Raw genomic sequence first — 57,671 nt, 5'->3', positions numbered from 1 at the left:
GCGAGGCTCGGGCCAACGAATTGGTCGAAGCTCTGCGCTGTCCCCTCCTCGCCCAGAACCTGCGAGACAACGCATGGCAGGACCCGGTCTTCGAGGCCTAATCCATGAACGCGGCGGCATCAGGATTGCCGTCCTCGGTCTGGCCTTCCTCGGCGTCCCGCGCTGGCCGTTCCCAACTGGAGCTTCGGCATTCGCGAGGAAGACCCACAAGCCACCGTCACCAGGCAAGGCGATGGGGCGTTGAGCTTGCGACGATACCGTCAGGTCCGAGCGCTTCGAGCACGCTCGCGTTGACAATACCTTTCGTGCTCTCGCCGTCGGCCAGCGTCACGATCCGGAATTCAGCGCGGCTTGCCAGCCCCACGAAATCCGGGAGAAGACGCAGGGAAGATCCACCCGCCTGGCAACATCGAAATAGGCGATCTCGCATTCGAACGCCGCGAGCCGCTTCGCGACGGCCGGCACCGAGGCGGCCCATTCCGACAACGCCTGCGGTCTTGCACCATACCGGCGCGGAGCTGGCGGGCCAGACGCATGCCCCTTCCCTGATCCAGCGAACCAGTTTGGATCGCTCCTGATAGGCCATACTCGGGCTGATTGGCCTAGGCGAGCGCGTGGTCGTCATCGTCCGCGATGATCACCGGTGCAACCGGACCAAAGATCTCGCGGCTGAACGCGAGCATGTCGGGATTACGCGAGACAAAACTGTCGGTCTGTTAGACGCCGATCACCCCGAGCGGAACACGCTGGGCGAGACTCGTAGGGGTTGATCGGCCGAGTCAAGAATGTGTCCGCCGTCGTTGACCAGACCCAGAACGCCGGCGGGGAGCCCGCGGTCTCGAACAGACGGGCCAGATTTGCATGGCCACTGGACGTCGTATCGTCCATCGTAAAATTGCCGACAGCTGTGCCGCTGTTCCCCGCGGCCGGATCAGTTACGCTGCGGCCTGGTCGAGTTTGGCGATCGGGACGTCGATTTCGAATTCCGCTTTTACCCGTCAGCCCCCGGTTTTGCGTATGACCCACTTACCCGCCTCCTCCCTGCTTCCTCAAGCACCACTGCCGTGCGCCTCATCAGGCAGCACGGGCGTCGGCCGATATAGCGGCCCATGTCGCCAGCCATGCATTACCCCTGATGTAGGTCACCGCAGCCAACTCGAAACAATGATGAGCCGTCCCCTCTGCAAACCGGCGCTGCTGCTTGCGCGTCAAGATTGATTGTCCAGGCAAAGCCCATCCCCCGTTGAAAGAAGTTTGACGAATGTCGTTCGACGGACAACGAATGGTTGATTCTGGAAGCCTCTGTTCACCATCCGGCAAGCCGGTCCTCCTTCGTTACCTAAAATCCACCACTTCCCCGCTCTGGTGATGGCAGGCCTTGGGGGATGCTGATGTATCAAGTGCTCTACTGTCTGACCGATGAACACGATTGGCGACTGGTCGCGCTTGGGGGCGCGGTCTGCCTGCTCGCAAGTACGGCTGCGATCAGCCTGTTTCACCGGGCGCGCGCGACGCAAGGATCGGGCCGCCTGGTCTGGCTGGCGCTCGATGCAGTCGTTGCCGGCTGCGGCATCTGGGCGACGCATTTCATCGCGATGCTGGCCTACGGACCGGGCGCCAGCGGCGCCTATAATGTTCCGGTGACGCTGTTGTCGCTGATCTTCGCCATCGCCATCACCTTTGTCGGCTTGAGCGTTGCGGTCTCGACCATGCGACCGGGCCTCGTCGCTCTTGGCGGGGCGATCGTCGGCGGCGGTGTGGCGGCGATGCACTATACCGGCATGATGGCGCTCGAGATCCCTGCGCGCGTCAGCTGGGCGACGGGCACGGTGGCCGCATCGATCCTGCTCGGGGTGGTTTTCGGCGCATTCGCGCTCCATGTCGCTGAACGGCGAGACAACTTGTCCGGCACGCTCGGTGCTGCGGTGCTGCTGACGGTCGCCATCGTCTCGCATCATTTCACGGCGATGGGGGCGGTGCAGCTGACGCCGGATCCGACGCTGGCGATCAGCGGCCTGTCGATCCCGCCGACGTCGCTGTCGGTTCTGACCGCGAGTGCTGCGGCTGCGATCATCGTGATCGCATTGGTCGCCGCGCTGCTCGATCGGCGGGCCAAGGGGGAATTGGGCCGCCAGCAAAGGGTGCTGGACACGGCCCTCGAGAACATGTCGCAGGGGCTCTGCATGTTCGACGCCGACGGCAAGATCATGCTGTTCAACGAGCGCTACGCATCGTTGCTCCGCCGCACCGACATCGCGCTGACCGGCCGCCTGCTGGTCGACGTGCTCAGGGAAGAGCAGGCCAGGGGCCTGTGGCAGGGCGATGCCGATCAATTCTTCGCCCGCCTCGTCGCCGACGCGCGTGAGGGCCGCACCACGACTGAAATCGTCAATCGCTCCGGCCGCTCCATCCGGGTCGTGAACCAGCCGATGCAGGGTGGCGGCTGGGTCGCGACCTTCGAGGACATCACCGAGTGGCTGGAGGCGCAGGCGAGGATCTCTCATATGGCCCGCCATGACGCGCTGACCGGCCTGCCCAACCGCGTGCTGTTCCACGAGCAGCTCGAGCACGGGCTGCGCCGGGCCAATTCAGGCGACCAGCTCGCGGTGCTCTGCCTCGATCTTGACCACTTCAAGGACATCAACGACTCGCTCGGCCATCCCATCGGTGATGCGTTGCTCAAGGAGGTCGGGCGCAGGTTGGAGGCGACCGTCGGCGAGAGCGACACCGTGGCCCGGCTTGGCGGCGACGAGTTCGCCCTGGTCCTGATCGGGCGCTCCGAGGAAACCGCTGCAAGGTCCCTGGCCGGCCGTCTCGTCGAGGCGATCTCGGCGCCTTACGAGATCGACCACCATCAGATCGTGATCGGCGTCTCGATCGGCATCTCGCTGTCGCCGCAGGACGGCAGCAATCCGGACGAGCTGTTGAAGAATGCCGACCTTGCGCTGTACCGCGCCAAGGCGGACGGTCGCGGCGCCTATCGCTTCTTCGAGACCGGCATGGATGCGCGCGCGCAGGCGCGGCGGCTGCTCGAAATGGACCTGCGCGCGGCGCTGCAACGGAACGAATTCGAGGTGCACTACCAGCCGATCCGCGACGTCGCCAACGACCGCGTCGTCGCCTTCGAGGCGCTGCTGCGCTGGACACATCCGCAGCGCGGCCTGATCGCGCCGATCAACTTCATTCCATTGGCGGAGGAGACCGGTCTCATCATCCAGCTCGGCGAGTTCGTGCTGCGCAGCGCCTGCGCCGACGCGGCGACCTGGCCCGACGATATTGACGTCGCCGTCAATTTGTCGCCGGTGCAGTTCAAGAGTCCGAACCTGATCGCATCCGTGACCGCGGCGCTGGAGGAGGCGGGACTGGAAGCCCGTCGTCTCGAGCTGGAGATCACCGAATCCGTGCTGCTGCAAAACGGTGAGGCGACGCTGACCACGTTGCATGAGCTGCGCGCCATGGGCGTGCGTATCTCGCTCGACGATTTCGGCACCGGCTATTCGTCGCTGAGCTATTTGCGCAGCTTCCCCTTCGACAAGATCAAGATCGACCGCTCTTTCGTCTCCGAGCTGGCAACCCGCGCCGATTCCATGGCGATCATCCGCGCCGTGACCGGCCTCGGCCGCAGCCTCGGCATCGTCACGACCGCGGAAGGGGTCGAGAACGACGCGCAGCTCGAGTTGCTCCGGCGCGAGGGCTGCACCCAGGCACAGGGCTATCTGTTCAGCAAGCCGCGTCCTGCCTGCGACGTGGCACTGATGCTGGAAGGGCCGCGGCTCCGAGCGTTGGCTTAACGAAATTATCCGCGGCGCAGCGCGAAATGCGCGCCGCAGAATGCCATCGCGGCACCGAGGCACAGCGCGGTAAGTCCGGCGGGCACGCCTGAGACGGTCGGGATCGTCGCTGCACGTCGCGTTGTCTGAGGTGCACTGGTCTCTCCCGAGATCCATCGCCGCGTGAGGGTAGCGCTCGACCTTCCGGTCCTTACTGTCTTCGGTCAGACCGAGCTCAGCCCGATTGTCGCGCAGACGAGCGTCGACATCCGGAGACTGAGTTCGTCCGGACCGCGGGAAAGCGCTCTGGTAAAGATACCCTGCTTAGAACGGTTCGACGGCGCACATCACGCCCTCGCGCCCCCTTGCGCGCAGTCGGCATTGACGACTGGGCCTGGCGCAAGGGATGCCGGGCACCGTCATCTGCGATCTCGAGCGCCGCCGTATCGTTTGGCCTGCAAACCTACAGACGGTGTGACCAATGTGCAACGGGCGCTTAGCTTCACCACAGCTATGTCGGCAACCGAACAATCCGGCTCACGAGTACGCGGTAGAATCCGCGCGGCCAATTACTGAGGGCCTGCGGATGAACTTTTCAAGCTCGAAAGATCGACGTTATTGTCTCTTTGGGAAAGTGTGCGGCGGCAAGTGTTGGCTGATCGAGCGAATGGCGGCCGCTCCCGCATTGTTGGTGACAATCTTCGTAACTATGCTGAGCTGCTCCGTTCGGAAATAGATCGGCGTGAGCTCAAGTACACCTCGATCAATTCAACTGAATGAAGAGGATGCTGCCGGGGGCACTCCAAAATGGGAGACATCCGTGAGCAGTTGGACAGACTCCGCAACGATGCCGCCGACTGCAAATCGATCAGCGATCTAGCCACTGATCTGCGAAAACGAGAATTGTTCGCGAGGCTTGCCGATCATCTGAGCGCGTTGGCTTCAGAGGTCGAACGCGCCACTGCTGTGACAGTCTCTGGCACCCCACCAGAGCTATAAAGGTGCGCTGCATTGGTGAAGGGAGATATCGCGACCGCGGGACCTACCGTCGCATTAGCTAATCGATCGCTCGCGTCGCCGCTATTGCTGTAACGGGTCAGAGCGGTCTTGCGGCCGATTCCGCGCGACGGGACACGATGTGGCTGCGTGGTTACCGACACCTGCTCGAAGTATTGAAGGACGAACGTACGCGCTGCAGTACAATCCGTCCGGCGTCAGGTGTAAGGGAGCATCTCCTGCAGCAAGCGATCAGCGGCGGATAGCTGATCAAGCCGAAGCACGAGCAGCTCGTTGAGCCGCGCCACCCGAGATTGAAGTTCCTCACGTATCGACCTGTCATCCACTTCTTCAAGCAGGCCATTGAGAGCTCTAAGGCATTCGATAACAACATCGACGTTCCGTCGCAGCAATTCGCAGTCCGTTCTGGTCTTGACAATCAGGTATCGCTCTCGGCTGAATGGCAGCGGGATGATGTTGGAAGCCGCCGGCTCGGAGGCCCCATCACCGATCCTCGCTGGGACACTTCCAGCGTGACTCGCTGATGTTGAGGTACTTGTCATGGAAGCACCTCAAGCTGTGCGCACAGTGATCAGGAACTTCTCGACCTCTGTCTTTAGCCGCGCGCTGTCGTTCGACAGCGTTTGCGCCGAGGCAAGCACCTGACTAGAGGCAGAGCCGGTTTCCGTGGCCCCTTGCTGCACCTCCGTGATGTTGGAGGCGACCTCGTGGGTACCTTGCGCGGCCTGTTGGACGTTGCGCGATATCTCCTGCGTAGCCATTCCCTGTTCTTCCACCGCGGCCGCAATGGCGGAAGAGATTTCTGAGATCCGACCGATCGTGCCGCTGATTTCCTTGATCGCGACGACGGAATCCTGGGTGGCGGCCTGTATATCGGCGATCTGGTGGCTGATCTCCCCAGTCGCCTTGGCAGTCTGTTCGGCGAGCGCCTTGACTTCGGAGGCAACGACAGCGAAGCCGCGTCCGGCCTCGCCGGCCCGCGCCGCTTCGATCGTTGCGTTCAGCGCCAAAAGGTTGGTCTGCCCCGCGATCGTATTGATCAGTTCGACCACGTCGCCGATACGAGTTGCCGCCTGTGACAGCTTGTTGACGCGATCGTTGGTTTTCTGTGCCTGGTCCACCGCTGCGCCAGCAATCCTGGCCGCGTCCTGCACCTGGCGGCTGATTTCGGTGACCGATGAGCTCATTTCTTCGGTGGCGGAAGCAACCGATTGAACGTTGGTCGAGGCTTCCTCGGAAGCCGCAACGACCATGCCGGAGCGCTGCTGGGTGCTCTCGGCTGTCCTGCTCAGGGTCTTGGCCGCCGCTTCGAGCTCGGTCGAGGATGACGACAGCGTCTCGATGATCTCTCCGACGGCATCCTCAAACCGGCCGGCGAGTTGATGCATGTCCGCCTTGCGCTGGGCGGCCGCACGAGCCTCCGATTGCGCCTGTTCAGCGCGCAGCCGGTCGGTTTCAATCAGATTGTCCTTGAAGACCTGAACCGCTTCCGCCATCTCGCCGACCTCGTCAGTGCGGCCCATAGCGGGAATCGCAGTGGACGTATCGCCTCCCGCGAGCCTGCCCATGGTGACGGTCATCCCCTGGATCGGGCGAGCGATGGCGCGAGAAGTGAGCAGCGCAATCGCGGCGCCGAGGCCCAATCCTGCCGCGAGCAAGCCCCACAGGACCAGCTTCAGGAACGATATGCTCGTCTGCACCTGATGGCTTTCCTCGGCAAGCATGCTGTTCTGGTTCGTCTTGATGCCTCCAGAGCGGGTGCCGTCGGCGCCCTTCGGCCCGTCGAGCAGATCGAGAATCTTCACCGCGCGCGGCGCCGCTTCCGTTATGAGAATATGCACGGGTGCATTCCAGTCCGCTGACTCCCGGAACGCGAACATCTTCTCGTAAAGGGGAACAAATTCGCCCCGCGCCTTCGTGATCTTCTCGAAAGAGAGCAGCTGAGACGGCGTAAGCAGGTCCTTCTTCGCACTCACCGCGGTATAGCCTTTTTCAAAGAGCTCCCACGGCTTGAAGAATTTTTCCTTGTCGTTCTTTTCGCCCGACAGGAGGTACATGCGAAGTTGAGCGGTGGCAGCGGCAAAATTGCCGCGCGTGTCTGCCATTGCTTTCAGCAATCTCTTTCGCTCCGCCGTCGCCTCCTGGCTCTCCTCCTCGTTGATCATCTTGGTGATCTCGGAAAACATTGTTTCGGTGCGCGGACCGGCTTCGGTCACCAGTAGCTTTGTCGCTGGATATGCATCGGAAGTGAACGCGACGGCTTCGGCTTTGTCTTGGGCAGCTCGGAACTCTGCGAGCAGCGCCTTGGCCTCGGCCCATTTTCGGCTGTTCTCCGGGTTGGTAAAATGTACCGCCTTCTCATCGAAGCCGGCAACTGTGGCATCCATTTCCTTCCACATCGCGGCCCGATCGAGCTTGCCTTGCGGATTTCCGGTCAAGAGATAGCCACGCAATGTCGCCAGTGTGGAATAGAGATTGCCGACCAGCTCTGTGCTCGCGAGCGCGACGGGTGTCCGCAGGTTCACCATGCGGTCGACGGTCGTGGAAATCCCGCCGACCGCAAACACCGTGTATCCGACTGAAAGCGCGATGATCGCGCATACGGCAAGAAATCCCGAAATCAGCCGGCCACGAATCCGAAGTTTGAATTTGAAGGGCATGGCAACACTCCGCGGGTCATCGGACCCTTAAAAAAGATCGGCAAGAATGGATTTGGATGTGACGCGCTTAGTCGCCGCAACGACGACGGCTTTTAGGTCAGATGCGCCAAAAAGATCCGTGGTGGATTCACTCGATTAAACAGTAACTCACGTTCCCGCCCCCTACGTAAGCGTGTAGACGATGGTGAAGACAATTGCCTACGGGTCAGTTAAGAAGAAATTGATCCCCATTCTCCTCATGCGCGCAAAAATTTCTGCTTCAGCGCCCATTACGAAACTTAGGTCGCGCACTTCGAAAATTTTGAGTCGCCCGGCCGCGGAATGCGCGAGTAACGCAAAAACTGAGTCCCAAGACAGCCCTTCCAAGCCATCTATGGAGCTAGGTTGCGACAACTTGTCTCGATCATTGTCGCGGCCGAACTGCAGGCTTGCCGACAGTCGGGAACAAAAACTCGATTCCCGCATCCGAAAAGACCCGACGAAGGGTTTCCATCGTCTCGTCCGGCATCGGGGGAGCATCATCGTACTCCTCAAGCCGACGGATGATGGCGGACGAAATTCCTGTTCGCGCGGCCAATTGCTTTACAGACCAATTCAGGATGCCGCGGGCCGCGCGCAATTGCGCGCCGGTAAGCCGCGATGTTTCCGGGTGCTGAACGGAGAGCTTTTCCTGATCCAGGTCAATGGAGATACCCATCCATTCCCGGATGCCGCCATCCCCATTGGTGACAGGCACGGCCGTACATCGGTACCACCGATATGTATCGTCGGGCTGTCGCAGTCGATGTTCGATGCTGTATGGACGCCCCGTCTCGACGGACGCCGTCCAGCTTCTCAGGGCCGCCTCGCGCTCCTCTTCATGAAGGAGATCAACCCAGCCTTTGCCATAGAACCGCTGGGCGTCAGGTCTCTTCTCGCCATTCGGTAGCGCCGTGATTCGACCGTCGGAACTACCGATCCACAGTACACCGCCTGCCACCTGAGCCAGAGCGCTGTAGCGCTCGGCGTCAATTGTCAGTGTCTGCAGCAAGCGACGTTGCGCGGTAATGTCGAGCGCGATCCCCAAGACACATTCCGGCTCACCTTCGCTATCCAGCAATACTTCCGTGTGGCAGTGAATCCAGCGTAATGCGCCATTCGGTCGTACGATGCGAAATTCACCGTCGAGTAGCGTCCGCTCTGTCATCAACTCGCTGGGATCGCGATTCGGACCTCGATCGTCCGGATGAATTCTTCGTTGGATTTCCGTATATGACGGCGCAACCGCATGCGGATCCAATCCGAGCAGGCCAAAAAAGCCACGCGACCATTGCATCTGGCCTGCTGCATCACAGCGCCAGACACCTGCTCCCAGCTTTTCTTCAATCAAACGAAGCACATCGGACAGACCCAAATGTGCCTCCAGCTGAAGCAAATTAGCCCCCGTTCTGAAATACAAACATTCAACTCTCAATTGCAGAACAATTCAATAGTGATGCTAGAGTGATGCCCTGGGCATGCGGTCGCCGGCCGGCGGCCAGCTCTCCACGGCGGGAGATTGCCAAGGAGTGGTATGAGCTCCCGCGGCGGAGGAGCAGCCTAGGCGGTCAATTTCGACCACCCCGGTATATCCCGCAATGGGACTTTCAGTGCATGGCGTAGATGCGGCTGGCCAAATGGTCACACGACTTCATCTGATGCGCCGATGCGCGCTCACCTTCACGTTGCACCGAGGACTTGAGGACATTCTCCGCTCGCTAGGGATGGACAGCTGCTGGCGCAGCACAAAGCCGAACGGTGACTTCAGCCGAGAAGTCGATCGACCATAAATTTTCTGATTTTCCGATTTATTCCTGGCAGTACAATGCACGTCGGTATAGATTTCATTTCCGATAATTGTGCTTATCGGAAGTATCTTGCATGCCCCCTCTTCCTGCCATTCGAGAGCCATCCCCTTCAGTCCCTGGGAGGCTTGGCCCAGACCTAGAGGCGGCCATCGGCTACGCGACCGCCGAGAAGGCTCCGGGTACCCGAAGGGCCTATTAGGCTGACCACCGGCTGTTTGTGGCCTGGTGCCAGGCCAAGGGGGTGTCGCCTACCCCTCCGGTAGCCGCCGCGACCGTGGCAGCCTTTCTGGCGGCCGAAGCCGAGGCTGGAAAAAGACCGTCTACCCTAGGCAGGCGCTTGGCTGCCATACGCTACTTCCACAAGCTCGCGGACCTCCCCAGTCCGACAGACGCAGAGGCTGTCAAAGCCACCCTCAGAGGCATTCGGCGCACTCTCGGCACGGCTAAAGTTCGGAAGGCCCCCGCCTTGGCGGAATACATCAAAGCGATGATCGCGGTATCTCCCGATACGCTTCGCGGAAAGCGGGACCGCGCCTTAGTCCTCCTGGGCTTTGCCGGAGCGTTGCGCCGGTCGGAGCTGGTGGGCCTGGATGTCTCGGATATCGAAGAAGTGGAGCTGGGCCTGCTGGTGACCATTCGGCAATCGAAAACAGACCAGGAGGGCAAGGGGTCGACGATTGCCGTGGCGCGCGGCTCGGTCGCTTGCCCGGTGAGAGCGTTGCGCGAATGGCTGCGTGCCGCAGGAATCGAGAATGGCGCGCTATTTCGCCCAATCAGCAAGGCGAATAGGATCGGTCAAGATCGGCTATAGCCTTACGCACTGGGGCGCCGATCTTCATGCCTTCAGCCTTGAGTGCCTTAGCGAGCACTTTCTCAAAACCATCCCGATTGGTGAAAAGCTTTTCGCCCACGTCCAGCAAGGCAACCTCGATCATGTCGCGCTCCTCGTGGGACATTTTCAGATAGACTTTCTCCTTTCTGAGGCGCGCAATACGCTCCGCGCTCGCCTGGAAGTTTAGCCGCAGCGGCCTCTCGATACGGATTTCGCGGTACCCGAAGTCCTCTACGTCGAAAATCTTCGCCACTTCTGACTCGCCACTTTCCCCGTTCAGAAATCCAGCGTAAATGCGCACAATATCTGCGCGGGCCTCGTCGGGTATTTCGCGGCGTTTCTCCCCGAGTGACTTCCGCATAGCCTTCCAGAAACGCCCACCGGATGCGTTGATAAGCTGCACCTTGCCCTGCCGGTTGGCAGGCTTTCGATTGGTTAGAAGCCAGACATAGGTCTGGATACCAGTGTTGTAGAAGAGGTCCATGGGCAACGCGACAATCGCTTCAACCAGGTCGTTTTCCAGCATCCAGCGGCGGATTTCGCTTTCGCCCGAGGCTGCGCTGCCCGTGAAGAGCGGCGAGCCGTTCATCACAATGCCGATGCGCGATCCCGCCTCGTCGTCGCGCATCTTGGAGATCATGTGTTGCAGAAAAAGAAGTTGTCCGTCAGATATGCGGGGCGTACCCGCCCCAAAGCGGCCGTCGAACCCCATGTTTTCTGCCTCGGCCTTGATCGGGTCCTGATACTTCTTCCAGTCTACACCGTAGGGCGGGTTTGAGAGCATGTAGTGGAACCGCCTACCTTTATGGGCGTCCTGCGTCAGTGTGTTGCCGAATGCAATCTGCTCCGGATCGTGGCCGGTCACGAGCATGTCAGATTTGCAGATGCCGAATGACTCGCCGTTCAGTTCCTGTCCAAACAGCTCGACGCGAATCGAGGAGTTGAATTCCTTCAGGGCTTCTTCAGTTAGCGCGAGCATGCCACCGGTGCCGCAGGCGGGGTCATAGACCTGCCGAATAATGCCACGCCCGGTCAACTTTTCGTCGTCATTGGCGATCAGTAGATCAACGATCAGCCTGATGACCTCGCGGGGGGTAAAATGCTCACCGGCTGTCTCGTTGGACATTTCTGAGAAGCGACGGATCAACTCTTCGAAGAGATAACCCATCTCGACGTTGCTCACCCGGTCAGGGTGAAGGTCGATTTGGCAGAACCGCTCAAAAACCGGCCACAGAATTTCGCCGTCCTTCAGGCGTTTGAGCTGGTCGGTTAAGAGGAATTTGTCGAGAAAGATGTCGCGGACGTTGGCCGAAAAACTGGTGATGTAGTCGACGAGATTCGCGTGCAGCTGGCGTGCATCCTGCCCTTTGAGCGTGTCGAAGGTGAAGCGCGAGAGGTTATAGACCTTGACGTTCCCGCCCACGGCACCGAACAGGATCATATCGCGGGTGGCGTCATCCACGCCGTCGGGCAGTGTATCAGCGGCCTTCAGCACGGCTTTTTTGGACGCCTCCAGAAGGCAGTCCAGACGCCGCAGGACCACGAACGGCAGAATGACCTTCCCGTACTCCGACTGCTTGAAATCGCCGCGCAAGATGTCCGCGATCGACCATGCGAACGCGCTTAGACTCTGGATGTTCGCGCTTTGCTTGGCCACTTTTATTCCCCCTGCTTATCTTCTTCCGGCGGTGGGGGACTGGGCTGGAGGCCAGAAAGGCGCTCAAACTCCTCGATGCTGATCATGACCACGACCGGGCGGCCGTGCTTTTCGATCTTCACCGGCTCCTGGCGGGCGGTGTCTATGAGATGACCGAAGCCGTTTTTGGCCTCCGCCGCAGACATAGATTTCATCCCCAGGCTCCGGAATCCCCGATTCGCTCATAATGGCTAAATTGTCCAAAACTAGCAACCGTGAGCTGCCGGTCGGATCACGCACTGCTTCCGTGATCGTGTCCATCACGCCTTAGAATTTGCCACAAACGGGCCACAGACCAAAAAAGACCGCTTTGGATAGTGGCGGATTTCTGCGGGTTACAAAGGACAGAATTTTTGTGGCAAAAGCCGCGTTTTTCCCTTTCATGTCGCGGGAAAATACCTCTAACCCATTGATTAGATTGATGGATCGGATGAAGGGAATCGAACCCTCATAGCCAGCTTGAGAGACTGGTGATGGGCGGCGGCGCGGCTCCGGCCGGAGTTCCCAGTTTTGTTCGCAAGTGGCGCGCCCGGAACAATTCGAACGTCCGACCCTCAGATTCGTAGTTTACGGGTCAATCTGCGCGAAGAGTGACCTGTTCAATTACGAGGTTTTCGAAAAGAGCAGCCTAGCTTCTGGTTCTAGTTGTATAACCCTTTTTGTTACCTCACCCGTTACTTTTCCGGTTGAGCTGCCAACCTTCGAACGACTTAAATTATTGATTTTGCTGGTACAGTTGGGTGGGCTCGAACCACCGACCTCCTGTTCCACAGACACAGCAAGAACTCCGCCGGTGCTACGCCAGTCCAGCCATTTCTACGATAATATCAATATTATCAATGAATAAGGCGGCCGCCTCCCGCCCTACCTGCGCTACAATTGGCGCTATGGTGGTAGCTACGTGGTAGCTACAGAGGTGATCGATGGCTGTTTCGAGTATCACGATCCGCGCAGTGCAAGCCCTTAAGCCGGGCGAGACTATTTGGGACGCAGACCACCGCGAAGCGGTGCGGGGCTTTGGTGTTCGGCGTCAACGCGATCAAGCGACCTACGTTCTCAAGTACCGAGTGTTCGGTCGGCAGCGCTTCGTGACCATCGGTCCTCACGGCGCCCCTTGGACACCAGAGCTTGCACGCAAGGAAGCCAAGCGGCTTTTGGGCTTGGTTGCGAATGGCAAAGACCCGGCGGACGAGAAAGCCAAAGCACGCCTGCGGGCGGCCGACACGCTCCGGACAACCGTGGATCAGTATCTCCGGAACGCCAAACAAAGGCTGAAGCCCCGGACCTATTCGGAAATTGAACGATATCTATTGGTCAGTTGGAAACCCCTGCATCCGGTTTCGGCCTTCCAGATCACCCGCCGTCATATCTCGGCTCGTGTCACTGACATTGCATCGACTCACGGGGCGGTCTCAGCAGCCCGCGCCCGGACAGCCCTGTCCTCAATGTTCAACTGGGCAATACGCGAGGGCCTCGACATTGCTGCGAACCCGGTTCTCGGCACCAATCGACCCGCGCAGCCGGGAAGCCGCGAACGGGTCCTAACGGAGACCGAGCTATCAGTGATCTGGCGGGCCTGTGGCGATGACGATTACGGACGCATCGTGCGTCTGTTGCTGCTCACAGCCCAACGCCGCGATGAAGTAGGCAGTATGCAATGGGCCGAACTTGACACCAGTTCGGGGCTCTGGACGCTGCCAGGCACCCGGACCAAGAACCATCGCGAGCATTTGCTGCCATTGGTTCCCGCCGCTCTGGCCCTACTCCCACCCCGCCGAGATGGTCGAGACTTCCTCTTTGGTGACGGACCCCGACGCAGCGGTGACCCGCATCGCGGGTTCTCCGGCTGGTCAAAGTCGAAGTCGGCGCTTGATGCACGCATTGCGGAAGCCCTGGGTGAATCCCTACCCCATTGGACCGTTCATGACCTTCGCAGATCGGCGTCCACTGTGATGGCCGACCGGCTTGGCGTGCTGCCACACATCGTGGAGGCGATCCTAAACCACGTCAGTGGCCACCGGGCGGGCGTTGCTGGTGTATATAACCGCGCGCGGTACGTGGCCGAGATGCGCGAGGCGCTCGAACGTTGGGCAGAACACATCGCGGCCTTACCCGCGCAAAAGGCGGGGCGTGCTGGCGCCGGCTCTCGTCCGGATTTCTACCACGACGCAGCCGGGTTCCATTCCTAGTTCATTTCCGGTGAACAAGCTGCCGAGGTTCGATCCCGACGAATGCGACAACGACGCCGAGAAGATCGCCGGCCTGCTCCGTCGCTTCTGGAGGTCCCGATGGCCCATCCCAGGACCTCACCGCGCTGGTCGAGGAAGCCGGCAACCTGGTGGCGCATTCCGACCTGGGCGGCTCGACAGTCTCGGGCGTGCGCTTCTCCGTGCCGGGCATGCCGCACATCATCGTGCTCAACCGGCAGCAGCTTGCGGACCGCATGCGATTCACTCTGTGCCACGAACTCGGCCACGTGATCATGCACGGGTAGGTGCGCGCGCAGCCAAGTGAGAAGACGCTCGCGCCGCAGACTTCCGACAGAGCCGCCAGAGAATTTTTCCAACGGAGCCAAAATCCAATCATCGGAGATCAATGGCTTACAGCGAAAAATCCAACTGTAGTCGGCGGCCGAACTGTCAAGGATTAGCGAGATTGGGGGCTGTCGGCGAGGTTCGTCCCACATATCGGTGATCGGGCTAATGACCGAAAAGGAGGAAGCTGCGATCGGCGCTTCCGCGATCTTTTGTGTCGCTCGTCCATCCGACAGCCCGACGATAACTGCCCATCCCATCCGCCTGCTTTAGCTCGACAACATCGACCGGCTGGGTGACATCTGCGAAAGGCGAGACATAGAGCGCATCTTCAGGACAGTAGAGCTCGCAGAGGAAGCACGTCTGGCAGTCGCTCTGTCGGGCAATAACTGGGATTCCAGCGGTCTTGTCGAACACGTTGGTCGGACACACGTTCACGCAGATGTCGCAGGACGTGCAGCGCTCAGCGTCGATGATTTCGATCATTCTGCTGCCTCCGCATGAGCAGTCGCGGCATGTGGGCGGGTCGAGGTCCAGACCTCGTCGAGGCCTCCCGTTGTGACGTAGTGGCGCTGCCGGTGATCCTGATCGGGGAAATCGTCGCGGCGATGCATGCCGCGGCTTTCCTGACGCGCCAGCGCGCTGCGGTACATCCACCGTGCTGTCGCCAGCATCGCCGCGCTTTCGCGTGCGCGCAACAGCTCGACGGTGTCAGCTGCATCCGCTTCGGATGCCTCACGCCATCTGGCGTCAAGACGCGCCAGCGCGCCATCCAACCGGGACGCCTCGCGGAAATAGTTCAGCTCATAGGGAAAGACCTCGTCCTGGACGGCCTTCGTTAGCGCACCAGGTTCGAGCGCGTGCTTGGAGCGGCTACGAAAACCAACCGTTCCCGCCGACGACAGCCCTAGCCCGCTGGTCGTACCGACTTGTCTTGCGTAATCAGCGGCGCCCTGCCCCGCCAGCGTCCCAGACGACATCGCCCAAGCGGCGTTATGGCTGCCGCCGCCGGTGAAACCGCCGCAGATCAGTTCACGCGTGGCGGCATCCCCCGCGGCATAAAGACCCGCCACGCTGGTGGCGCAGGTGTCGTCAATGATGCGAAGACCGCCGGTGCCACGGACGGTGCCTTCCGGCCGCAGGGTCACCGGAAAGCGATCGGTAAACGGGTCGATGCCGGTGCGGTCGAACGGCAGGAAGAAGTTTGGTTGCGAGACGCGCATGTGCCGCTGGACGTCAGCCTCGGCCTTGTCTAGCCTGGCATAGACCGGGCCCTGAAGCAGTGCACGGGCGATTGCCGATCGGCCGCCCTTGGATGCGGCGCCCGGCACAACGTTGCCGTCCTCATAGGTGAACGTCGCCCAGCCATAGAACAGGGTCTTGGTCACCGAGCCGAACGCCGGCGAGATCGCATAAGGGTTGGAAAACTCCATGCTGCTGAACTCGGCCCCTGCCTCGGCAGCCATTAGGTAGCCATCGCCGGTCAACACGTTCGATCCCAGCGTCTTGCTCAGGAACGCGCAGCCACCCGTCGCGATCACGACCGCTTTGGCGCGCACCGTCCAGCGATCCCCTATCTGGCGCCGCAGGCCGCTCGCGCCGGCAACCGCGCCGCCGTCATCCAGCAGCAATTCGAGCGCCGGACTGTGATCGAGAATGGTGACGCCGGCTTGCTTGGACCGCTTGCGCATCAGGCGCATATATTCCGGGCCTTGCAGCGAGTTGCGCTGCGACCTGCCGTGGTCATCGACGGGATAGGGATAGCCCCATTGCGCCAGGCGATTGCTCTGCTGATAGGTGAGATCGAGCGTGCGGGCCATCCAGCGGCGGTCCTGCAGATAACCGCCGAGCTTTTCGCGGCCGGCCATCGCCGCCTCGCGCTGCGCTGGGTCCGGATCGACATACCAGACGCCGGTCCCGGCCGCCGCCGTCGCACCCGATGTGCCGCAAAATCCCTTGTCGGCGAGCACGACGCGGGCGCCGCGCTCAGCCGCGCTCACCGCCGCCCACGTGCCCGCCGGGCCGCCTCCGAGCACCAGCACGTCGGCATCATATTCAAGGGATCCGGGTGGCGCGGACCTGCGCTCGGCGCGCCTGATTGGGCTGGTCATGATTGGGTCCCCTTGTTCGAACGATTGCAATCGATCGCGCGCTTCACGCCGCGACCGGCGCCTTCCAGCGCATGAGACGGCGCTCCAGCGCCTCGAGTACGGCATTGAGCGTCAGGCCGACCACCGTGATGCCGAGAATGCCGAAATACATCTGCGGGATCAGGAAACTGTACTGGCTGTTGATAATGAGATAGCCGAGACCGGCCTTGGCGCCGACCATTTCAGAAGCGACCAGCACCAGCATGGCGGAGGCGCTCGCAAGGCGAATGCCGACGAAGATGGTTGGAAGCGCCGCAGGGAGGATCACCTTTCTGAACAATTGTTGTGGCGTCGCACCCATGGTCCGCGCCGACTTGATCAGCAGCGGATCGACTTGTTTCACCGCGGCGATGGTGTTGAGCAGCAGCGGCCAGGCGCAGCTATAGATCACCATGGTGATCTTCGACGTCTCACCGATACCGAGCAGCAAGATGAACACCGGTAGCAGCGCCAGCGGCGCGGTGTTGCGGCAAATCTCGATGAACTGGTTCAGGAGATTGCCGAGCCGGCCGTACCAACCAACCGCGAGGCCAAGTGGGACGATTAACGTGACCGAGATCACGAACCCGCTGAGCGCGCGCAGCAGGCTCGCCGAGACATCGTCGTAGAGCTCGCCGGCTTGCGCGAGCTGCCAGCCGGCGGCGATCACCTCGGAGAATGGCGGCAGGAATACGGGATCGATCAAGCCCAGCCGCGGGGCCGCCTCCCACACCGACAGCAAAAGGACGAGCAGCAGCGACCGATGCCCGAACGCGGCGAGGCTGCGTATGGCGTTACGAAGCCCGCTGCCGATCCGGGACGGTCCATGCCGGCCACCGGCTATCGACGTCGGGCGCCCATGCGCGAGCTCCAGCAGCGTCAGCGATTCCAGGCTAGACATGGGCGACCTCCTTCACCTCGGATTTGATACGAAGCGCACCAACCGTGCCGCTCAATTGTCCCTGCTGCGCCTTCTGAACCTCGTCGCGGAGCTGACTCCAGATTTCATGCCGCACTTGACCGAACTCCGGCAGCGAGCGCACGTCGTCTGCCTCGTTGCGCAGCGAAGCGGGAATCTCGATGACCTGCTTGATCCGGCCCGGGCGCGACGTCATCACCGCCACGCGCTGGCCGAGCACGACGGCCTCGTCGATGCCGTGGGTGATAAAGACGATGGTCTTGCCAGTGGCACGCCAGATCCGCAACAACTCGCCTTGCAGCGTCTCGCGGGTCTGGGCGTCGAGCGCGGCAAACGGCTCGTCCATCAGCAGGACTTCTGGATCGTAGGCGAGGCTGCGCGCGATCGCGACGCGCTGCTTCATGCCGCCGGAGAGCTCGTGCGGATAACGATTGGCAAAGCCGGACAAGCCGACGAGATCGAGGAAATGCTTTGCGATCTCGCGCCGCCGCCGAGCCTTGAGCCCGGCGATGTCGAGCCCGAACTCGACATTTTCCGCGGCAGTAAGCCAGGGAAACAGCGCATATTGCTGGAACACGATGCCGCGGTCGCGGCCCGCCCCCCTGATCGGCCGTCCGTCGAGTAGGATGCGGCCGCTGGTCGGCGTCGTCAGGCCGCCGAGCAGATCGAGCAAAGTCGATTTCCCGCAGCCGCTCGGGCCGACCAGGGCCAGGAACTCGCCGGCACGAACCTCGAGCGAAATGTCCTCCAGGGCGGTGAAGCGGTCGGCCGGACCGCCCGCCTCGCCGCGCGTCACGAACTCCTTGTGGACGCGCTCAAGGCTGATCTTGACCGCGCTCATTGCGCCTCCGCGGTTTTCCCGGGACGGAAATAGTTGAACGCATTGGTGTAAGTTTCGGATGCGTTGATCTGACCGGGTTTAAGCAGGCCGTCCTTCTCTAGCCATTTGATCCACACCTGGATCTCCGCGTCCGAGATGACGCCGCCCTTGCTCGCAACGCCCGTGCTCTTCCAGTATTTGATCGAGGAGGCATCCTCGTTGCGCTTGCGGTCTGCAATGATCCTGTCAAAGCGTGCGCGCACCTCCTGCGGCGGCATTGTCTGCGCCCACGCGATCGCCCGCGAGATCCCCTCGACCAGCCTGCGCGATGCCTCGGGATTGTCCTTGATGAACTTGTCGCGCAGCACATAGGAACCGCCGGTGAACTGGCCGAACAGGTCCGTGTCATTGAACAGCGAGTGGATGCCGCCACGATCGAGCGCCTTGTCGCGCAGCACACCGCTAAGCGCGCTGACTTCGACCTGCCCCTGGCGGAGCGCCTGCTCGCCGCTCACCGGCGGGATCGCCACCAGGGTTACCTGCTTGGCCTCGCTCGCGGAGAGGCCGTTGCGGGCTAGATATTCCCGCAGCACGAACTCCAGATGCGCGCCCAGCGTATTGACGGCGACCTTCTTGCCGATCAGGTCGCGCGCTGTCTTGATCGGACTGTCGTCCTTCACGTAGTAGCCGTAATAGGTGTTGGCATCCGAGCCGTAGTAGCCAACTACGGCCTTGATGGGCGCACGTGCGGCGATCAGCTTGAGGATCGCGCCGTAGAAGGCGCCGCCGATGTCGATATCGCCGGTCACGACGGTCTGGATGTCCTGCGGCCCGCTGATGGTGTTGCCGACCCATTTCAGCCTCAGCGGCGCGAGATAGCCGAGATCGTCGGCGAGCTCGATAAACGTGACCTGCCCGGCCCAGCCCTGGTAGCGGATCTCGGTCTTCTCAAGCGGGGGCTCCGCGAAGGCCGGAGTTGCCAGACCGAGCGCTAAGGCGCCCGCGAGCAGCAGCCCCCGCACGGCCCGACGCCGCGCGGCAGAAAATCGAAACAGAGAGTTCATTGCACAAATCCTGGCTGAAGCGAGACTTAGGCGGCCTTTGCCGTCTGCGGTTTCGATGTCTTGACGCGCGTCACGCTGCGGCGGCCGTCAACACTGAGCGGAACATCGCCGTCGATGGTGGCGCGGCGAACGATGCGATGCTGATCGCCATAGTCGTTGACGGCGTAGTGCTGGGTGGCGCGATTGTCCCAGATCGCGACGTCGCCGGCCTGCCAGCTCCAGCGCACAGTGTTTTCGGGCGCCGTGATGTGGGACTGGAACAACTCGAACAGCTTCTGACCGTCATATTTTGGCAAGCCGACGAAACGCTGAACGAAGTTGCCAAGCACGAGCGTGCGCTCGCCGGTTTCGGGATGGACTCTCACCACCGGATGTTCGGTTTCGTAGATGGTCCCGGTGAACACCTCGTCGAAGTGCTTCCTATCCGCTTCCGTCGCGCGCGTCTTCACGGCATAGTCGTAAGCGTTACTGTGAACCGCCCAAAGCTCGTCGGCGAGCTTGCGCAGCGGCGCCGGCAGGTCGAGGTAGGCCGCCGTCGTGTTCGACCACACGGTGTCGCCGCCATAGGGCGGGATCACCACACCGCGCAGCACCGAGATCTTCGGATAGGCGTCGACGAAGGTGACGTCCGTGTGCCACTGGTCGGCACGGCCGCCGCCACGGCCGGAGTCCAGTTCTAGAATCGACGATGTGCCCTTGATCGCACCGACTGTCGGGTGGGGCACGAGCTTGCCTAGGCGGACGGCGAAGCGCTCCTGCTCGACATCGTCCAGATGCCCCTGGTTGCGGAAGAAGATGACCTTGTGCTCGAGCAGCACCTGGTTGATCGCGGAAATGACGTCATCGGACAGATCGCCGGACAGCTTGACGTTCCGGATCTCGGCACCGAGTCTGGCCGCGCGCTTGACGACATCGGCGCCCGGGATGACGTTGTCGATGGTGCGTGGAGAGCTCATGATCGTGGTCTTTCCTTTGATTTTCTGGACAAGGCTCCGCCGTGCGCCGGTCGTGCCGGCGGCTGGGCGGGATGGATTATCTTTTGTTTGGTCGTCGAGGGTGTGCGTTCCCCTGCGAGTACTAGACCTTCGGCCGTGCACGGATCCCGGCGGTACAGCTTTCGGCCATCGCATCGGCACAGCACCGCGCGCTGCGAGCCAAGTTCGGCCGGGCTGCTTCGCAAAGGACGAGTAGATCAGATTGCCGCATGGTGAACGACCTCGCTTGTACCTTGCAGATCGTAAAAGTGATCGCGATCCAGTCAATGAAACGAAACCAGCTTTATTTTCCACAGCGCGCGATGATCGCTTCGTCGATCAAGCGGACACGGAAATATTTGCGATCATGACGGACTATTCGACTACCTTGCGCGCCCGAGGGCAGGTTAAATCGTGCCGATCGGCGCAAGAAGCAGACTGAAACACTGCCGTTATTGCTGACAACGAACGACTCGTCTCTGCTTAAGGACGTGCTCACGAGCTTCATTCTCGCATCCCCTGTAACGATGCAAATTCGTTTCATCGACAGCTTAGAGACGCCCGACATAGAGTCGAGCCACGTCACGATCGCCAGCCGGCACCTGACAACGATCAAACACTTGCGAGCCACGCCATGAGCAATCGGCAACTTTCCCTCAACTTCTTCATCTACCCGGACGGCCATCACGAGGCGGCCTGGCGTCACAAGCTCTCGACAACGAACCGCATCCTCGACGTCACCTACTATCAGGAGCTCGCGCAACGCGCCGAAGCACATAAGTTCGACGCCGTGTTCTTCGCCGATGGTCCCGCGCTGGCTGACAATGTGCGTTACGCACAGCGCTTCCGGCTTGAGCCGATCACACTGCTCACCGCTATCGCGTCCGCCACCAAACGCATCGGCTTGATCGCGACCACGTCGACGACCTACACGGAGCCGTACAATCTCGCACGGCTATTCGCCTCGCTTGATCACATCAGCGGCGGCCGCGCCGGCTGGAACATCGTGACGACAAGCTCGCTCCAGGCGGCGCAGAATTTCGGCCTACCCGAGCATCCACCGCATCACGAGCGCTATGAGCGGGCGCGGGAATATCTCGATGTCATAACGAGGCTGTGGGACAGTTGGGAAGACGACGCGCTAGTCAACGATCCCGTATCGGGCGTCTTCGCCGACACCAACAAGATCCACACCGTCGACCATGTCGGCAAGTACTATCGCGTGCGCGGTCCGCTCAATGTTTCGCGCACACCGCAGGGGCGGCCGGTCTATGTGCAGGCCGGCTCATCCGAGGACGGCCGCGCCTTTGCCGCGCGCTTTGCCGAAGCCATCTTTACCGCGCACCAGACCCTGACGAGCGCACAGGAGTTTTATGCCAACATTAAGGGTCAGGCGCGCGCGTTCGACCGCAGCCCCGACCAAATCAAGATTCTGCCCGGCATCTCTCCGTTCATCGCCAGCACGCAAGTTGAGGCGGACCGGCTTCAGGAGGAGTTCAACGCTCTGATCCAGCCGGAATTCTCACTGACCCAGCTCCGCCAGATGACCGGGCTCGACCTCACCGGTTTCGATCTTGACGGCCCGTTCCCGCGGCATCTGATCGACACCAATGGCGCGCATGGCGTTGCCAGCCGTTTTAGGCTCGTGGTCGGCATCGTCGATCGCGAGAAACCGACGATCCGTCAGCTCGTGCAGCGCCTCGCCGGCGCGCGTGGCCACTGGGTGATCGCCGGGCCCCCAGAAAAGATCGCCGACAACATCCAGACCTGGTTCGAGAAAGGCGCCGCCGACGGGTTCAACGTAATGCCGCCATGGCTGCCCGGCGGATTCGACCTTTTTGCCGAACAGGTCGTGCCGATCCTGCGCAAACGCGGGATATTCCGCCACGGCTACACCGGAACTACACTGCGCGAGCATTATGGTTTGGATCGTCCTGCAAGCATGTTCTCCGGCCGGACCCGAGCAACCGCATGATTTGGCGGGCGGACGGCAAAGGCGAACTCGCAGGAAATGAGGAAGATTTTTCAACGAGATTTCCGGCTAAGGGCCGGGACTGCGTGTGATGGGGCGTTTAGTGGCGCTCACGGCTCGAGTGCTACTTCAGCGCGTCGCCCTCCGAAGGCGAAGGCTACACGCTCGAATCGTGTCGGGTGCGCCAGTTTTTTGCGACTAGAAGGCTGGTTTGTCGGCCAGGGTGAGAGTTTTGCTCTGATATGTCCGAGCAGCGCCGCGTCGCCCAAGGGTAAGTTCAAATTGCGGAGACGCAACTACCGACACTCTCACTCGCCTATGGTGGCCATTTGAATTATTTCGCATCGTCATCCGCCGAGACGCTAGGAATACCGATCCATGAGCGGCGTGGCTTGGCAGACGTCCCGAATACAGCTCTTATTGCCTACTCCGCCAAAGTTAGCCGATTCGGGTAGGCGGTTCGCGTTCAACCAAATTTCGATTGGCTACGACGCCTATTGCCAAACTGCCTAAGTGATGCGCCTAGGCCATAAGCCCGGGTCTTGACTGCTGATGGAGTTCGACCGAGAGCCTCAGCTATTTCGGCCAGTTCAGCGCCCGAAGTGACTAATTCCTGCAACCGCTCGTCCTCCTCGATCGTCCAGGCCCGGCCTCTCGTCTTCGCCATGTGCTAGGCGCCTTCCGTGGTCTGTTTCGGGCAACCGGCCTAAGAAAAGGTCGATCTTATTTGCGGTCGACAGTACACAACAGAAATTGGGCCATGCGATCGGGCGTTCTCTAATACAAGAGCGTCGTCACTCCACTGGCATGCGTTGCTCGCGCGAAAATGACAAACCTCGCACCTGTCGCTCATTTGGTGCAGGACTATTGGTAGCGCTCTAGTCCGAGATCCCCTGTTTCGATCTCGGGCTTTCGTCCCGACAGCAGATCCGCGATGACCCGAGAGGAACCGCAACTCATTGTCCAACCAAGAGTGCCATGCCCAGTATTTAAGAATAGATTTCTGATTTTAGTTTCGCCAATGATTGGAGTGCCATCTGGCGTCATCGGACGTAGGCCTGACCAGAAAGATGCGCCCTTCGGATCTCCGCCGGGGAATAGATCCATCACGGAAAACTCCAGGGTTCGCCGACGCGCATCGACAAGATCATTGGTGTAGCCCGAGATTTCAGCCATCCCGCCGACACGAATTCGATCTCCGAGACGAGTAATTGCAATCTTGTATGTCTCATCCATGACCGTCGACTCGGGGGCGCGCGAGGCGTCGGTAATTGGAATTGTCAGAGAGTATCCTTTAACGGGATAGACTGGCAGTCCGATTCCGACCTTCTTGAGGAGAAGAGGCGAATAGCTTCCTAGCGCGACAACTACTGCGTCCGACCGAATAGTCCCGCGATCGGTGATCACGCCACGCACTTGGCCGGCTTCGATGTCCAGTCCATCGATGAAATGTCCATAACGGAAGTCAACGCCTAACGCCGCCGCTTTTTGCTCCAGCGCGTTGGTGAACTTGAAGCAATCGCCGGTCTCGTCCTTCGGAGTTAAAAGTCCTCCAACTATTCGATCGCGAACGTGGCGCAATGCGGGTTCGGCCCGAACACAACCATCGCGATCGAGTACCTCGAAAGGTACACCATCTGCCGCAAGAGCCTTCACATCCTTTGCTGATGCATCGAGCTGCTGCTGAGTTCGGAATAGCTGCAGGGTACCCCGCATGCGCTCGTCATAGTTCAACGAGGCCTCCTCCCTCACATCGGCAAGCGCCACGCGACTGTAGTCCGCCAGGCGCAGCATCCGCCCCTTGTTGAGGGCATATCGACTCGCCGTGCAGTTGGATAGCATGCGGAAGAGCCAAGAGAGCATGGCCGCATCAAGCTTCGGGCGGAGGATCAACGGCGCATGCCGCATGAGCATCCACTTGACGGCCTTCATGGGGATTCCGGGGGCAGCCCACGGCGAACAGTAACCAAAGGAAACCTCCCCCGCGTTCGCGAAACTCGTTTCCAGTGCTGGACCCGACTGCCTATCGAGAACAACGACTTCGTGCCCGAGCGTTGCAAGTTGATATGCGGTTGTGACGCCTATAACGCCCGCGCCTAGAATGGTGACTTTCATTCTCTAACCCAACGTCTTGCTTGATGATGCCGACTGATCTGCGGTGAACGTTCAGCAATAGCTTCTGAAGAAGCGACGACCGAGGCCGGTGAGAATCTCGTAGGAGATCGTGCCGGCATCAGCCGCCAGCATTTCGAGGGTCTGATGAGAACCGATCACTTCGACCATGCTTCCTAGATCGAGTGCGTCATCCGGCAGAACGGAGATGTCGACTGTCATACTGTCCATCGAGACACGCCCCACGATAGGCAGACGTTGACCGTGGAAGTAAAGGGCTCCGCGACCGCTCAGGCTGCGTGGGAGCCCGTCGGCATAGCCGGCGCAAAGTGTAGCAAGCCGGGTGCAGTCGGTGGTAACGTGCGTTCCACTATAGCCGACCATAGCGCCGCCGGGGACCGTGCGGGTCTGCGCAACCGCGATAGAGAGGCTGACGACGGGCTCCATTGGATTGACGGCATTCACCTGCGGCGCACCGCCATAGAGCGCGATCCCTGGACGAACGAGATAACCGTGATAGTCCTTGCCCATCATCACGCCAGCAGAGTTGGCGAAGCAGGATGGCACCGGCGCGAATTCCTTTATCACCATCTGCATCTCCGCGAGTTGCGCAGCATTTTGCGCCTTCGTGGGCTCATCTGCGGAGGCGAGATGGCTCATGACGTAGAGAATCTCGAGCTCCGGCGATTGTGCGATTTCCATGCGCACCGCAGCGCGCTCGGCGGGCGCAAAACCGAGCCGTGACATGCCGGTATCGAGCTGTAGAACAGCAGGGAGACGTCGCCTCTCGGTGCGTGCCTGAGTGCGCCAACGGCAAAGCTGGGTGAAGGAGTTGATGACAGGAATGACTTGAGCCGCCGCGCAAGCAGCCTCCGCACCCGGCAATAGGCCGTTCAGCACGAAGAGCTGCGCGTCGCTCGAAAGATGAGGCCGCAATGCAATGGCCTCCTCCGCATGCGCCACGAAAAAGTGCCTGCAGCCGGCGGCAAGTAAAGATCCCGCCACTCGAATGGCGCCCAAGCCATAGGCATCGGCTTTCACCACTCCGGCCACGCGAGCTGGATTCGCGATCGATGCAATGCGCTGAAAATTGCGGCGCAATGCGGCCAAATCGACGGTCATGTAGCCGGGAAAGCCCTGCGCTTTCCCGTCCAACACCGCCCCCGGAGCAGTCCGGTCCAATGTCTCTTCGTTTTCCATGAGGAAAGGCTTAGCGCAAGATTCGAGCAAGTGCCGGGCATTCCTTGCTCGATTATTCGAGGACTGCTACAAATTCGAACAATCTGCTAACTTTTCGAATAAATCGTACAAAGCTATGGATAGCATAGATCGCAATATTTTGCGTGCGCTTCGCGTGAACGCCCGGGTGAGCAATGTCAATCTGGCGGAGGAAGTTGGGCTTTCTCCTTCGGCGTGTCTGAGGCGGATCAAGCTGCTCGAGAAGGCGGGCATCATTCGCGGGTACACGGCACTCGTTGAGACGGGTGCCGACTCACAAGGTCTTGCCGTGCTGATCAACATCACGTTGGAACGGCAGACAGTAGAGTATCTCAATAAATTTGAGGCTGCGGTACGCAAGTATCCGGAGATTCAGGAGTGCTATCTCATGACTGGGGGAGCGGATTACTTCTTGCGAGTGGAGGTAGCCAGTGCTGTCGAGTTCGAGCGTATCCACAAGGAAATCCTCTCAACGCTTCCAGGCGTCTCACGCATTCATTCCAGCTTTTCGATTCGAAACGTGCTTGCGAACCGGCCAAAGGGCCGGCGCTGACATGCATTTTCCGCGGTAGAAGCAAGCCAAGGATCGCAGTCTCTCCGCCTGTCGGCCAATAGTGGCACAATATCGGACGTCGCCGGGCCGCAAAAACGGGCGTGACCAGCTGAGAATGTAGCGCAATTTCGTCGCCTTAGATATAACGGGCACCCATTTCGCAAGTGGTCATATATTTGCGATCGAGCCCTTTTGAGGAAATCGATGAGCAAGGCTCGCCGGCCAATCTCCCTTAACGCGCTAAACACATTTGAATGTGCGGCTCGCCTTCTGAACTTTTCCGCCGCGGCGGAAGAGCTCAACCTGACACGCTCGGCGGTGAGCCACCAGATCACAAAACTAGAGGAGATATTCGGATTTCGCTTGTTCGATCGGAGACCAGATGGAGTTGTGCTCACCTCGGCCGGAGCGGGATATTACAACAAGATTCGCGGAGCCCTCACGGAGATCGGCGAGGTTACGTCTGATGTCCTTGGAAAACCGAGGCGACAGCGTCTGACCGTTCACTGCGCGCCTACTTTTTCGACACGATGGCTGCTGAGCAAGCTCGGACGCTTCATGGCCGCTCATCCCGATATCGATCTTCGGATCATAGCGGCCTCGGGGCCGCCTGATTTTCGTGACCCAGGTTTGGACCTGGCTATCTGCTACGGGGCGCAGGGCCTTCCAAATTGCTCGGAGCAGCTGTTTCTATCAGAGAGCGTTCAGCCAATGTGCAGTCCAATTTTGAGGGACTCTGCAGGACTGCACTCTCCGTCGGCCCTTAGCCAGGCCACCCTCATTCGCACAGATCAAAACCTCGTTTCCTGGGATTTCTGGTTTCGCAGCCAAGGCCTTGAACTTCCAACCGATGTCAGACAAGTACAGTTGAAGCCGTCCTTTCTTGCGATCGAGGCGGCCCTGCAGGCTCTCGGCGTAATCTTGGAGAGCACCGTGCTCACGGCGGAAGAGCTCACGGCTGGGAGATTGATTATTCCGTTCCCATCAAGCCCGATCACCCTGCCGGCCTACTATGTCGTCACACCAGATGATGACCGCAACCAGCGCTCTTTGCTGTTTAGAAAATGGCTGCTCGATGAGGCACAGCACTCGAACAAACAGAATTACGTGGGACCGGGCGAGATCGTTTAGGGGGAGGCCCGTTCACAGCACGCAACCGAGCTCGCTGGACCCACCCTCACGCTCGACTACATCGAACGATAATTGACGAACATCGGTGTGGGACTCGCCGCGGAGAAGCTCGGCGGGACATATCGATTTGACGGCGACGTCGTTCGGCAAGCGAAATGGGGCAGCTGTCTAGAGCACTATGTTTTTATGCAACATGCACTAGCTGATCTGTTTTTTCGGCCCAGCTCCCTTCAGTTGAGCGCCGTCTCCACGTGAACCGAAGGTCGTGCGGCTCACTTTGGGCGTGATCCTTGTTCACGACCTGGTTGAGTAAATATCCCTTTCCAAGCGAACTCGCCGTTCAATATTAGGCTAATTGATAAATGAAGGGGGGTCTGATGAAGGCATCATACTTGCAATCAGCAGTTCGATGGTCGGTCGCAACCGGCCTCTTGCTATGGTCTATCTCGAGCGTTGTACAGGCCGATGCGGCGGAGCTGTACGGCACGCTGAAGAAGGTGAAAGAGAAGGGGCAAATTGTCATCGGCTTCCCCGAAAGTTCGCCGCCATTCGCATCCTACGACGCAAGCAAAAAGCCCGCAGGCTATGCTATCGATATCTGCATGCGTGTGGTGGATACGATCAAACACGATATCAGCGCGCCAGACCTGCAAGTCAATTTTGTTCCAATCAACTCGAGCACGCGCATGGCGCTTCTCGCAAATGGAACGATCGATCTAGAATGCGGATCAACGACCAACACCCTTTCCAGGCAGGAGCAAGTGGATTTTTCGATGATGCACTTCGTGTCCTCGACGCGCTGTCTGGTGAAGACAGGAAGTGGCATCAAGGAGATTGAAGATTTTGCGAATAAGGTCGTCGCGCTCGCTCAAGGCGCCAACACTGTTGGTGTTATCAACGGATGGGTCCAGAAATTAAAGGTCCCAAACGTGAAGATCCTGAACATCTCGAACTTTTCAGAAGGACTCCTGGCTGTCGATAGCGACCGCGCCGACGCGTTTTGTTCGGACGACGCGATCCTCTACACTTTGCGACAAAAATCGCCGGCTCGCGACCGCCTGGAGGTCGTCGGCCGCCCGCTCTCCTTCGAGCCGTACGGATTAATGATGCGCCGTGACGACTCTTCGTTCCGCTTGACCGTCAACAAGACGCTGGCCGAGCTCTTTCGCTCTGGAGAGATAACGTCTCTCTACCACAAGTGGTTTGACCAATTTGGAATTCCACTGAGCGAGAAGCTCGAGACCGTCTTCCAAGCGCAAGCAGTCCCTCAATAGCGGCTGAGTCGATGCTCTCCTACAACTGGAACTGGAGTATTCTCTTCCAGCAGCCGCAGCTTGGATGGCTGCTGGAAGGTCTGCGTCTCACAATCGTCATGGCGGTGGTGAGCTTCCTCCTAGCGCTTGCGATCGGAACCTTAGTTGGTACAGCCCGCACTGCTCGATCGAGAGCGGTGCGCGGAATAGGCTTCGTCTACACAGCTCTCTTTCGGAACGTGCCATTGCTGATCCAGATGTTCCTGTGGTTCTACGTCTTTCCCGAGCTCCTGCCCTCAAATCTCGGACGCTGGGTGAAGCGGGATCTGTACCAGCCTGAAGTCACGATTGCCGTCATCTGCCTCAGCTTCTATATGGCTGCCCGCGTCGGCGAGCAGATACGAGCCGGCATTCAGGCGGTGCCAAGGGGTCTTATCTCCGCGGCGCTTGCCAGCGGACTAACCGCCAATCAGATTCGTCGCTACATCGTCCTGCCAATCTGCTTGCGCATGCTGATCCCGCCGTTGACGACGGAGCTCCTTGCTACTTTCAAAAACACCTCGCTTGCACTTGCGATTGGAGTCCTGGAGATCACAGCGCGCAGTCATCAAATCGAAAGCTCTACTTTTCACGGATTTGAAGCATTCGCTGCAGCAACCTTCCTCTACGTCGCAATCAGCTTGTTTACGCTTGCACTTGTTTTGCCCGCGGAAAACGCTTCCCGTCTTCCCGGAATGCTGAAGGGGCGAAGCTGATGCTCTCCCTGGATTTTGGCATTATCGGACCGAATGCTGCCTTCCTCTGGGAGGGCATGAAAATTACGCTCTGGCTCACTCTGCTTTCGATCATCGGCGCTGCGATACTGGGCACCATCATTGTACTTGCGCGACTCTTTGGCCCATTGCCATTGCGGTTGATGGCTTTTGCCTATGTGAACCTCTGCCGCTCCGTGCCGCTAGTGCTTGTGGTGTTTTGGTTCTACTTCTTGGTGCCGTTAGTCATTGGCCGACCTGTCGGCCAGTTTTTCTCTGTCTTGATCGCATTCGTCCTATTTGAGGCGGCCTACTTTTCAGAGACAATGCGTGCGGGCATCCAGAGCGTGCCTCGGGGGCAATTGGCGGCGGCCACATCGACAGGGCTGACGCTGCGCCAAAGCTTTCAGTACATCATCTTGCCCCAAGGCGTGAGGAAGATGGCCCCAATTCTACTGACGCAGTGCATTATCCTCTTCCAAGATACCTCCGTTGCATATGTCGTCGCGCTGAATGACTTCCTCACCTCGACTTCCATCATCGCTCAAAGTGAGGCCCGGCCGATCGAAATGTACACATTTGCAGCCGGTGTCTATCTCGCAATCTGCCTTTCTATTTCCCTTCTCGTGGAGAGCCGAACGTGGCATCGGTAGTGGACCAGCGGAACACCGCGCAAGCAACTGACCTAATGGTGAAATTCGAAGACGTCAGCAAATGGTATGACACAACGCAGGTTCTACACTCCTGCTCGACCCAAATTCAGCGCGGTCAAGTCGTCGTCGTTTGTGGTCCATCAGGCTCCGGCAAGAGCACCCTTATCAAGTGCGTGAACCGGCTGGAGGAATTCCAGAAGGGAAGAATTGTTGTCGACGGAATTTCCGTCGGCGATAGGCACGCCGACCTGCAAAAGCTGCGGACCACGACGGGAATGGTTTTCCAGGCGTTCGACCTTTATCCCCATATGGACGTTATGACTAACGTCTCGCTGGCGCCGCGGCTCGTGCTGCGGATGCCACGCGAAGAAGCGGAGCAGCGCGCTGCCGAACTGCTCCGCCAAGTTGGCCTGCTTGATCATGCGAAGAAATACCCGGCTCAACTTTCCGGAGGTCAGCAGCAGCGGGTGGCTATCGCGCGAGCACTCGCGAACAGGCCGGCGGTAATGCTATTCGACGAACCGACCTCCGCTCTGGACCCGGAAATGATCAATGAAGTTCTCGACGTAATGACGGCACTCGCGGAGAGAAAGACAACCATGATCGTTGTGACACACGAGTTGGGGTTTGCCCGCCGAGTTGGCGATCGCATCGTATTCATGGATTCCGGTCGAATTGTCGACGATCTCGCTAAGGACGAGTTTTTCGCCGGGAATACTAGCGAGCGTGCTCGCGACTTTCTCTCCAAGGTACTTCAACACTAACCGCTGAGGATTCGATGTCGTTGATTGACTTGCGCAGCGACCTCTTGGCGGGTCCCACGCCGGAGATGATCGAGGCAATGATCGCCACTGCGCGCGCGCCATCGAGTTATGACGCGCGCGAGGACCGGCATGTACGAGAATTGGAAGCGCTGACAGCGCAGACGCTGGGCACGCAGGACGCGCTGTTCTTTCCGACCTGCACGATGGCCAATCAGGCGGCTCTCATGATCCACTGCCGGCCTGGCGACTTCATCATCGCGGATACTGAGTCACACGTCGCGGAGTTCGAGGCTGCATCAACGGCGGGTGTTTCAAATGTGGCCACGTTTCGAGTAGCTGGAGTTCGTGGACATTTGTCGCCTGAGCAACTGGCGCAGGCGCTCGATCAAAGTGAGGACGAGGCCATGCGAATATCCGTGGTCTCGCTGGAAAATACTCACAATCGCGCGGGCGGGACGGTTATGCCTGCAAGCTGGCAACAGCAGATCGAGAATGAATGTCGCCCACGAGGAATCGCCATCCATCTCGATGGGGCGCGATTGTGGAATGCCGCCGCCTATGCCGGGTGTGAGCCCCTGGCACTCGCGCGGGGGGTAGACAGTATCGCGGTCAGTCTAAACAAAGCCTTGGGCGCTCCGTTAGGAGCGATGCTTTGCGGCAGCAACGCGTTCATCAGAGACGCAAGTCGCGTTAGGCGGATGTTGGGTGGAAACTGGCGTCCAGCCGGGATTGTCGCCGCGCCGGCTGTTGTTGCGCTGAAGACCATGCAGAAGCGTATCACCGACGATCATGCAAATGCGCGACACTTGGGCACGGTGCTCGCCTCCGAACACCCGTGGCTGTCGATTGATCTTGATTCACTCCAAACCAACATCGTCTTGGTGAAACTACGAACCGAGGAGATAAGCGCGCTTGGTCTCACCCAACGCTTGTCGGAGATGGGCGTGCTTGTCGTGTCTTATGGGGACCGATACGTACGCTTAGTCATTTACTCGGGAATAGGCCGAGATCAGATCGATAAAGTTTTGAGTGCATTTTCGGAGATAAGCCAGACCTTAACGCCTGACTATCTTGTCGGGAGCTGAGATGATCGCAAGGCAAAATGATGGCGGGCTGTTGTAACCGCCTCAGACTTCAGATCCGCAGCGCAAATTCGAGGGTACTGGAAGTAGGAACGGAGTTAAGCCGCGCAGAGGAAGCCGCTTAGGGGCCAAGACAATCGTAACGCTGATACGAAGCGTAAGCTGCTACGGATTTTAGGGTTGAGAAGGAGTTGAAGCAAGGGGCTCAGACGAATCGATCTAAGAAATCTATCCACGGGCAACTCAACATAGGGCTCGGACCGTGGCAGAGGGCGGTGTCGTCGTCGCCGGACTCCAGCATGATGTCGATCGCGCCCCTGGCTTGATCTTCGTTGTCAACAAGATACGACAACGGCGCCGGATCATCCGATAAACGCGGCCGCGCGGGCACGCGAAACGGGCGCAGCGCATCCGCCGTCACCGCCCATGGCGAGATGGCCGTCGCAAAACTCTTGCCGAGAAACGGGCCGAGCCGCTGATATTCCCAGGCCTGAATGTCACGCCCGACCAGTCATTGAGCAGGCAGAAGCCGAAGATGTGGTCCAGGCCTGCGCCAGCGGCACCGGCACGCCCTGCACGGAATGTTCGCCGAGGAAAGCGCCAAGCTCCGCTTCAAAGTCGAGCCGCCGGCTCGGACCGAATGACGGCGCGTCTTGACTGCCAGCGCGAGTCTGGCCGCGGGGCCTGCGCACCGAGTCACCCACGCCGATAGTCGAGGTCCGACCGTTGTGGCCGATCGGCACTTATTTGTAGTTCGGCAGCAGAGGGGCATCCGGCCGGAAGATGCGACCGGCATTGGTTGCATGCTGGATCGAAGCGAAGAAATCGACGAGCGGCACCAATGTGCAGGCGTCGATAGTTGAAGATTGCGCCCAGTAGCTGGGTTCCGCATCATTTGCGGTGGAATAGCTAAAAAGGAAAGAGGGCCGATGGCCCTCGAAGTTTGGGAGAACGAACAAACGGAGTATCTTGGCGCCATCATGACATGGTTGGCATGACGAATTCCGTCCCGGCTCGTATCCCAGTTGGCCAGCGGCTTGTCACTGTCTTCATTTGAGTGTTGAAGCGGACGCCTTCCGGTCCATGCATGTGATGATCGCCGAAGATCGACGCTTTCCATCCACCGAAGGAGTGGAAGGCCATCGGCACCGGAATCGGAACGTTGATGCCGACCATGCCGACCTTGATCTGGTGAGCAAATTCACGCGCAGCATCGCCATCACGCGTGAAGATCGATGTTCCGTTGCCGAATTCGTGCTCATTGATCAGGCGCGCCGCCGTCGCGTAATCCGGCGCTCGCACGACCGACAGCACTGGCCCGAAGATCTCCTCTTTGTAGATCTTCATGTTCGGCTTGACATGATCGAACAGGGTCCCGCCCAGAAAGAAGCCGTTCTCATAGCCCTGCATCCTGAACTTGCGTCCGTCCACGAGCAGCTTTGCCCCGTCGGCGACGCCAGCATCGATGTAGTCCCGGACCTTCTGCAGATGCTGCTTCGTGACAAGAGGACCCATCTCGGCCTCTGGATCGGTACCCGGCCCGACCTTCAGGCCTCGAACCTTCGGCTCCAAGGCGGAGATCAGCTTATCCGCGGTCCCCTCGCCGACCGGTACGGCAACAGAAATCGCCATGCAAGGTTCACCGGCGGAGCCGTAAGCGGCGCCCATCAGCGCATCGACCGCCTGATCCATGTCGGCATCGGGCATCACGATCATGTGGTTCTTGGCGCCGCCGAGCGCCTGGCAACGCTTTCCGGTATTCGCGGCGGTCGAATAGATGTACTGCGCAATGGGCGTGGACCCTACGAAGCTGACCGCCGAGACGTTCGGATGATGCAGTAGCGCGTCGACAGCTTCCTTATCACCCTGCACCACGTTGAAGACGCCATCCGGCAGGCCTGCTTCCTTCAGCCATTCCGCCATGATTAGCGAAGCGGATGGATCACGTTCCGACGGCTTCAGGATGAAGGTGTTTCCGCAGGCAAGCGCGACCGGAAACATCCACATCGGGACCATGACCGGGAAATTGAAAGGCGTGATTCCAGCGACTACCCCTAGCGGCTGGCGCGTGGAATAGCTGTCGACGCGGGTCCCAACATTCTCGGTGAGCTCGCCCTTGAGCAACTGCGGGGCAGCCGTCGCAAACTCGACCACTTCCATCCCGCGCTGAACTTCCCCGAGGGCGTCGGAATGAACCTTACCGTGCTCCGATACGATCACGTCGGCGAGCTGTCCTGCGCGGTCTTCAAGGATCCGCAGAAAGCGGTTCAACACGCGCGCCCGTCGCAAGGGCGTCGTGTCGGCCCAGCCCTGCGCAGCCCGGCTGGCCGCAGCCACGGCGTCCGCAACATCGGTCGTGTTGGCGGCCGCGACAGATCCCGTCTGCTCGCCCGAGGCTGGGTTGAAGACAGGCAACCTGCGTTCCGTACCGCCTGGCACCCGCCTGCCATTGATGAAATGATTTATCTGCGTAACCATGAGCAGTCCCCTTGTACGTTCCGATACGCGCCTTGAGTCAGGCCGCTTTCATTCCCGCCATGTATTTTCCGATCACGCGCTTGTCGGCACGGTCGGCCGAAACCTCATGGACAATGCGCCCCCCGCTCATGACGAGGATCCTGTCGACCAGGCCAAGCAGCTCGTCGAGGTCTTCCGAGATCAGCAGCACCGCAGCGCCGCCGTTCCGTGCCTCGACGATCCGGCGGTAGGTCTCTTCGCAGGCAACGAAATCAAGTCCGAACGTCGGATTGGACGCGATCAGCAATCGGACGTTTTGGGTGAGTTCTCGCGCCAGAACCGCCCGTTGCACGTTGCCTCCGGATAGCGCGCTCATGCTCGCCGTCAGCCCGGGGGCTTTGACACGAAATTGCTTCACGAGCTTCTCGGCCTGCTCCGCGAGCGCTCGGTAGTTCATCGCAATACCTCGACAGAGCGGCGCCCGATCGAAGTTGCGCAGGGCAAGGTTCTCCGCCAGCGACATCCGATCAATGCAGGCGTTCTTGAGCGGCTCCTGCGGCAATCCGTAGACGCCGAGTCGGGCGATTTCCCTTCGCGTACCGTTGAACGCGGCGCCGGATACGGCGATTGTACCACTGCGATCCCGCTGCCCCATCAAGGTCTCGACCAACTCCAACTGGCCGTTCCCGGACACGCCGGCAATCCCGACAATTTCGCCTTCACGAACCTCGAGCGAAAGGCCCTTCACGGCCGCTAATCCGTTGTCCCCATTCACGGAGACCTCCTTGATGGAGAGGACGATGTTGGTCTTCGGCGCCAATCTCGGCGCGTGCTGGACAGTCTTGCTCACGGGTTCGCCGATCATTGCTTCGGCCAGCGCGTCGTCCGACAGATCGGCGACCGCTCCCGTTCGGACCGATGCACCGCGCCGCAGCACCGTGACGTCGTCAGCGTATCGACGTACTTCATGAAACTTGTGGCTGATCAGAACGGCGCTGAGCTCGCCCGCCCGCGTCAGGCTGCTAACATGGCCGAGCACCTCATCTGCCTCGGCAGGCGTGAGCACCGAAGTCGGTTCGTCCAGGATGAGAAGCTTGCGCCCGAGATAGAGCTGCTTGACGATCTCGGCTTTCTGCTTCTCGCCCGCAGAGAGCTGCGAGACTCGCACGTCGAGCGGGACGTGGAACGGAAGCTTCTTGGTGACTTCGGCCAGCCGCTTCAGCTCGCTTTGCCAGTTGATGTAGGCCGGCAGTCTCGCGCCGCTGACAACGAGGTTCTGCGCGACCGTCATGGACGGAACCAGCGTGAAATGCTGGTACACCATGCCGATGCCGAGCGCGTCGGCATCCTTGGGCGAGTTCAGCCGGTGCTCGCGCCCATCCACCTGGATGTGGCCGTCGTCCGGATGGTAAAAGCCGACGAGGCATTTGACCAACGTGCTCTTCCCGGCTCCGTTCTCCCCGAGCAGCGCATGGACGGTGCCCGACCGGATCAGCAGCGACACGTTGTTCAGAGCGAGATTCGCTCCGAAACGCTTCGTCATGTTCTTGAGTTCGACTTGCGGAGCGGTCATCGGACGATCCTCAGAGGATGTATTCCCGTCACAGCGCTTCTCATCGGTGCAGCTTGAGTTCGCCGGGCGCATCGGCGAACGGCGCCGCGCGCGACGTCGAGGCCACCATGATCGCCAGGGTCAGGATGTAGGGAGCCGCGTTGAACAGGTAGTAATAGCCGGTGACGCCAACACCCTGCAGCGCCGGCCCGAGGGCGCCTGCACCGCCGAACAGAAGTGATGCGCCGAGGGCGTTGATGGAACGCCAACGCGCAAAGATGACGAGCGCGACAGCCATGATTCCCTGCCCGCTGGACAGACCCTCACTCCAGCTCCCGGGATATGAGAGCGACAGGAAGCTGCCACCGATGCCTGCGAGGAAGCCGCCGGCCATCGTCGCCAGAATGCGCACCCGCAATACCAGAAAGCCAAGCGCGCGTGCCGCATCCTCGCTGTCCCCGACGGTGCGCAGCATCAGTCCCCAGCCAGTCCTGTTCAGGAAGACATAGACGGCAAAGGCCAATAGAATTCCGACAAAGAACAGCGCGTTCACGTCCAACGCGGCTCGCACTTGAGGCATGCTCGACCAGAATCCGAGAGATATCGAAGGAAGCGCTGGCGCCTTGGGTTCGATCAAGGGTTTGCCGAAGAAGAACGCCAGGCCAGTGCCGAGCACGATGAGGCTGATACCGATCGCCGTATCGTTGACGCGCTTCACGCTGCACAGGAGACCGTGCAGCAGGCCGAAGGTGGTTCCGGCCAGTCCCGCTGCGAGCACGCCGAGCCAGGGCGAACCAGAAAGATAGGAGACCCCGTATCCCGCCATGGCGCCCAGCATGAGCGTGCCTTCGAGACCCAGATTGATGCGCCCCGATTTTTCCGTGATGAGCTCGCCGATGCTGACGAAGATGAAGGGCGTGGAAACACGGATCGCTCCTCCCAGAATTGCGAGCGGCAGCGTGAGCCAGCCGATTGATGTCACGTCCATGCCTTACCTCCGCTCGTTTTCTCGGAGTTGTTGCGCAATCGCATCCGCGACGAGGACGCAGACGAAGATCAAGCCCTGAAACACCAGCATCGTCGCGTCGGGAAGCTCGAGGCGCCGTTGCAGCAGGCTGGCGCTTGCCTGCATGCCGCCGATCAGGAGCGCGACTGCGACAATCGCGAGCGGCTGGTGGCGCGCCAGGAACGCGACAAGGATTCCGCTGTAGCCATAGCCAACGATGAGTGAGGAGTTGGCCGTCCCCTGCACGGCCGCCACTTCGATCGCGCCGGCAACTCCTGCCATTCCGCCCGCCACAAACGTCGCACCGATGACCCAGCGGTTCACGGCCAGGCCGACCATCCTCCCGACCCTGGCGCTCCCGCCGACCACGCGCAGCGCAAAGCCCCATCGTGTGTAGCGCAGCACGACATGGGCGATGATGGCCAGCGCCAGGCTGACCGCAAGCCCGGCATGAACGCCAACGCCCGGCAGCATGTGCAACATGTAGGACGGATCGATCGGATGGGTCGACGGCTTGTCGAGGCTCGCCGGATCCCGGAGCAGGCCTTCCGTCAGATGGTGAAAGATCGCGATCCCTATGTAGGACAGGAGCAGGCTCGAGATCGTTTCATTCACACCCCGGTATTGCCGGAGCACACTGGCCAGACCGAACCAGAGTCCTCCGGCAAGAGCGCCGGCGACCAACATGATGACTTGCATCGGAAGTGCGTGCGCCCCCGCAAACGGCAACGTCACGACGGCCCCCGCAAGTCCTCCGAGCACCAGAGCGCCCTCGCCGCCGATGATCACCAGCCCTGCCTGTGCGGGTATGGCAACGGCCAAGCCAACCAAGATCAACGGTGCGGCCCGCGACAAGGTATCCTGCCAGGCGAAGCTGCTGCCGAAGCCGCCTTGAACGATCAGGCCGAACACCTTGAAAGGGTTCTGCCCATACAAGGCGACGAATGCCGCAAAGACTGCCGATGCAAGCAGCACTGCCAGGACGGGCAAGGCCGCGCTGAGCCGGGCCGCGGCTCCCGGCAGGTTTGACGGCGCGGACTCGATTCCCGAGATCGAAGACAAGGTCGCCCCCTCAGACTTGGCCGATGATGCCTTCGACGAGGTAGTTGATACCATCGAGCGCGCGGTCGTTGCTGCTCTGCATGACGCCGGCAGGAACAACGACGTTGCCCTTATTGTCCTTGAGTGGGCCGCTGTAGATCACGAGCGTGCCGCCGATAAGATCTGCTCTTGCCTTCTCGGCCGCCGCGCGGGCTTCGGGCGTGACGAGCTTTCCGAAAGGACTATTCTTGACAAAATGGTCGGAGATGCCGGCACGCAAGTAATGCTCCGGCTTCTTGCCGCCACGCACGCTTCCGGCATACACAAGATACGGCGTGATCCAATTCCATTCGGCTCCTGTGAGATAGCCGTTGGGAGCAACATCCGCCTGGCTCGAATGGTAGCCGCACGACATGACGCCGCGCTTCTCGGCCGTCTCGATCACCACCTTCGGGCTGTCCACCTGGGCCGCGATGACGTCGGCGCCCTGATCGACGAGCGTATTCGTCGCCTCTGCTTCGCGCACGGGAAGCACCCAATCGCCCGTGAAGATGACCTGCACCTGGATGGCCGGATCGACCGAACGGGCGCCGATCGCGAACGCGTTGATGCTTCGCAGAAGATTGGGCGTCGGCTTCGCGGCGACGAGGCCGAGCTTCTTGGTCTTGGTCATATGGCCCGCAATGATTCCGGAAATGTACTGCGCCTCGAAAATGTAGGCGTAGAATGTGCCGATGTTTTCGGGCATGCCCGCTTTCCAGACGCCGCCGGTGTGAGCGAAGGCGACATCCGGATATTTGGCCGCCATCTCCAGAACGTGAGGCTTGAAGTAGCCGAAGGACGTCGCCAGGATGAGCTGCGCGCCATCCTGGCGGATCATCCCTTCCATGCTGCGCTGGGCGGCGATCGTTTCGGGAACGCGCTCCTCTTCGACCACCTTGATGCCGGGTAGCTTCTTCAGCGCGGCTGCGGCCTGCGCATGAGACTGGTTGAAGCCATAATCCTGTTTTGAACCGGAATAGAGGATCCCGACCGTAAGGGGCGTTTCCGCGTGCGCAGCCGGAATATCGAGAACGAATGGTGCGGAGCCGGCGGCGGCCAGCATCTGAAGGAACGAGCGACGGTCGAAGGGTCTCAAGGTCATTTTTCTCTCCCTGGATGATCAGCAGGTCACGACGAGGATCGTTCGGCAGCAGAGAGCAGGCCTGGTGCTGCGCATGCGACGAGGTCTGCTTCCAGTTCGCTCCGTTCGGCGGCGGACAGGGGGGTGACGGGCGCGCGCACGGCGCCACCGGCAATTCCAATCAGATCGCACCAGTGCTTGACCGCCGCGTTCGGCATATGACCGCTCTTCAGCGGGTCCATGATCCACTTGTTGAAGACGGTCCGTTGCGGTGCGAGTGACGCGCAAACGCGCGCCGCCTCTTCCGTTTGTCCGGACGCCAGCAGCGCCACGTAGTTCGCGATCGGCCGAAAGTCCCCGCGTTGGTACAGGTAGGGCTCAGGGTCGGCATACAGGATCGACTGACCTTCGCCCTGCATGTTACCGAAGAAGTTCTCTTCCAAAGGATCGGAGACGAGCACGCCATTGCGCGCGGCTTGGCGAAGCGCAGCGTTCTCGGCTGAAGTGCCGGTGGTCTTCAGCAGCTTGAGATTGGGCAGCGAACAAAGCTGCGTGAAAACGACAGGATCCAATGGGCTGCCTGCAGCGGTTCGGGCGTTGAAGATGACGATCGGCATCTCCAGACGCGTGCAGATGTGGTGCAGATACGCGAGCTGCTGCGCGGGGGATCGCGGGCCGGAGGTCGGAACCATCAGCACGGCGTGACTGACGCCGAGCCGACGTGCGTGCTCGCCAAGCTCGACGGTCTCTTCAACCGAAGGACCCGAGATCACCACTGAAATCCCGAGACGGCCTCCGGCCTCATCGGCGATCACCTCTATAACGCGCTTCCTCTCCTGCAACGTGAGCGACCAGACCTCGCCGATCAGTCCATTGCAGAACACTCCCGCGAGGCCAGCTGCGATGTAGTGGCGGACATTCCGGCGAACCCCGGCCTCGTCGATGGCCCCCGAGTTGTCGAAAGGCGTGTGAATCGCTGCCCAGATTTCAGGAATGTTTTGCCCGATCACCATGCTCGTCCCCGCTCGTTGACCGGTTCATTCTATTTATCATGATAAACCGGATTTGCATGAATATGCCCGGTATGGGAGAAGTGTCAATCGACGAGTCGGTTCTTTTTCGCGGGCCCGCGCTTGACCCGCCCGGAGCATGCACAGGAACCCATTGATGGATCTGGAGAATTCAGATGACGGTGGAACTGGAAAAAATGCCGAAGCAGCCCGGGCGGCTGAAAATTCAAAAGCGGGCGGATCTCGTTACCGAAGAGATCAAGCAATTGATCACACAGAAGAACCTGCGCCCCGGCGCCAAGCTCCCGATGGAAAAGGAGCTTCAGCGGCTGTTTTCGGTCAGCAAGAGCACCATCCGCGAGGCGCTAAAATCGCTTGAGGTGCAAGGACTGATCACGGTCAGCACCGGTCCGACCGGCGGCGCAACCATTATCGAGGTGCCGCTCGCGCGGACGTTTCAACTGCTGCAGAACTATCTGTTCTTCAAGGAAGTCAGCATGGAGGACATCTATGCAGCGCGCCGATTGCTCGAGCCGGAACTGGCTGCCGGCTCAGTGCCATTCCTTTCCGACGAGCAGCTCGACGCTCTGGAGCACAACATCGAGACCTGCCAACCGACCTCGCAAGAACCTGCTCTTCTGGTCCGTCAACGCCAGGCAGATCTGGATTTTCACGACATCCTGGCTGCTGCGAATCCCAATCCCTTCCTGCGCTTCGCATGCGAGCTGATCAACGAGATGCTCCGTCGTCTGGTTGTCTTCAGCACGCAGACACCTCCGGAAGAACACACCAAATTCGGGTGCGCCAACGTCAAGATTCACGCGGAGATCGCGAAAGCCGCCCGTGCGCGAGACAGCGAGCGCGTGCGAGCGCTCATGAAGGCGCATATGGAAGAGGCTTCTGAGTACGTGAAGCGTCTGGACGGCCGACTCGATGGACGACTGATCCTCGACTCGGAGATGGCGCCGCGCCTGCGACCGCTCTCCTAACGAGGTTTGCCGACGCAGCACCACCCGATGAGGTCGCGCTTTTGCGACGTTAGCCACCTGTCTCTGTAATGGCGACAAATGCGAACGCCCGTACGTCGGCAGTATCGTGATTGCCGCGGGCGGATCTTTATGCTCGGCGGCGATCTCGATCTGTGCGCTGGCACTGCGCGCGAGCAATTGACGAGTCGACTGCGACGTACGATCAACAGCTATCATCTTCGAGCGTTTGACCAACATCAATGCGCGGTGATCGCCACAGGCGCGGTGGTGGACTGAGCCCGCACTGCGCCGCCGACATTGCAGTGGGGTCGATGATGCCCGCGGTCTGCACACGGCAACGGCGCTGAGCTTGACGGCCGGTGGCGGCAACACTTGGTCCGTATCACGCATGCTCAGCATACGATGTGCGCAGGAGCTGCTCCTGTTTCAACCGCCGCTCGCAGATAGAGCTAGGCGGGAAGAGCGCATCCGTTCTTGCTTCTGAGAGCCGCAGGCTAGACAGGTGAATACAGCTCACGCATGCATGCAAAGTTCTCATTTGTCGAAGAGTTCTGCGACAACGCAGACTAGCCGCAAAATCAGAGCTTAACAGCGTTTTGGGAAGGATGCGTGCTTCAAGGAAGCCAAATCGCGTTCATTCGGGAAGCCCAGTCTGGCTGATGCAGACCTGGCCGAAAGATGAGTGGCAATTCTCGCCACAGATGAATCGATTTGCCCGCGGCATCGGTACCGCCCGACCGTGCTCGCGCCGCGAGGCGATATCCCCAACCTGCTGATCAGAAAAAGTCACGTGAGAAGCGCTCCAAAGCCGCCTTGGCGGTCTGCGGACGCCCAGAAGAGGAGGAAAAAGGGGATGAAGTTCAGGACGTTTCTCGGCGCGGTCGTTGTCCTAGCGCTCACCGGTGCTTCGGCGCCAGCGGCCGATAAAGATGCCGCCGACATTGCGGTCGAAGCAGCAAAGAAGCACGCGGGCACGACGATCAGCATTGTCTGGGAGGCCGGCCTCCAATCGCTCGACCCACTGAATTACTCGGGCCCCAAGTGGGAGAAGCTGACCGGCATCAAGGTGAAGGTTGTCGAAGTGCCCACCGACCAGATGTTCACCAAGATCATGCAGGATTTCAAATCGGGCGCCGGAGCCTACGACGCGCTGAACGTCATTCCGTCTTGGATGCCTGATCTTGCGCGCGCCGGCGCGCTCGAGCCTCTCGACAAGTACGTCGACAAGTTCAGCTATCGCGACGAGTTGCAGGACATCGCGGCCGCTTACCGCGACAACCAGATGCAGTATGACGGGAAGATTTTCGGCTTTCCGGACGACGGCGACGTGATGCTGCTTTACTACCGGAAAGACATCTTCGAGGATCCGAAGACGAAGGACGAATTCAAGGCCAAGTTCGGCTACGAACTCGCTCCGCCAAAGGACTGGAAACAGTTCGACCAGATCGGCCAGTTCATCACCGACAAGATGGCGCCCAAGGTTTACGGCGCCGGCTTCTTCCGCACCGCGCCCTATCCGCAATACATGTTCCAAGAGCGCTTCCGCATGGAGGGCGGCAAGTTCTTCAATGCGGACACCATGAAGGCGACGGTGAATGGCGACGTCGGCCTCAAGGTGTTCAAGGAAATGAAGGCGGAAAACAAGTTCATGCCGCCAGGCGTGGAGCAGTGGAATTTTGTCGACAACCTCGCGGCGTTCCTTCAGGGCACGACCGCGATGACGATCTCCTGGCCACCCTACGGTCGCTGGGCCGCGGGCTATGGCTCCGGCGAAGAGGCGTTGAAATGGGTGCCGAAATCGCAAGTCGCCGGCAAGGTCGGCTACGCGCTGACGCCTCTCGGCCGCCCCGAGCTCGGCGTCGGCTTCGACCTCTCGGTGTCGGCCACTAGCAAGAACAAGGAGGCCGCTTATCTCTTCATCCAGTGGCTGAACAGCAAGAAAACCAGCCTCGAACGCGTCCAGCTCCCCTATACGCTCCGCGATCCGTTCCGCCTGTCGCACTACGCGAGCGAGAAATATCGTGCGCTCTGGCCTGAGGCTCCTGCCTATCTCGATACGATCAAGACATCCGGCGAGAAGGGCCTGCTCGATCTGTCCCTGCTGCAGCAGGACAAGTACGACGAAGCGATGACCAAGGCGATCTCGAGCCTCTGGGCTGGCGAAGATGCCAAGGCCATCCTCGACCGCATGGCGCAACAATTCGACGCCATCACCGACAAGGTCGGCATCGACAATCAGAAGGCCGTCTACAAGGTCTGGGCGGCCAAGCCCGGCGCTTATCCCCAATAGCTGCCTTGGACACCGCACGGGAGGGCGTAGTCCTCTCGTGCTGTGCTGTTTCCTGGACTGATGATGACACTTTCCGCAAGTCTCAATGGTGCCGAACAACGTCGGCCTAGCCGCCTCGGGCGCATGCTCGAGGACCGCTTGCCCTATCTCATCGTCACGCCGGCCATTCTGATTCTTCTCCTGGTCGGCTTGTTTCCCCTGATCTATTCGCTGATCGTGAGCTTTCAGCGCATCACGATGACCGAGAACGACACGTCCTTCGTTGGCCTCTTGAACTATGCGGAGCTGTTCAGGGATGCTCGCCTCTGGGCCTCGCTCGGCCACACTGCCATCATCACCGCAATCGCCCTCCCCCTCGAGCTGCTGATCGGTTTCCTGATGGCGCAGCTCTTCATCGATCGCATGCCCGGACGGCAATTGTTCGTCGCGCTGCTGGTCCTGCCGACGGTGATCTCTCCGATCGTCGCTGGAGCGACCTGGCGCCTGATGTTCGACGTCCGCTTCGGTCCAATCGGTGAGATCCTGAGCTTCATCGCCGGCGAGCCCGTGCGAATCCTTTGGACGGTCAATCCCGCCTACGTCTATCCCGCGATCATCATCTGCGAGGTCTGGCAGTGGTCACCGTTCATGTTCCTGCTGCTGCTCGCAGCCTTGTCGAACGTCGACCAATCGCAGCTCGAGGCTGCGGAAATCGATGGCGCATCATACGTTCGCGTCCTTCGTGCGATCGTTCTGCCGGCGATCGCCCCCGTTGTCGCTGTTGCCTGCTTGATCCGGGGCCTCGACCTTGTCCGTATCTTCGACATCATCTGGGCTCTTACCGAAGGCGGCCCGGGCTCGATGACCGAGACCGTCTCGCTCTACACCTACGTCCAGGGCTTCTCGCAATTCGAGACCAGCTATACGGCCGCGATCTCGTTTTTGGTGATTGCGCTGCTCACCGTTATCACCACCCTGGTCCTCAAGCGCATGGAGCTTGCGCGATGAGGGTCGCCAGGCTCCCTGCGAGAAAAGCCCGCATCCTAGCGCTTCGCTATGTCGGCACCGGCGTCGTAACTCTGCTGTTTCTGTTTCCGGTCTACTGGCTGTTCATGATTTCGTTCAAGACGCCGGACGAAATCTATCATGTGCCGCCCTTATGGATTCCGGCACAGATCCAGTTCTCGAACTATTACGTGCTGTTCAAGGATGGTGACGTCCTTGCCATCCTGAACAGTCTGATCGTCGCCGGCGTCAGTTCCGGCATTGCGATCGTTCTTGGGACGCTCTGCGCCTACAGCCTCGCCCGGTTCGGCACCGGCGGCGAAAACCTCGCGATGTGGATCATTTCCCAACGCATGATCCCGCCGATCGCGGTCGTCTTCCCGATCTTCCTGATCTACGTCTATTTCGGTCTCGTCGACGGCTACTTCGGGCTAATCCTGCTCTACACGGCGTTCAATCTCCCTTACGTCATCTGGATGATGCGCGGCTACATTGTCGACGTTCCACTCGAACTCGAGGAAAGCGCGCTCGTCGACGGCCTGAACCGATGGGAAGTGATCTGGAAGGTCGTCTTTCCGATGGTCCGTCCGGGGCTCATGGCGACGTCGGTCTTCACCTTCGTCTTCGCCTGGAATGACTTCCTCTTCGCGCTGGTGCTCACGCGCACTGAAGTCATCACGTTTCCGGTCATGCTGACGCACTACTTCGGCGGACAATCAAATTTTTGGGCAAAGATCGCGGCGATGTCCGTCCTGGGAACGTTGCCGATCTTCGTCGCGGTCTCGGTGATGCAGCGCTATCTCGTGCGCGGCATTTCCTTGGGCGCAGTCAAGGGTTAGGGAGAGCGGAGTGGCCGACGTCAAGCTGTCCGGGGTGCACAAATACTATGGCAATGTGCACGCGGTTCGGGGTGTGGATCTTACCATCGCCGATGGCGAATTCGCAGTGCTGGTAGGGCCGTCGGGCTGCGGCAAGAGCACGCTCTTACGAACGATAGCCGGTCTTGAAGACCCGGACGGAGGAACCATCACAATCGGTGGCGCAGTGGTCAACGATCTGCGCCCGCGCGAGCGCAACATCGCGATGGTATTTCAAAATTACGCGCTCTACCCCTATTTGACCGTCAACGAGAACATCGCCTTCGGTCTGCGCGCGCGCAAGACTCCAGAGATCGAGATCAGGAAGCGGGTCAGCGAAGCCGCCGACATGCTCGGCATCGGAAATCTCCTTCAGCGCTATCCGCGTCAGCTCTCCGGCGGACAGCGTCAGCGGGTCGCCATCGGACGCGCCATCGTCCGCAAGGCGGACCTGTTCCTCTTCGACGAACCGCTCTCGAATCTCGACGCTCAATTGCGCGACGAGATGCGGACCGAGATCAAGCGTCTGCATCACGAGATCACGACGACGATGATCTACGTCACCCACGATCAGGTCGAGGCGATGACGCTCGCTGACCGTATCGTCCTGCTCCGTGATGGACTGATTGAACAGCAAGGGGCTCCGCTTGAACTGTTCGAGCAGCCCCGTACGGGCTTTGTGGCCGGCTTCCTCGGATCTCCGTCGATCAACCTCGTCCCGGCGACCCTCAAGACAAGCGGCGGCTGCGCCGCAGTTGTGTTTCAGTCCGGCGGTGCGCTGACGCTTCCGAATGCAAGAGCCAAATTGCTGACAGGTGCGGATGGCCAAGAAGTTCTGGTGGGCATTCGACCCCAGCACTTCAGCCGGGCTGGCGGCGGACCTCCGCGCGACGGGGTGGTCTCCTATTCGGCCGTCGTCGACCTCATTCAGCCGACGGGGACCCGTACATTCACCACCATCAAGATCGGCGGCGTCGATGCGGTCGCGGAGTTGCAGGCTCATGACGTCAGCAGCCATGGCGAGCGGATCAACCTCGCCATCGACCTCAATCGCGTGGTGCTGATCGATCCGACCAGCGGCCTGGTCATCTCGTAACGAGCGCCGGCAATCTGGAGAACGGGAGGAAAAAATGGCGTCGAGACTGTTTGCCACCGGAATTGGAGCTCCGGAGGGGCCGGTGTGCCTGCCCGATGGATCGATGTATGTGACCGAAATGTCCGCGTCGACCCTTTGCATCACACGGCTTGACTCTCGCGGCAATCGCAGGGTGATCCGGACGACTGGCGGGCGTCCGAACGGGTTGACGACTGATGGCCACGGCCGGATCTGGATCGCGGAAGCAGGCCTCCGGGCGCTGATCTGCATCGACGACGGCGGAAACGAGATCCGGCGCATGCAGGGCGAAGGTACGGACCGCTTTCTATTTCCGAACGATCTTTGCTTCGGCCCGAACGGACTGCTCTACCTGACCGACTCCGGCATGGCGGCCGAAGATTTCATCAACGGCCAGGCCTTCGTCGACGGCTATATGGACCTTGATTGGGACGGCCGTGTGTATGAGATCGATCCGGCGGCCATGAAGGTGCTACGCGTGCTCGATCGGAAGATCTGCTTCACCAACGGCATTGCTTTCGGCTCCGACAATCACCTCTATGCCAACGCGTCCTTCACCGGCGAGATCTACCGATATGACGTGCTCGGCGAAGCCTCGCCTAGACGCGAGGTCTTCGGCAACGTCCTGCAACCGGATGCCAATCCCGATTTCAAAGGTCCGGACGGGATGGCCTTCGGCACGGATGGCCGCCTCTATTGCACGGTCTACAACCAGAAGAACGTCACGGTGCTGGACCGACGGGGTGAAGTCGTCGACCGGCTGATCCTGGATGGGCCGCAGCCGACGAATTGTGCCTTCACGCTCGAGGGCAAGAAGCTACGCGTGACTGAAGTCGGCAAGGGGCAAGTCGAAGAGATCGATATGCCCTGCGAGGGCCTGCCGCTGCATCTGCCGAAGTTCGCCTAAGGGAGGGCCCCCCGCGCGTAGCGGTCCACGAACACGCCCGCGGCTTTGTACGCTAAGATCGGTCGTGTGGTGGATCGACGACATCAGGCGCAATCCCAAAGAGTACCGTTCGACGCAGCGGTCTCAAAAATTCAATTCGCCTTTACCGCAACGCTTGAGCGGTTCGACAGAAACACCATCCTGAGCCCATCTCAGACATTTGACAGGTTGGCATCTTCGCGGGAGAATTTTCGAGTGCGTCCGGCTCTGCGCAACAGCAACACCGCTAGGAAGTGAAAACATGATATGCAGAAACAACGGCCACCCTGCTCGCGCAAGGCGGCTCCGATCGGCCGCTGCTTTCAGTCTGGCGCTTGGCGCGCTCGTTGTGCTGCTGACCGGCGGGCCCTCGGTCGCCGGCGAGGCATTTCAGGACAGCTGCACAGGACTTGCCGATCGGACCATTCCGGCCACATTGATCGGGCTTCCCAGCGGGAACGCCGTCGTCGCCTCTGTAAGCTTCGTGCCCGCAGCAGCGCAGGCGAAGACGCCCGACTTCTGCAAGGTACTGGGCACCATCGCCCCGGTCGATCCGACGGCGCAGTTGATCAACTTCGAGCTCAATCTGCCGGCCGCCTGGAATGGCAAGCTGGTGCAATATGGAGGCGGCGGCTACAATGGCAGCCTAATCACCGGTCTGGCGCCCCTCCGCGATGCTGCACCCGACGATATCCTGCCGCTTGCGCGTGGCTATGTGACGGTCGGCACCGATTCCGGCCATCAGTCTTCTAGCTTTCCTCGCGACTCGATCGGCAAGTTCGGGCTCAACGACGAAATGCTGACCAATTATGCTTATGCATCCTACAAGAAGGTGCGAGACGTCGCCGTGGTGCTGAGCGAAGTGCTTTATCGCAGGCGGCCGGTGAGGATCTACTATTTCGGCGGCTCCGAGGGCGGCCGCGAAGGACTCACCATGGCTCAGCGCTTTCCGGTCGACTATGACGGCGTCGTCAGCGTCGTGCCGGTAGTGCAGCTGTCTATGCTGTTCCAGTCCTACATCCCGAACGTGCTGCCGCAGCTCGACGGCGGCTGGCTCAATCCGGTAAAGACCGAGATGATGGCAAAGTTCGTGATGGAGACTTGCGACGAGCTCGATGGCCTGCGCGATGGTGTCGTCAGCAATGCATTCGCCTGCCAGCCCAAGGTGAACCTCGCCGCATTGCGCTGCCCTGGTGGAACTGATACGGGTGACAACTGCCTGTCGGACCCGCAGATCGCCTCCATCCAGGCGATTCATACGCCGCATCCCTTCCCGTTCGCGATGGCGAATGGCGTCATCGCCTATCCGCAATGGCTCTATGGTAACGAGACGACACCCGACCCCGACCGATCGACCATGGCGCGCTGGGTTGTCGGCACGGCCCCGCCAACCGAGCCACTTGATGTGACCACGGCTTCGCAACACTGGATCTACGGCGCGAACGCCGTGCGCTTCATGATCGCGCGTGACGACAAGTTCGATGTGCTGAGATATCGTCCGGAAGATTTTCGTACCCGCGTCGAGGAAATCTCGAAGCTGCTCGATTCCACCAATCCCGATCTGTCGGCATTCTTCGCCCACGGCGGCAAGCTGATCATGCGAGAGAATTTAGCCGACCTCGCGCAGAGCCCGCTCGCCGGTATCAACTATTTCCAGTCAGTCGTGGCCAAACTCGGTCAGACCACAGTCGATGCGTCTGCGCGCCTCTATCTTTCGCCTGGCTCGACCCACACCGGCAACGGCGCGACCGTACCGGACGGCACCGCGATCCCGACCATGGTCGATTTGCTCGACCCGCTCGACCACTGGGCCACCGACGGCATCGCGCCGGCCGACGCGCTGATCCAGACGGTGAAGGAAACCACGCCGCCCTTTGCTCTGAAGGCGTCCCGTCCGATGTGCCGCTACCCCAACTACCCACATTATGTCGGGGGCAATAGGAGCGTGGCAGAAAGTTACGACTGCAGAGAAACCGCACCGTGAGAAGCAGCAGGGCCGACCGAGAAGCCTCCGGAGGCGTCCCGCCGATACATCAAAGAAAGCCGATCGATAGCCAGGGTACGGCTGCGACGATCAGTGTGCCGATCAAGAGCGCGATCATGTAGCCCACGATCGGCTTCATGCCCTCGTCCGGATTGATGCGGCTGATGGCGCAAGCCGCGTAGTAGCCGACGCCGAACGGTGGCGCGAACAGGCCGATGCCCATGGCCAGAACGACCACCATTGCATAGTGGACATCGTGCACCCCGACCTGCCGCGCGATGGGGAACAGGAGCGGGCCAAACAGGACGATGGCCGGGATCCCTTCCAGGACGCTGCCCAGGATCACGAAGGTCACGATCGTCACCGCCAGGAACACGGGGACTCCGCCAGGAAGGCTGGTCATGAACTTTGCAAGAGAGGCAGAAAATCCCGACTGGGTCAGCGCCCAGGCCATGCCCGTCGCCGCGCCAATGATGAGCAGGATCGCGCCCGACAGCGAGGCCGTCTCGACCAGCATCGGATAGATGCGGCGCCAGTCGAACTGCCGATAGATGAAGAGACCCGCACAGGCCGAGTACAGGATCCCGATGGTCGAGACCTCCGTTGCCGTCGCAACGCCTTCGACGACGGCAGTCCGGATCACGAATGGCAGCGCGATGGCCGGTATCGCGATCACAAAGGCGCGGCCGATCTGCCGCCCCGTCGCCCGTTTGACGTGAGACAAGTCCTCGCGGCGGTATCGCCACCACACCACGGCCGCGAGCATGACCGCGAGCACCACGCCCGGGAGCAACCCGCCGGTGAACAACGCCGAGATCGACACACCGGTCACCGAGCCGATCGTGATCAGAACGAGCGACGGAGGAATCGTCTCGGTCTGCGCCCCCGTCGCGGCCAGGAGCGCAACGAGATCACCCGGCTTGGCCCCACGCTGCCGCATCTCGGGAAACAGGACCGGCGCAACAGCGGCCATGTCCGCCGCCTTGGAGCCGGAGATGCCTGAGACCAGATACATCGCCCCGACCAGCACGTAGTGCAGCCCGCCACGCACGTGGCCCAAAAGGCTTGCCAGGAAGCTGACCATGGCGCGCGCCATGCCCGTCATCTCGATCAGAAGGCCGAGAAAGACGAAGAGAGGCACGGCGAGCAGGATCAGGTGGCTCATTCCCTCATCCATTCGTCCGATCATCACCACGTCGGGCGTATTGGTCGTTAGGGCGAGATAGCCCACGGTGGCGAGGCCGAACGCAAACGCGATCGGCACGGCCGCAAAGACCATCGCGCCGACGACGAAGACGAAGAAGATCAGAAGGTTCAGATTGCCGAGCGGCTTCAAAACTGGGGCCAGTAGAGCGAACGTCGCGATGACGCCCGCGACGATTGCCAGGGAGGCCAGCAAGCTTCGCGGGCTCGCGATGCGAATGAGCCGGAGGACGGCTGCGATCAGCATCAGCCCGATCCCGATCGGCAGCGCGGCAGCACGCCAGGTGTTGACGATCTCCAGCGCCGGGGTCGTGACGAATGCCTCGTCGGCGGCGAATTCATAGGCCGGCCAAACGACAAGCACGAGAAACGCCAGCGATGCCGCTGCTGCCACGACGTCCAGGAACGCGCGGAGTTCCGCACTGAGAACGCCGACAATGGCGGTCATGCGCATATGCTCACCGCGCTGGAACGCAATCACGGATCCGAGCATGGCAAGCCAGAGAAAGAGAATGCTGGCGAGCTCGTCGGACCAGACGATCGGCGAGCGGAACACGTATCTGCCCACAATGCCCGCGGACAGGACCGCGATCTCCGCCAGCACGAGCAATGCCGCCGGGACTGCGACGACGTGGCCCAGTAATGTGTTGGCCCGCACCACCCATCTGCGCGGGGTCGCTTGAGACGTACCGGCCGCCATCCCGGCATCGACATGCGGCGTATGGCTCACGCTGGTCATGATAGCTGGCCCGCGGCTTTTTCAAGGTGAGACCATGCCTCCTCGCCAAACTTGCCCTTCCAGTCGGCGTAAAAGCTGGTCTTAGACAGCGCCTGGCGAAAAGCGGCACGATCGACGTCGATGAACTTGAGCCCTTTGGCCGACAGATCGGCGCGCAGGGACTGGCTGAGTTTTGCGATGTCTGCCCGCTGATCGACCGCGGAGCGATCGAGCTCGCGCGTCACGATCTCCTGCAGGTCCTTGGGCAGGCGCTCAAAGGCGCGCTTGTTACCCAGGACCCAGTAACCGTCCCAGACGTGCCCGGTCAGGCTGCACGTGCTTTGCACTTCATAAAGACGCGCGGTCGCGATGATCGGCAACGGATTCTCCTGGCCGTCGACGACCTTGGTCTGCAGCGCGGAATAGACCTCGTTGAAGTTGATCGGCGTCGGCCCGGCTCCGAGCGCCTTGAACAGCGAGGTCAGTAATGGCGCGGGCGGCACGCGGATCTGGAAGTTCTTGAGATCATCCGGCGTTCGCACCTCGCGGCCGGACGAGGTCACCTGACGGAAGCCGTTGTCCCAGGCCTTCGACACCGCCATGATCGGCGTCTTGGCGATCTGCGCCCGGATGTAGGTGCCGAGGTCGCCGTCCATCGCCTTCCATACGCTGTCGTAGTCGGCGAATGCGAAGCCGGTGTTCACGATGCCCGCACTTGGGACCAGGGTGGCAAGGATCGAAGACGATTGGTTGAAGAACTCGACGCCGCCGCTGCGAACCTGGGTCAAAAGCTCGGTGTCGGAGCCGAGCTGGTTGGCCGGGAAAAGCCTGATCTCCAGGCGGCCGCTTGTCGCTTCGCGAATGCGGTCGATGGCCTCCTGGGCTCGGACATTCACCGGATGCGTCGGATCCTGTCCGGTCGCGAACTTGTACACGAACTCGGCGGCAGACACCGGACGGGTCAGAATCCCGCAGAGAGGTACAGTCGTGGCCGCCATCAACAGCGAACGGCGGCTGATGCTTCCGGGCTTAGATGTCATGTTTTCCTCCTGGTCCTTCATTGACGTTGCTGCCCGCTGCATCAGCGCACGCTGGCGTGCAGCTTTCCGGTTTTTTTGCTTGCCGGCTCTCGACCACCGGCATTTGAGCAGGAGCGATCACTCGCCGCCGCAACACGCGACGGGCGTAGCTCCTCACCTGGGCTTGGCTCGATTGGCGCTTAGCGAAGCCACTGCTTGATCTGCCGTGCGACCTCTGCGGTGGAAATCCCGTAGCGGTCGTGCAGGGTTGGAAGGGCGCCGGCGTCAAGAAACTCGTCCGGCAATGCGATCTGGCGGAAGGGCGGATGGACGCCGGAACGCATCAGAAGTGCGGCAACCGCCTCGCCGAGACCACCAATCGTTGTGTGGTTCTCGGCAACGACGACAAGGCGGCCCGACTTGCCGGCTTCACGCAAGATCGTCTCAGTATCGAGCGGCTTGATGGTTGGAACATGCAGCACTGAAATATCGATGCTGTCGTCCTTCAAGGTTTGCGCGGCCTCAAGCGCACGCATGGTCATGATGCCGGAGGAAATGACCAGGGCGTCCTTCCCGTCACGGATCAGCTTGGCCTTGCCGAGCTCGAATTTGTAGTCATATTCGTCCAGCACGACCGGCACCTGACCGCGCAGCAGGCGCATGTAGACCGGCCCGTGATGCGCCGCGATCGCAGGGACTAGTTGCTCGATCTCATGGGCATCGCAGGGATCGATGACCGTCATGTTCGGCATGGCACGAAACAGCGCGAGGTCCTCCGCGGCCTGATGACTCGGGCCGTAGCCCGAGGTCAGGCCTGGCAGCGCGCAGACGATCTTCACGTTGCGGTCTTCCTCCGCGATCGTCTGGTGTATGAAGTCGTATGCCCGCCGCGATGCGAACACGGCGTAAGTGGTCGCGAAAGGCATGAAGCCTTCGGCGGCAAGGCCGGAGGCGGCGCCGAACAGAAGCTGCTCGGCCATGCCCATCTGGTAATAGCGGTCCGGAAATTCCTTCGCAAAGATGTGCATGTCGGTGTACTTGCCGAGATCGGCCGTCATGCCGACCACATCGGGACGGCTGCGCGCGAGCTCGACGAGCGCGTGTCCAAAGGGCGCCGGCTTCGTCTTCTGTCCTTCGGCCGCGATCGAGGCGATCATCGCTGAGGTGGTCAGGCGCGGCTTGCCCGGCGGCGGTGCTGATCGGACGGTCTTCATGCCTGCCTCCCGGCTTCCAGCGCGGCAAGCGCGAGCTGCCATTCGTGCTGCTCGACGCGGATGAAATGGCTCTTCTCGCGCTGCTCGAGGAAGGGAACACCCTTCCCCATCAGCGTGTCGGCGACGATCATCCGCGGCTTGGGCTCGGGATGAGACTTGGCGGCGTCGAAGGCGGCAACCACGGCAACGAGATCGTTGCCGTTGACGCGCTGCACGAACCAGCCGAAGGCCTGAAGCTTGTCCACCAGCGGCTCGAATGCCATCACCTGCGTGGAAGGGCCGTCCGCCTGCTGATTGTTGACGTCGACAATGCCGATCACATTGTCGAGCTTGTAGTGACCCGCCGACTGGATGGCCTCCCAGACCGAGCCTTCGTCAAGCTCGCCATCGGAAAATAAGGTGTACACCCGCGCCCCGGATTTCTTGCGCTTGAGGCCGAGGCCCATGCCGACGGCGATGCTGAGTCCGAGGCCGAGCGAGCCACCCGACATCTCCATTCCGGGTGTGTAGGAGGCCATGCCCGACATCGGCAGGCGGCTCTCGTCGCTGCCATAGGTTTCGAGTTCTTCCTCGGGGACAATCCCCGCCTCGATCAAGGCCGCGTAGAGCGCGATGGCATAATGCCCGTTGGAGAGCAAAAAGCGGTCGCGCTCCTCCCAAGAGGGATCTTCGGGCCGGTAGCTCATCGCATGAAAATAGGCCACGGCGAGAACGTCGGAGATGTCCAGCGCCTGTGCGATATAGCCCTGGCCCTGGACCTCACCCATGCGCAGGGCATTGCGGCGAATGTTGTAGGCGCGATCCGCCAGCTTGGGCGTGTTCGTAAGCGCGTTGGTCGAGGTTTCCATCGATCTGGACCTTGTCTTGCTGGCTCAGTGGATGAGCATGCCGCCGTTGACGTCGATCACGGCGCCGGTCACGTAAGCGGAGAGATCCGAGGCGAGGAAGGTGTAGATGCCGGCGACGTCTTCCGCCGTGCCGAGACGATTGAGCGGAATGCCTTCCAGGATCTTCGCCCTCATCTCGTCGGTCAGCTTGCCCGCAGTGATATCGGTGCCGATCAGGCCGGGCGTGACGCAATTGACGCGGATTCCGTCCAGGCCGAACTCACGGGCCATCGCCTTGGCGAGACCAAGCACGCCGGCCTTCGCGGCCGAATAGTGCGGGCCGCCAAAAATTCCACCGCCGCGCTGGGCCGAGACCGACGACATGCATGCGATCGATCCGGACTTCCGTGCGCGCATGTGCGGGATCACGGCCTGGGAGAGGAACAGAACCCCCTTCAGATTGACATCCTGGATGCGATCCCAATCGGCCGCCGAAATCTCCAGGAACTTCACTGGCTGGGTAATGCCGGCATTGTTGATCAAAACGTCGATGTCGCCAAAGGATTCGATCACGCGGGCGACCGCCTGCTCGCAGGACGGTTTGTTGGCGACGTCGCACCCTAGTCCGATATGGGAGTTTCCGAGCGATGCCGCAGCATCGGCCGCGGCGCTGGCGTCAATATCCAGAATCGCGACCCGAGCGCCCTCGGCGGCGAACCGCCGGGCGGTGGCAAGCCCGATCCCGCGCGGCGAGGCCGCGCCCGAAATGATGGCCGTCTTACCGCTGAGCAGCATCAGTTCCTCCCGCAAGTTGTTCTTCCTTGGCGCTTAGGAATGACCCGCCGACGGCCAGCGGACAAACGCGCAGTTGTCACGGATCGATGAATCTGGTTCACTTATGGGATGCTATCGAATATCCCCATATCGGCAATTCGTGCCTTTGAAGCCGCTGCCCGCACCGGATCGTTTCGCGATGCGGCGAATGAGCTTCACCTGACACCAAGTGCCGTCAGTCATGCCATCCGTAAGCTGGAGGGCACGCTTCGGACCGTTTTGTTCGAACGCAGCGCGCGGTCCGTGCGGCTCACGCCGGCCGGCGAGAACCTGATGCGTCACACGGGAGCGGCATTCGATCAGCTCCGCCGTGGCCTCGAGGAAGTTGCCGCGCGCGGACCACAATTGGTGCGCGTCCATTCCGCGCCCAGCTTTGCCGCGCAATGGCTGGCCCCACGGCTTGCACAGTTTCTCGCGGCTTACCCGAAGCTCGAGGTTCGGCTGGCTGCGAGCACCGACTATGCGCGCTTCACCAACGATGATTTCGATATCGACATCGTCTACGGTCTGCCGCGCGCGGAAGGTGTCGAAATTGTCCCTCTGCCGGAGGAGACGGTCACGCCGCTCTGCTCGCCCTCGCTCGCAAAATCGATCAGGAAGCCTGCCGATCTCCTCGATCAGACGCTCATCCGCTCCGATGTGAAGCGGGTGCAGTGGCATCAATGGTTCACCGCGAATGGGTTGGAAGCACCTGCGCTTCACGGCATGAGATTCGACCGGAGCTTTCTTGCGATTGCGACGGCTGCGGAGGGATTGGGCGTGGCCTTGGAATCAACCCTTCTGGCCGAACGCGAACTGGCGAGCGGGCGCTTGGTAGCTCCATTGGCGGGACGGGCCAACGATATCCGCTACGTCGGTCACCGCCTGATCTACCCGCGCGCCAGCCGACAGCGATCGGCCGTGCGAGCGTTTGCAGATTGGCTCGTGGCGCAACTTGAGGGGCAAAACACGCGCTCCTCAGAGTGACTGCAACCATGGCCCTCCTCTTGGCTTAAGCACAGCCGAAGAGCCAATTTTAATAGGGATACATCCAATAAGTCGCGGTGGAATCGTCGGGCATCGATCGCAAGGTCGGGGTCCGCTGCGGGGGTTTAAGATGCGTCGAAGAAGAGATGATCCGGCCTATATCATCGAGAACCGCGCGGCTGGTTGAGTACGTGCTGTGATTTAGAGCAAACATTTCGCTCCCCACCGCAGAAACATCAATCGTTTCGATCCCGGGCACGAGAGTCGGCCCACTCTTGGATACGAACCCCATTCGCGAGGTGGATTGCGCCTTCTTCATGGAGGCGAGCAAGGCGAGATCCGTTGAGGAGGCGTATAGGGTGACCGCGCCTGCTGCTGATTTGATCTGGTTAGCTCTTTCCAGATAGAGGTCGCGATCAACATCCGGCGCCGCAAAAATCAGCTCGGTAATGCCTAGCGTCGTCTGGCTCAGCGCGGCTTGCTGCAAAGCTCCCAATACCACCTCGCTGCCCAAGCTGTGTGCGATCACGATAATCCTCGAAACTTTCGCTTCCTTCTTGATGAGCTGAAGGAGATCGAACAAGCCGTCCGGCGCATAGAGTGCGCTTTCGCGATCGTAGTCATAATCGAGCAGCCCGCCCTTGGACGGCCAGGAATACATCATGACGCGACCTTTGTAGTTCGCATCGAAAGCAATTTGCGCTGCCTTGAATGCAGCGTCGGAAAAACCGACGTTGTAGCCATGCACAAAGAGCATCATGCTGTCGGCGGGATTTGCGATAGCGGAAGCGAACTCTTCGCGAGAGAGACGATATAGCTTCTGGATTCGGAAATGCTTTCTGTCGTCTTCCGCCTCCTTGCGTAGCCCAAACCAGCTCGTCTTCGGCGTCTCCACTTCGCCCATCTTGTGAACGACGGGAATACTGACGGTCACGTAGCCAAAAGTGTTGGTGGCAGAACGAGCATAGGAGATCTGGCTCAATTCGAGACCAGGCCCGCCCATCACCACGCGATTCGTGGCGAAGTAGACCGGCACCAGACCCTTGATAGCCGACTTGTTGACAACCACATCGGCACCGGTGGTGCTCTTGTCAGGAGGCGCCTCCTGGCTCGCCTCACCGGTTGTCGGTCGCCATGGCCGATAGCCATGATAGTGACGGACATAATGGTAATACCCAGGGCCATAGCGATAGCCGAATCTCTTGAACACGCTGCCATGTTTCTGCGGCGCTTTGTGGACATGCGGCTTGGCAGGCTGTGAGACCGGACCTTGGTGGGCGCAACCGGTGGCGAGCGCGCAGAACAGGATAACGAGCCCTGTCCGAACGTGCTGAAACGCGTGGCGGAGCCGATGTAACCGGTTCGACGGGTGGGTTGGCAGGGCGAGCATGACCATGGATCCGTCACCTACTTCGCTAGCATCTGGGAAAGATTGACAGTCGCGCCCAGCCATCCGCGGTACCTGTCGACGGCAGGTCCGCTGGTGAGCTTGTAGGTGAAACGAGCCTGCGCCCCGCCGCCGTTTATCGCGCAAGCAATATTGCCGGCACCATTGGCGGTCTCCACGTGCCAGGAGCACCCCGTGATTCGGTACCCAGGTTCAGCCGCGAAGGTCTCAGCGTAATCAGCCGAGTGCTCCGCAAATACGACAGGGTGATCGTCCTTGGTCTTGTCCACCGTAAACGACCGCTCGATCTGCTTTGGCTCGACGAGTTGCGATACCGGAACGTTCACGATCAGTCGTCGGTCCTCCGGCAGAAGAGTGTGGATCGCTCCGGCAAGAATTTCGGGAATTTTCACGCCGGCATTGGCTTGCGTCTGCACATG

The 57,671-nt window shown here is 60.4% G+C and carries 46 protein-coding genes and 1 pseudogene; 21 read left to right on the top strand and 26 right to left on the bottom strand.

Features of this window, described 5'->3' with window-relative positions:
• The first annotated feature begins 1,391 nt into the window (after positions 1-1,391).
• Positions 1,392-3,791, top strand: coding sequence for an EAL domain-containing protein (locus XI09_RS20540; protein WP_271568451.1), 2,400 nt, complete (start codon positions 1,392-1,394; stop codon positions 3,789-3,791).
• Between the two features lie 786 nt (positions 3,792-4,577).
• Entirely contained in the window at positions 4,578-4,769 is a 192-nt protein-coding gene (locus XI09_RS20535; protein ID WP_271568450.1) for a hypothetical protein, read from the top strand.
• A gap of 569 nt (positions 4,770-5,338) precedes the next feature.
• Here the strand turns inward: XI09_RS20535 and XI09_RS20530 are convergent.
• Together XI09_RS20530 and XI09_RS20525 are read right to left on the bottom strand one after the other, a co-directional pair.
• Positions 5,339-7,447 (bottom strand): HAMP domain-containing methyl-accepting chemotaxis protein, encoded by a 2,109-nt coding sequence (locus tag XI09_RS20530; RefSeq protein ID WP_271568449.1) that lies wholly within the window; start codon positions 7,445-7,447, stop codon positions 5,339-5,341.
• A 403-nt stretch (positions 7,448-7,850) separates the two neighbouring features.
• Entirely contained in the window at positions 7,851-8,840 is a 990-nt protein-coding gene (locus tag XI09_RS20525; RefSeq protein WP_271568448.1) for a PAS domain-containing protein, read from the bottom strand.
• Between the two features lie 899 nt (positions 8,841-9,739).
• Between XI09_RS20525 and XI09_RS20520 the strand changes: the two genes are divergently transcribed.
• Positions 9,740-10,084: a hypothetical protein gene (locus XI09_RS20520; RefSeq protein ID WP_271568447.1), complete on the top strand. Its 345-nt coding sequence runs from the start codon at positions 9,740-9,742 to the stop codon at positions 10,082-10,084.
• Here the strand turns inward: XI09_RS20520 and XI09_RS20515 are convergent.
• Complete coding sequence (locus XI09_RS20515; RefSeq protein ID WP_271568446.1) at positions 10,047-11,762, bottom strand: type I restriction-modification system subunit M; 1,716 nt, start codon at positions 11,760-11,762, stop codon at positions 10,047-10,049. The genes XI09_RS20520 and XI09_RS20515 overlap by 38 nt on opposite strands.
• Positions 11,763-11,764: 2 nt before the next feature.
• Entirely contained in the window at positions 11,765-11,956 is a 192-nt protein-coding gene (locus XI09_RS20510; protein ID WP_271568445.1) for a type II toxin-antitoxin system Phd/YefM family antitoxin, read from the bottom strand.
• Positions 11,957-12,724: 768 nt separating this feature from the next.
• On the opposite strand from XI09_RS20510, the gene XI09_RS20505 reads away from it, so the two are divergent.
• Positions 12,725-13,990, top strand: a complete 1,266-nt coding sequence (locus tag XI09_RS20505) for a tyrosine-type recombinase/integrase (RefSeq protein WP_271568444.1) — start codon at positions 12,725-12,727, stop codon at positions 13,988-13,990.
• A 149-nt stretch (positions 13,991-14,139) separates the two neighbouring features.
• Positions 14,140-14,295, top strand: coding sequence for an ImmA/IrrE family metallo-endopeptidase (locus tag XI09_RS20500; RefSeq protein WP_271568443.1), 156 nt, complete (start codon positions 14,140-14,142; stop codon positions 14,293-14,295).
• 205 nt (positions 14,296-14,500) lie between these two features.
• On the opposite strand, the gene XI09_RS20495 is transcribed toward XI09_RS20500, so the two are convergent.
• The 6 genes from XI09_RS20495 to XI09_RS20470 are packed head-to-tail and all read right to left on the bottom strand — an operon-like array spanning position 14,501 to position 20,223.
• Positions 14,501-14,821 (bottom strand): 4Fe-4S dicluster domain-containing protein, encoded by a 321-nt coding sequence (locus tag XI09_RS20495; protein ID WP_271568442.1) that lies wholly within the window; start codon positions 14,819-14,821, stop codon positions 14,501-14,503.
• Entirely contained in the window at positions 14,818-16,446 is a 1,629-nt protein-coding gene (locus XI09_RS20490) for an FAD-dependent oxidoreductase (protein WP_271568441.1), read from the bottom strand. Before XI09_RS20490 ends, XI09_RS20495 begins: the two co-directional genes overlap by 4 nt.
• 43 nt (positions 16,447-16,489) lie before the next feature.
• Positions 16,490-17,365, bottom strand: a complete 876-nt coding sequence (locus tag XI09_RS20485) for an ABC transporter permease (protein WP_271568440.1) — start codon at positions 17,363-17,365, stop codon at positions 16,490-16,492.
• Entirely contained in the window at positions 17,358-18,224 is an 867-nt protein-coding gene (locus tag XI09_RS20480) for an ABC transporter ATP-binding protein (protein WP_271568439.1), read from the bottom strand. The genes XI09_RS20485 and XI09_RS20480 overlap by 8 nt, the downstream gene beginning before the upstream one ends.
• The gene (locus tag XI09_RS20475; protein WP_271568438.1) at positions 18,221-19,267 is read right to left on the bottom strand and encodes an ABC transporter substrate-binding protein; all 1,047 of its coding nucleotides are present in this window, start codon (positions 19,265-19,267) and stop codon (positions 18,221-18,223) included. The genes XI09_RS20480 and XI09_RS20475 overlap by 4 nt, the downstream gene beginning before the upstream one ends.
• Positions 19,268-19,293: 26 nt before the next feature.
• Entirely contained in the window at positions 19,294-20,223 is a 930-nt protein-coding gene (locus XI09_RS20470) for a TauD/TfdA dioxygenase family protein (protein WP_271568437.1), read from the bottom strand.
• Positions 20,224-20,875: 652 nt separating this feature from the next.
• On the opposite strand from XI09_RS20470, the gene XI09_RS20465 reads away from it, so the two are divergent.
• Complete coding sequence (locus tag XI09_RS20465; RefSeq protein WP_271568436.1) at positions 20,876-22,216, top strand: LLM class flavin-dependent oxidoreductase; 1,341 nt, start codon at positions 20,876-20,878, stop codon at positions 22,214-22,216.
• An 861-nt stretch (positions 22,217-23,077) separates the two neighbouring features.
• Here the strand turns inward: XI09_RS20465 and XI09_RS20460 are convergent.
• Together XI09_RS20460 and alr are read right to left on the bottom strand one after the other, a co-directional pair.
• Positions 23,078-24,328 carry a D-amino acid dehydrogenase gene (locus tag XI09_RS20460; protein ID WP_271568435.1) on the bottom strand — a complete coding sequence of 417 codons (1,251 nt, stop codon included), beginning with the start codon at positions 24,326-24,328 and terminating at the stop codon, positions 23,078-23,080.
• A 51-nt stretch (positions 24,329-24,379) separates the two neighbouring features.
• Positions 24,380-25,525, bottom strand: coding sequence for an alanine racemase (alr, locus tag XI09_RS20455; protein WP_271568434.1), 1,146 nt, complete (start codon positions 25,523-25,525; stop codon positions 24,380-24,382).
• Between the two features lie 115 nt (positions 25,526-25,640).
• On the opposite strand from alr, the gene XI09_RS20450 reads away from it, so the two are divergent.
• The 7 genes from XI09_RS20450 to XI09_RS20420 all read left to right on the top strand — a co-directional run bounded on the left by XI09_RS20450 (position 25,641) and on the right by XI09_RS20420 (position 31,734).
• Positions 25,641-26,096, top strand: a complete 456-nt coding sequence (locus tag XI09_RS20450; protein ID WP_271568433.1) for an Lrp/AsnC family transcriptional regulator — start codon at positions 25,641-25,643, stop codon at positions 26,094-26,096.
• A 204-nt stretch (positions 26,097-26,300) separates the two neighbouring features.
• The gene (locus XI09_RS20445; RefSeq protein WP_271568432.1) at positions 26,301-27,227 is read left to right on the top strand and encodes a LysR substrate-binding domain-containing protein; all 927 of its coding nucleotides are present in this window, start codon (positions 26,301-26,303) and stop codon (positions 27,225-27,227) included.
• A 377-nt stretch (positions 27,228-27,604) separates the two neighbouring features.
• A complete protein-coding gene (locus XI09_RS20440; RefSeq protein WP_271568431.1) occupies positions 27,605-28,501 on the top strand; it encodes an amino acid ABC transporter substrate-binding protein in 897 nt (298 codons plus the stop codon).
• Positions 28,502-28,512: 11 nt separating this feature from the next.
• Complete coding sequence (locus XI09_RS20435; protein WP_271568430.1) at positions 28,513-29,235, top strand: amino acid ABC transporter permease; 723 nt, start codon at positions 28,513-28,515, stop codon at positions 29,233-29,235.
• The gene (locus XI09_RS20430) at positions 29,232-29,885 is read left to right on the top strand and encodes an amino acid ABC transporter permease (RefSeq protein ID WP_271568465.1); all 654 of its coding nucleotides are present in this window, start codon (positions 29,232-29,234) and stop codon (positions 29,883-29,885) included. The genes XI09_RS20435 and XI09_RS20430 overlap by 4 nt, the downstream gene beginning before the upstream one ends.
• A 35-nt stretch (positions 29,886-29,920) precedes the next feature.
• The gene (locus tag XI09_RS20425) at positions 29,921-30,649 is read left to right on the top strand and encodes an amino acid ABC transporter ATP-binding protein (RefSeq protein WP_271568464.1); all 729 of its coding nucleotides are present in this window, start codon (positions 29,921-29,923) and stop codon (positions 30,647-30,649) included.
• A 14-nt stretch (positions 30,650-30,663) separates the two neighbouring features.
• On the top strand, positions 30,664-31,734 hold the full coding sequence (locus XI09_RS20420; RefSeq protein WP_271568429.1) for a threonine aldolase family protein: 1,071 nt from the start codon (positions 30,664-30,666) through the stop codon (positions 31,732-31,734).
• A gap of 202 nt (positions 31,735-31,936) precedes the next feature.
• Here the strand turns inward: XI09_RS20420 and XI09_RS20415 are convergent, their stop codons facing one another.
• The 7 genes from XI09_RS20415 to XI09_RS20380 all read right to left on the bottom strand — a co-directional run bounded on the left by XI09_RS20415 (position 31,937) and on the right by XI09_RS20380 (position 39,923).
• Positions 31,937-32,227 carry a fumarylacetoacetate hydrolase family protein gene (locus XI09_RS20415; RefSeq protein ID WP_271568463.1) on the bottom strand — a complete coding sequence of 97 codons (291 nt, stop codon included), beginning with the start codon at positions 32,225-32,227 and terminating at the stop codon, positions 31,937-31,939.
• Positions 32,228-32,709: 482 nt separating this feature from the next.
• Positions 32,710-34,209 (bottom strand): CoA-acylating methylmalonate-semialdehyde dehydrogenase, encoded by a 1,500-nt coding sequence (locus XI09_RS20405; RefSeq protein WP_271568428.1) that lies wholly within the window; start codon positions 34,207-34,209, stop codon positions 32,710-32,712.
• Positions 34,210-34,246: 37 nt separating this feature from the next.
• Entirely contained in the window at positions 34,247-35,761 is a 1,515-nt protein-coding gene (locus XI09_RS20400) for an ABC transporter ATP-binding protein (protein ID WP_271568461.1), read from the bottom strand.
• Between the two features lie 40 nt (positions 35,762-35,801).
• The gene (locus tag XI09_RS20395) at positions 35,802-36,728 is read right to left on the bottom strand and encodes an ABC transporter permease (protein WP_271568427.1); all 927 of its coding nucleotides are present in this window, start codon (positions 36,726-36,728) and stop codon (positions 35,802-35,804) included.
• Positions 36,729-36,731: 3 nt separating this feature from the next.
• Positions 36,732-37,808: an ABC transporter permease gene (locus tag XI09_RS20390; protein ID WP_271568426.1), complete on the bottom strand. Its 1,077-nt coding sequence runs from the start codon at positions 37,806-37,808 to the stop codon at positions 36,732-36,734.
• Positions 37,809-37,818: 10 nt separating this feature from the next.
• Positions 37,819-38,931 (bottom strand): BMP family ABC transporter substrate-binding protein, encoded by a 1,113-nt coding sequence (locus XI09_RS20385; RefSeq protein ID WP_271568425.1) that lies wholly within the window; start codon positions 38,929-38,931, stop codon positions 37,819-37,821.
• 26 nt (positions 38,932-38,957) lie between these two features.
• Positions 38,958-39,923: a dihydrodipicolinate synthase family protein gene (locus XI09_RS20380; RefSeq protein WP_271568424.1), complete on the bottom strand. Its 966-nt coding sequence runs from the start codon at positions 39,921-39,923 to the stop codon at positions 38,958-38,960.
• A 173-nt stretch (positions 39,924-40,096) separates the two neighbouring features.
• Between XI09_RS20380 and XI09_RS20375 the strand changes: the two genes are divergently transcribed.
• The 7 genes from XI09_RS20375 (at position 40,097) to XI09_RS20345 (ending at position 49,063) form a co-directional block, all read left to right on the top strand.
• The gene (locus tag XI09_RS20375) at positions 40,097-40,909 is read left to right on the top strand and encodes a FadR/GntR family transcriptional regulator (protein WP_202633059.1); all 813 of its coding nucleotides are present in this window, start codon (positions 40,097-40,099) and stop codon (positions 40,907-40,909) included.
• A gap of 853 nt (positions 40,910-41,762) precedes the next feature.
• Entirely contained in the window at positions 41,763-43,199 is a 1,437-nt protein-coding gene (locus XI09_RS20370) for an ABC transporter substrate-binding protein (protein ID WP_271568423.1), read from the top strand.
• 138 nt (positions 43,200-43,337) lie between these two features.
• Positions 43,338-44,186 carry a carbohydrate ABC transporter permease gene (locus tag XI09_RS20365; protein WP_271568422.1) on the top strand — a complete coding sequence of 283 codons (849 nt, stop codon included), beginning with the start codon at positions 43,338-43,340 and terminating at the stop codon, positions 44,184-44,186.
• Positions 44,183-45,022, top strand: coding sequence for a carbohydrate ABC transporter permease (locus XI09_RS20360; protein ID WP_271568421.1), 840 nt, complete (start codon positions 44,183-44,185; stop codon positions 45,020-45,022). The genes XI09_RS20365 and XI09_RS20360 overlap by 4 nt, the downstream gene beginning before the upstream one ends.
• Positions 45,023-45,032: 10 nt before the next feature.
• Positions 45,033-46,136, top strand: a complete 1,104-nt coding sequence (locus XI09_RS20355; protein WP_271568420.1) for an ABC transporter ATP-binding protein — start codon at positions 45,033-45,035, stop codon at positions 46,134-46,136.
• A gap of 34 nt (positions 46,137-46,170) precedes the next feature.
• Positions 46,171-47,061 (top strand): SMP-30/gluconolactonase/LRE family protein, encoded by an 891-nt coding sequence (locus XI09_RS20350; RefSeq protein WP_271568419.1) that lies wholly within the window; start codon positions 46,171-46,173, stop codon positions 47,059-47,061.
• Between the two features lie 280 nt (positions 47,062-47,341).
• The gene (locus XI09_RS20345; protein WP_271568418.1) at positions 47,342-49,063 is read left to right on the top strand and encodes a tannase/feruloyl esterase family alpha/beta hydrolase; all 1,722 of its coding nucleotides are present in this window, start codon (positions 47,342-47,344) and stop codon (positions 49,061-49,063) included.
• Between the two features lie 49 nt (positions 49,064-49,112).
• On the opposite strand, the gene XI09_RS20340 is transcribed toward XI09_RS20345, so the two are convergent.
• The 5 genes from XI09_RS20340 to XI09_RS20320 all read right to left on the bottom strand — a co-directional run bounded on the left by XI09_RS20340 (position 49,113) and on the right by XI09_RS20320 (position 54,839).
• Entirely contained in the window at positions 49,113-50,966 is a 1,854-nt protein-coding gene (locus XI09_RS20340; protein WP_442869610.1) for a TRAP transporter large permease, read from the bottom strand.
• A gap of 35 nt (positions 50,967-51,001) precedes the next feature.
• On the bottom strand, positions 51,002-52,024 hold the full coding sequence (locus XI09_RS20335) for a TRAP transporter substrate-binding protein (RefSeq protein WP_271568416.1): 1,023 nt from the start codon (positions 52,022-52,024) through the stop codon (positions 51,002-51,004).
• Between the two features lie 179 nt (positions 52,025-52,203).
• The gene (locus XI09_RS20330) at positions 52,204-53,217 is read right to left on the bottom strand and encodes a transketolase family protein (RefSeq protein WP_271568415.1); all 1,014 of its coding nucleotides are present in this window, start codon (positions 53,215-53,217) and stop codon (positions 52,204-52,206) included.
• Positions 53,214-54,065, bottom strand: coding sequence for a transketolase (locus XI09_RS20325; protein ID WP_271568414.1), 852 nt, complete (start codon positions 54,063-54,065; stop codon positions 53,214-53,216). Before XI09_RS20325 ends, XI09_RS20330 begins: the two co-directional genes overlap by 4 nt.
• A 24-nt stretch (positions 54,066-54,089) precedes the next feature.
• Positions 54,090-54,839: an SDR family NAD(P)-dependent oxidoreductase gene (locus XI09_RS20320; RefSeq protein WP_271568413.1), complete on the bottom strand. Its 750-nt coding sequence runs from the start codon at positions 54,837-54,839 to the stop codon at positions 54,090-54,092.
• A gap of 108 nt (positions 54,840-54,947) precedes the next feature.
• Between XI09_RS20320 and XI09_RS20315 the strand changes: the two genes are divergently transcribed.
• Positions 54,948-55,844, top strand: coding sequence for a LysR substrate-binding domain-containing protein (locus XI09_RS20315; protein WP_271568412.1), 897 nt, complete (start codon positions 54,948-54,950; stop codon positions 55,842-55,844).
• A gap of 49 nt (positions 55,845-55,893) precedes the next feature.
• Here XI09_RS20315 and XI09_RS20310 read toward each other — a convergent pair whose 3' ends face one another.
• Together XI09_RS20310 and XI09_RS20305 are read right to left on the bottom strand one after the other, a co-directional pair.
• Positions 55,894-57,240 carry an alpha/beta hydrolase gene (locus tag XI09_RS20310; RefSeq protein WP_271568411.1) on the bottom strand — a complete coding sequence of 449 codons (1,347 nt, stop codon included), beginning with the start codon at positions 57,238-57,240 and terminating at the stop codon, positions 55,894-55,896.
• Between the two features lie 11 nt (positions 57,241-57,251).
• A pseudogene (locus XI09_RS20305) lies at positions 57,252-57,671 on the bottom strand (hypothetical protein); the annotation flags it as partial.

Source organism: Bradyrhizobium sp. CCBAU 11386, assembly GCF_028128955.1.
In the GTDB taxonomy this organism is placed as follows: Bacteria; Pseudomonadota; Alphaproteobacteria; order Rhizobiales; family Xanthobacteraceae; genus Bradyrhizobium.
The sequence above is the reverse complement of the archived record's forward strand: the minus strand, read 5'-3'. Positions and strand labels throughout refer to the sequence as shown.

What these genes read in the sequence shown, in the direction of transcription:
- XI09_RS20425 (WP_271568464.1), top strand. Translation starts at nt 29,921, where the DNA reads ATGGTGAAATTCGAAGACGTCAGCAAATGGTATGACACAACGCAGGTT.
- XI09_RS20350 (WP_271568419.1), top strand. Translation starts at nt 46,171, where the DNA reads ATGGCGTCGAGACTGTTTGCCACCGGAATTGGAGCTCCGGAGGGGCCG.
- XI09_RS20325 (WP_271568414.1), bottom strand. Translation starts at nt 54,065, where the DNA reads ATGGAAACCTCGACCAACGCGCTTACGAACACGCCCAAGCTGGCGGAT.
- XI09_RS20385 (WP_271568425.1), bottom strand. Translation starts at nt 38,931, where the DNA reads ATGACCTTGAGACCCTTCGACCGTCGCTCGTTCCTTCAGATGCTGGCC.
- XI09_RS20320 (WP_271568413.1), bottom strand. Translation starts at nt 54,839, where the DNA reads ATGCTGCTCAGCGGTAAGACGGCCATCATTTCGGGCGCGGCCTCGCCG.
- XI09_RS20420 (WP_271568429.1), top strand. Translation starts at nt 30,664, where the DNA reads ATGTCGTTGATTGACTTGCGCAGCGACCTCTTGGCGGGTCCCACGCCG.
- XI09_RS20450 (WP_271568433.1), top strand. Translation starts at nt 25,641, where the DNA reads ATGGATAGCATAGATCGCAATATTTTGCGTGCGCTTCGCGTGAACGCC.
- XI09_RS20335 (WP_271568416.1), bottom strand. Translation starts at nt 52,024, where the DNA reads ATGACATCTAAGCCCGGAAGCATCAGCCGCCGTTCGCTGTTGATGGCG.
- XI09_RS20485 (WP_271568440.1), bottom strand. Translation starts at nt 17,365, where the DNA reads ATGTCTAGCCTGGAATCGCTGACGCTGCTGGAGCTCGCGCATGGGCGC.
- XI09_RS20315 (WP_271568412.1), top strand. Translation starts at nt 54,948, where the DNA reads ATGCTATCGAATATCCCCATATCGGCAATTCGTGCCTTTGAAGCCGCT.
- XI09_RS20480 (WP_271568439.1), bottom strand. Translation starts at nt 18,224, where the DNA reads ATGAGCGCGGTCAAGATCAGCCTTGAGCGCGTCCACAAGGAGTTCGTG.
- XI09_RS20400 (WP_271568461.1), bottom strand. Translation starts at nt 35,761, where the DNA reads ATGACCGCTCCGCAAGTCGAACTCAAGAACATGACGAAGCGTTTCGGA.
- XI09_RS20405 (WP_271568428.1), bottom strand. Translation starts at nt 34,209, where the DNA reads ATGGTTACGCAGATAAATCATTTCATCAATGGCAGGCGGGTGCCAGGC.
- XI09_RS20475 (WP_271568438.1), bottom strand. Translation starts at nt 19,267, where the DNA reads ATGAACTCTCTGTTTCGATTTTCTGCCGCGCGGCGTCGGGCCGTGCGG.
- XI09_RS20395 (WP_271568427.1), bottom strand. Translation starts at nt 36,728, where the DNA reads ATGGACGTGACATCAATCGGCTGGCTCACGCTGCCGCTCGCAATTCTG.
- XI09_RS20375 (WP_202633059.1), top strand. Translation starts at nt 40,097, where the DNA reads ATGACGGTGGAACTGGAAAAAATGCCGAAGCAGCCCGGGCGGCTGAAA.
- XI09_RS20490 (WP_271568441.1), bottom strand. Translation starts at nt 16,446, where the DNA reads ATGACCAGCCCAATCAGGCGCGCCGAGCGCAGGTCCGCGCCACCCGGA.
- XI09_RS20535 (WP_271568450.1), top strand. Translation starts at nt 4,578, where the DNA reads ATGGGAGACATCCGTGAGCAGTTGGACAGACTCCGCAACGATGCCGCC.
- XI09_RS20460 (WP_271568435.1), bottom strand. Translation starts at nt 24,328, where the DNA reads ATGAAAGTCACCATTCTAGGCGCGGGCGTTATAGGCGTCACAACCGCA.
- XI09_RS20505 (WP_271568444.1), top strand. Translation starts at nt 12,725, where the DNA reads ATGGCTGTTTCGAGTATCACGATCCGCGCAGTGCAAGCCCTTAAGCCG.
- XI09_RS20440 (WP_271568431.1), top strand. Translation starts at nt 27,605, where the DNA reads ATGAAGGCATCATACTTGCAATCAGCAGTTCGATGGTCGGTCGCAACC.
- XI09_RS20435 (WP_271568430.1), top strand. Translation starts at nt 28,513, where the DNA reads ATGCTCTCCTACAACTGGAACTGGAGTATTCTCTTCCAGCAGCCGCAG.
- XI09_RS20530 (WP_271568449.1), bottom strand. Translation starts at nt 7,447, where the DNA reads ATGCCCTTCAAATTCAAACTTCGGATTCGTGGCCGGCTGATTTCGGGA.
- XI09_RS20465 (WP_271568436.1), top strand. Translation starts at nt 20,876, where the DNA reads ATGAGCAATCGGCAACTTTCCCTCAACTTCTTCATCTACCCGGACGGC.
- XI09_RS20370 (WP_271568423.1), top strand. Translation starts at nt 41,763, where the DNA reads ATGAAGTTCAGGACGTTTCTCGGCGCGGTCGTTGTCCTAGCGCTCACC.
- XI09_RS20360 (WP_271568421.1), top strand. Translation starts at nt 44,183, where the DNA reads ATGAGGGTCGCCAGGCTCCCTGCGAGAAAAGCCCGCATCCTAGCGCTT.
- XI09_RS20445 (WP_271568432.1), top strand. Translation starts at nt 26,301, where the DNA reads ATGAGCAAGGCTCGCCGGCCAATCTCCCTTAACGCGCTAAACACATTT.
- XI09_RS20345 (WP_271568418.1), top strand. Translation starts at nt 47,342, where the DNA reads ATGATATGCAGAAACAACGGCCACCCTGCTCGCGCAAGGCGGCTCCGA.
- XI09_RS20470 (WP_271568437.1), bottom strand. Translation starts at nt 20,223, where the DNA reads ATGAGCTCTCCACGCACCATCGACAACGTCATCCCGGGCGCCGATGTC.
- XI09_RS20340 (WP_442869610.1), bottom strand. Translation starts at nt 50,966, where the DNA reads ATGGCGGCCGGTACGTCTCAAGCGACCCCGCGCAGATGGGTGGTGCGG.
- XI09_RS20380 (WP_271568424.1), bottom strand. Translation starts at nt 39,923, where the DNA reads ATGGTGATCGGGCAAAACATTCCTGAAATCTGGGCAGCGATTCACACG.
- XI09_RS20495 (WP_271568442.1), bottom strand. Translation starts at nt 14,821, where the DNA reads ATGATCGAAATCATCGACGCTGAGCGCTGCACGTCCTGCGACATCTGC.
- XI09_RS20540 (WP_271568451.1), top strand. Translation starts at nt 1,392, where the DNA reads ATGTATCAAGTGCTCTACTGTCTGACCGATGAACACGATTGGCGACTG.
- XI09_RS20310 (WP_271568411.1), bottom strand. Translation starts at nt 57,240, where the DNA reads ATGGTCATGCTCGCCCTGCCAACCCACCCGTCGAACCGGTTACATCGG.
- XI09_RS20510 (WP_271568445.1), bottom strand. Translation starts at nt 11,956, where the DNA reads ATGAAATCTATGTCTGCGGCGGAGGCCAAAAACGGCTTCGGTCATCTC.
- XI09_RS20330 (WP_271568415.1), bottom strand. Translation starts at nt 53,217, where the DNA reads ATGAAGACCGTCCGATCAGCACCGCCGCCGGGCAAGCCGCGCCTGACC.
- alr (WP_271568434.1), bottom strand. Translation starts at nt 25,525, where the DNA reads ATGGAAAACGAAGAGACATTGGACCGGACTGCTCCGGGGGCGGTGTTG.